This window comes from Dolichospermum sp. UHCC 0406 (genome assembly GCF_009712025.1).
Lineage (GTDB): Bacteria > Cyanobacteriota > Cyanobacteriia > Cyanobacteriales > Nostocaceae > Dolichospermum > Dolichospermum lemmermannii.
The window spans coordinates 1-56,475 of the sequence record NZ_VILA01000016.1; the positions used below are offsets into that span (position 1 = coordinate 1).

Consider the following 56,475-nt stretch of genomic DNA (forward strand, 5'->3'; position numbering starts at 1 on the left):
GGAACGCACCGCTGGTGTACCAGTTATTGTACCAACAGTAAACGCTGGGTAGCCAAGTGCGGAGAGGATAACCGCTGAAAGCATCTAAGTGGGAAGCCCACCTCAAGATGAGTACTCTCACTACGTTTTGTAGGTAAGGTCACGGGCAGAACACCCGTTAATAGGCTCTAAGTGGAAGTGCAGTAATGTATGAAGCTGAGGGGTACTAATAGACCGAGGGCTTGACCTCTATTCAATTTTGTGATTGTTGATTCTCGTTCTTTTTGCAGTCTTCAGGGTGATGAACACCCCCAGTTAGAATCTAAAATTATTCTTTAATTCTAAATTCTAAATTCTCAATTCTAAATTCTTTCCTGGTGTCTATGGCGCGGTGGAACCACACTGATCCCTTCCCGAACTCAGAGGTGAAACGCTGCTGCGGCGACGATAGTTGAGGGGTAGCCCTCCGTGAAAATAGCTCGATGCCAGGTTTATTATTTAACAACAATGCCCCTTCTATTCATTTAGAGGGGGTTTTGTTTTTGGGTTTAATTTTTTAGCGTTTATCTCCAGGTGTGTCAAAAAGTTAATTTAACAATTGCATTATGATTAGACAAATGTAATACTACTGTAAGTAAGCAGTATCAAAGGGGTTCTGTTATGGCTAATTGTCCTAATTGTGGTTCTGGTCACATCCAACTTAAACAGGAAACTGATGTAAATTGGGGAAATGCCATAGTCGGATATGCTTTATTTGGTGTTGTAGGTGCGGCAGTTGGGGCTGTTACAGGTGAAGATAGAAATGTCAATGCTTGTCTAGATTGTGGAACATCTTGGAAAGCTGAAGATTTATTTAGGCTTCTGCAAATTATTAAAGATTGCACAGGTGCAAAACTAAATTTAGCCCTATACCGTGACCGTGTATACCTGAATAAATTCATTTCTGAACTGAGTAGTTATTTAAAATCAATACCAGAGATAGAAGGAAAAGCTGATCAACTTATTGCTGATGCAACAGAACAAGGAAAAAAGAGAAAAGAAAATAATGATGCAAAATGGGGGTGCGGTTGTCTTGCTATTGGCTTAATATTAATAATTACTGTTTTTCAGGTTCCATTTTTTGCATTTCTGATTTTTTTGTTTGGACTTTTTTATGCAAAACTTCTGATGGACAATGAGAAACCTATTAAAGAAGAAAATGATAAACTAATTCAAAATGCTAAAAATGAAGCAGTGATCATGAAGCGTGAAGCTGAAAAAAGACTTAATGCAAAAATAAAAAGTTTTATGGATAATAATCCCTTCTAACTCAATATTCAGACAAAAAAAATTATGAACAACAAAATATCCAACTTCTGACAGTATGCTGGTTTTTGCGGGCATTGCCCACCCTACACTACTTTTTATTGATATATCTTCAATCAATTAGATAAGTCCTAGTTACCTGCTATGCAATATCGTCGTTTTGGTAAAACTAATTTACATCTTTCTGTTTTTTCCTTGGGAACAATGCGCTATTTAACTGATAGTGAAAATGTCCAACAGACCATTGAAAAAGCTTTATCTTTAGGAATTAATCATTTAGAAACAGCTAGAGGTTATGGTGATAGTGAAGCATATTTGGGTAAAGCTATAAAAGCTGGTTTATCAGTACCCCGTAATCAAATTTATATTACTACTAAAATTCCCCCAACACCAGATGCTGACACTATGCGTCGGTATATTGATGAATCTTTAAATCGCTTGAATTTAGATTATCTGGATTGTTTAGGAATTCATGGATTAAATACTTGGCAACATTTAGAATGGGTACAATCTAAAAACGGTTGTATGCAAGCAGTAGAGGAAGCTATTAATGATGGGAGAGTGCGACATATTGGGTTTTCTACTCACGGTTCATTAGATGTAATTTTAGCAGCTATAAATACAGATTTTTTTGAATTTGTTAATCTTCATTATTACTATTTTTTTCAACATAATGCCCCTGCGATTCAGTTAGCGACAGAGAAAGATATGGGCGTTTTTATTATTTCTCCTGCTGATAAAGGCGGAAAATTATATACTCCACCCCAAACATTAAAAGAACTCTGTTATCCATTCACACCATTAAATTTAAATTATCGTTTTTTGCTAAGTGATAACCGCATTAATACTTTGAGTATAGGACCAGCAAAACCAGAAGAGTTAGTAATATATCCAGAACTTTTTGATCCTCCAAATGAATTAACTAAAGCTGAAATTGATATTTTCAAAAAATTAGAAAATCAGCAAAATGATGTTTTACTAACTGATAAATGTAGTCAATGTTATGATTGTTTACCTTGCCCAGAAAATATTCATATTCCCGAAGTTTTAAGATTACGAAATTTAGCCCTAGCTTATGATATGAAAGATTATGGAGAATACCGTTATGGAATGTTTGAAAATGCCGGTCATTGGTTTCCAGGTATGAAAGCTAACCGTTGCACAGAATGTGGTGATTGTTTGCCCAAATGTCCAGAAAATTTAGATATTCCTACTTTGCTAAAAGATACCCATGAAAGATTGCAGGGGAAAGCAGGAAGAAGATTATGGGGATAAATCCAAAATCTAAAATCTAAAGTTATTTAACTTTTACTTCTTCAACTTCTGCTAATGTTTCCATAGTTAGCGGTGTAGACTGACTAGCACCAGAAAGAAGTTTTAAAAGATTAGGACGGGAATCATATAATAGATAGATAATGCGATCGCCTATTTCCCATTCTTGAGTAGCCGACATTACCTGTAAACGTTCTTGTCTTTCTAACAACAGTGGTACTAAAATCCCATCTCGAATTTTTTCTTGTATATGTTCTTGTTGAGAGTCAAATTCTGCCGCATTTAATGTAGTTGTTCCCAATTTCACCTGTCCATTCATCAAATATTCATTCCAAGTTTTTACTGGTAAATCAGAGACAAAAGCTTGATCAACTTTACTATTCTCCGAAGGAGATCCTTGAGGATGTCGGGGGAATATAGCTAAAACACGGGGAGGATTAAATTCCTCAGCAGCCCGTTGAGCTAAAACAAAATTCACTTCACCATTACTGGTAATGGCTAAAAAAGTCCCCATCGAACCAATACCAGCTTCTTCCAGTATTTCCCCATCTAAAGCACTACTAGCAATCACTCGGAGATTTTGGGCTTCAGCTTGGGCTAACCGTTCCGGGTCAGTATCAATCATCACTACAGTTTCTCCCCGTTCTTGAAAAAAGCGGGCAATTAACAGACCCAAGGGATTACAACCCACAATTACCGCCCCAGTTGCATCTTTAGAGGTAATTCGTAACCATTTAACCAACCAGCCAGCGGTTAAACCTTGGCAAAAAACCGTCATGATAATTGTCAAAAAGACTAAAGCTTTAATCGAATCACCACCATTAATGCCCCTCTGTGTCAGTAAAATCGCAAATAAAGACGCTACAGAGGCGGAAACTATGCCTCTGGGTGCAACCCAACTTAAAAATAGTTTCTGTCGCCAATTCAGATCACTATTCCAAGTACACAAAATAATGTTAATGGGGCGAACGACAAACATTAACACCAAAACGGTGAATAAACTCCCCCAACCTAAAGCCAAGACACTGGCAATGGATAAATCAGCCGCTAGGAGGATGAATAATACAGAAACGCTGAGAATTGTCAGTTGATTTTTAAAGCTTCGCAATAACCGCTCTTCGGGAACTGAAGAATTAGCAAACACCGCACCTGCTACCACTGTGGTCATAATTCCCGATTCAGAGCGAATCATTTGCGCTAGGGCAAACAACACCCATAAAACTGCCAGTACAACCAGATTTTTCAGTTCAAAGGAAATGAAATTGGCGCGTTTAAACATCCAACTCATTAAATATCCACCAACGCCACCAATGCCCGCACCCACAGCGAAACGTAAAATTAGACCAATAATGGCATTAATGGGGTCTGTATCACCGTTTAAAATCGTATCCAGGACAACGTAAGCCAGGATAGCTCCCACTGGATCTATTAAAACTCCTTCTCCTTCTAATAGCGTTGCTACTTGTCTATCTACGTTAATTTGTTGAATTAATGGACCAATTACGGTCGGTCCGGTGACAACAACAATGGACGCATAAAGAACTGCTATATTCCAGGGAAATTCGCCTAGCCAGTGGGCGGCAAGACTTCCCCCTAGTAGGGTGATCAGGGTTCCCAGGGTGACGAGTAACTGGAGACTGAGGGAAACTTTGCCCAACTCCTGCCGATCTAATTTGAGTCCACCTTCAAACAAAATGATTGCTGTTGCTAGGGAAACAATCACTTCCAATCCTGTGCCTAGTAAATGCGGTTGTAATATTCCCAGCCCGTCTTTACCTAAAAGGATGCCTAAGAGGAGTAGTAAGACGATGCTGGGTAGTTTGAAATATGCAGCCATTACCTGGGCGCTAATGCCTGCAAAAACAGTGATCACCATCTGGAGGGTGATTTCAAAAGGTGCTTCCATATTGTAGATTTTGAGCCATTGATTTCAAAATCCTCTCTAAAGAATCATAAATATTAACTTTACAGAAATATAGTGGCAAGTTTGAACGCCCTGTAGCAGAAACTAGAAATTTCTCAAGAATTTATTGTTTTTTACAAAAGGACAGGGTTAATAGTCCAGAAATATTCCCCCTGCTCCTTACTTTGTGGCTTCTTCACCTCCTCTAAAAAAATCTTTCCAAAACCTCTTGACATTCTCAAAAAAACCCGCTATATTATTAAAAGTGAAGAGAAACAAGCCCCCATCGTCTAGAGGCCTAGGACACCTCCCTTTCACGGAGGTAACAGGGATTCGAATTCCCTTGGGGGTATTATAAAAGGGATAGAGGAAGAATTTTTCTTTTTCTGTCCCTTTGATGTTTTTATGATTCCTATGTTGGAATATTTACAAGATTTAATTTTGTTATACTCAATACGGCTCAATAGGTAGTAGGGGTTTAGCACTGCTAAACCCTTACACATTCAAGTTTTTTGTAATCTTGCAAAAGTCCATTTCCCAACAGTGTTTAGTATGGACTATTGTGTCAATTGCTTGTATATACCACAGGCTAATTACTACACGATTAGTTTACAAATCTTCATTGAGACGGTGTTTAATAATTTATACTATGCAGTGTAATCATTCAGGAGCTAGGAAAGAAATAGCCAACAATTACCGCTATATTATAAACAATTAATCATGGAAACATCAAATTTTGTTTATATTTATGATGGCAAAGTCTAAAAAGTTTCGTTGGCAAAAAACTAAATATTCTACCTTAGCCCGAAAAATAGACATTTTCAGGGCTGCGGCTAAATTTATGTTATTTCTGTGGTGGGATAGTATTTTTCCTCAAGATTCTTTAGAACATAAGAAAAACCGCGCTACTTGGTTGGTGAATACTTTAATTGATTTAGGTGCTACTTTTATTAAAATTGGTCAAACTTTGTCCACTCGTGCCGATTTATTGCCCTTAGAATATATAGAAGCTTTGGGAACTTTACAGGATCAAGTTCCGGCTTTTAGTAGTCAAGAGGCAATTAATATGATTGAATTAGAATTAGGTAAACCTCTACAATTTATCTATAAAGAATTTGAATTTAATCCTTTGGCTGCTGCTAGTTTAGGTCAAGTTCATAAAGCGACATTATACTCTAACGAAGAGGTGGTTGTTAAAGTTCAACGTCCGGGTTTAGAGGCTTTATTTAATTTAGATTTTAAAATATTATTACAGTTAATTAAGTTTTGCAATAAATATTTTGCTGGGGTAAGAAAGTATAATTTACAATCAATTTACAATGAGTTCTTTGATTTGTTATTTCAAGAAATTGATTATATTCAAGAGGGTAAAAATTCTGATAAATTCAGAGAGAATTTTCATGGATATCCGCGAATTATTGTCCCTAAAGTCTATTGGCAATATACGACAACGAAGATATTAACTTTAGAATATAAACCGGGAATTAAAATTAATGATAAAGCGGCTTTGGAAGCCTGCGGAATTAATATTCATCAGGTAAATGAAACGGGGATTTGTTGTTATTTAAAGCAACTATTACAAGATGGTTTTTTCCAAGTTGATCCCCATCCAGGGAATATGGCAGTCAATCCAGATGGTAGTATTATCTTCTATGATTTTGGCATGATGGCAGAAATCGGAATTTTGGATAAAGATCAAATGATTAAAACCTTTTTTGCTATTTTAAAAAAGGATAGTAATGAGGTTGTAAATACTTTAATGAGTATGGGATTACTTGAACCTGTCCCAGATATGACTCCAGTAAAAAGATTAGTCACATTTTTATTAGATAAATTCACCGATAAACCTTTAGATATTAAAGCATTGAGTGAGGTAAAAATTGAACTTTATGAAATGTTTGAACAGCAACCATTTCGCTTACCTGCTCAAATGACATTTATTTTAAAAGCTATAACTACATTAGATGGTATTGCCAGGACTTTAGAGCCTCAATATAATCCTACAGTATTATCCCAGGCATTTATCAAAAGTCTGGCAGTCACAAAAAGTAAAGGAAGTACAATTGCTCAATTAAGCCATCAAGCTAGGGATTTTATTCAATATCAACTGACAAAACCGAATAAAACCGAAGTTTTAGTTAAGAAATTAGAGGAAAGAATTGAAAGGGGAGAGTTACAACTAAGAGTTAAAAATGTTGAAAGCGATCGCATATTAGGACGAATTTATCTAGCCATCAAAACATTAATTTATGCTTGTTTAACAGGGTTTAGTCTGTTGATAGGGTTAATTTTGATCATCGTCAAGTATCATAATTGGGCGATCGCAATTTTTTGTGTATGTGCTTTTTGTCTATATTTATTAGTTAAATCGTTAATGAAATTAGCAGTGATAGAGAAAATAGAAAAAATGGGCAAAAAGTAGCTAAGTAAGGATTCAGGTCTAACGTCTTCCGTAATTCCTCTATAATTAACCCGGAAATCTCAGGCTTTGCATCCGAATTAACACGGGAAACCTGAATTAATCCAGGAAATTGTCTTAAATAAATCTAAAAATTAGTATTTTACCCAGTTACTAAGGTAGCGTCTGGGTAAAATTAACTAAAATTACCGACTAATCAACCAAACTCTCAAGACTCAGAGGAACCATATCACCATTCCTCGTCAGTCCCAATAACATTGACTGTTGTGATGCAATTAATTTACCTGTGAGGACACAACGCTCATCTTGTTGGGCTACAGCAGCAATACTAGCACGAATATCAGATTTAGAAAAACGCGGTTTCCACTCACCTGATTTTTGCTGGATATAATTCCAGAGAATATCTCGAATTAGAGACTGATATCCCTGATTACCAGCGATATCTTTAAGTTTCTCCTTGAGTTTCCGTTCTAGACGAATACTGGTAACTTCCATATCAGTTGTTGGGGTGCGTGTAATGGTCTGCATGATTTTTTCTCCTTATAGGTATAGACAGGATAGTAATACAAGTGTAGTATGTTTAAAGGAATGTTCAATAGGTGAAATTTTCTGTGAAATCCATTTATCCCATCTCTACCTCTTCACAAGCAACCAAACGCCTCGGCAGTTGGGAATTTGCTGCTGCGGACGTGGAGAATTTATTTATGGGCAAGGATAGCCAACATCAAGGGCAAAGAACAAAAGGCAATTATGATTTTAAATATCCCAGCATGAATTTGCTGAATACAAAACCACAAATAGAGATCAAACGCGGGAGGTACAGGTAAAGAAATGCTGTACCAAAATAAGACGAAAACCATCAGGTCAATTGTTAACCCCCGCAGCGTCTAAGACAGAAGCGGGGGTTTTTTTATAAGGAGTTAGGCTGTGACAAGCGCAATCCAAGTATTAGAGCAATCTGTAGTCGTGTTTTCCCAGAATTACTTACCACTGTGTCGGATAAATATCAAGCGGGCGATAGTGTTGCTAGTCAGCAATAAAGCCGAACCATTAGAATTTTCGACAGAAGACGGTTGGTTAATTCACTCATCTCGATTTGTGCTGTCTGTACCCAAGCACATCCGCTTAACAATTGCTGCTACGGAACGAATGTGGAAAATTCCGCCAGTCAATCGTCGGGAGGTTTTACGACGAGATCATAGCAGTTGTCAATATTGCGGTACTAACAAACATCTCACCCTAGATCATGTTATCCCCCGATCTAAAGGTGGCCGACATACTTGGGATAACGTAGTCATAGCCTGCGAAAAATGTAACTCTCGCAAAGGCAATAAAACACCCGCTGAAGCTGGAATGCCTTTGCGGAAATTACCGAAAGCACCTATTCACCCAACGGTGATATTTGCTGAGAAGTTTTGGAATGATATGCAAGCAAACCTGGAATAACAGGAGAGCAAAAGGAATGCTGAAATTAACTTACACCAATAACAGTTTTTATTTAGAGTGTCTCACTCAATCTCTCGAAGAATGGGTAGCGCAAAGAGTGATTTTGGCACTGCGTGTCAGTCAAACTTTGCGGATTGAACCCACCACAGCTTCCGTTTTGCTACCTCTTAATTTGCCAGGAGTAGAAAGACTAAAAGCCGAAGTAAATCGCCATGATAGTGAAATTATGGGCTTATGTAACTGTGATCCTGAATACTTAGAAGTTACCCTCGATGGTTCTTGGTTATCTGATGGTAATGATGATGCTGTCGGTGTATTTGTCACCACCATGAGCTATAGCACGGAGTTTTTTTTGTATAAACTTTGGCAAGAGTCTCAAATTTGTGCTTCTGTGGTCACTGAGTAAGGATGATCATGGCTGCATTTCTAAAAGTTCAGGAACTGTAACAAATCGGTAGCCTTGCTGTTTGAGTCCGCTGACGATTGCTGGCAAGGCTTTGACTGTTCTTTCCCGATTTCCGCCACCATCGTGCATTAACACAATAGAACCGGGTTTAGCATCTCTGATCACATTTTTCACAAATACTTGATATTTTGCCCGCGGATCGGTGTCTGCTGAAGTCACTGACCACATAACAACGGAGTTTTTCTGACTTTTAGCATAAGCAGCTAATCCGTTGTTTAAATAGCCTCCAGGGGGACGGAAAAATGATGTTTTGACACCTGTTGTTTTATAAATAAGGTCATTTGTTTTTTCAATTTCACTTTTAGCTGTGGCTTCATCCATCTTTCGATACCAATGATGCCAAGTATGATTACCAATAGCATGGCCTTCAGCTACAACTCGTTTAGCAATTTCGGGATTTTCTTGTAAGGCACTTCCTACCCAAAAGAATGTAGCTTTTACATTATTTCGTTTGAGGATATCTAACATTTCTGCGGTGGTTTTTGGCCAGGGACCATCATCAATAGTTAAAGCAATTACTTTCTCTTTATTGCTGGGTTCAACTTTATAGATAGTTTTTGCTTGATATTTAGCTGGGACAGTAAAATCTAGGTTTTCAACTTTAGTTAGTAGTTGTGATTTGGGATTAATTTGATTAGTCGGAATGGCAACTTTTAAGGGTTCGCTATTGGTTTTTAATTGGCGTGGATTTGGGATGTTAGTACAAGCTGTAAAAGACAATGCTATTGCGGCAATAGCAATTACTTTTAGTCTTTTATTGTGGTTATTTGTGGGAAAGGAATTATAATTTTTGGGCATAAAGTTCTGTGATATATTCTCCAGGTTGGGAAATTGAAATCTTCCAGAATTAATAAAAAACTTAGTTGGGTAAGGATTTGACTAAATCGGCAGTTAGAAACTGCATTTACAAAAGTCATCAAACGCGGGGTTTCGCAACTTCTAGGATTTTTTTATTGGGATGAGATTTATCTATTGAATATTACAGCCAATTCTCTCTAAAGATTGATTAAGAAAATATTTAATTCAATTAGTATTTATAGGCACAGTCAATCATCACAGTAAAATGAGTGGACAAATGTCAGAAACATATCAAGCAGAGCGTACCATCTCATCTATATTTAAAGAACAGAAACAAATTGATGATGTAATTCATCGGTTACTAGATAGAGGCGTTTCCAGCGATTATATATCTGTTTTGGGGAGAAATTTTCAATCAGAAACCAGAATTGCTGGCTTTATTACTAAGCGGGATGTAATTTTGGGAGGATTAAGAACTGGGGCGATTTTTGGTTCTTTATTTGGTTCTTTCCTTAGTTTATTAACTGGGGTCGGTGTATTATTTATTCCCTTTGTTGGTCCAATTGTGGCAGCAGGTCCGATTGGAGCGATATTATTAGGGGCCGCAAGTGGAGCGCTCGCTGGTAGTGCTGGGGCAGGTTTGGTATCAGTTCTTACTGCCTTGGGGATGTCAGAAGACAAAGCTACGGTTTATCAAACCCGCTTAGAAGCTGGTGAATTTTTATTAATGATCGAAGTCCCGATCAATCGGAGTGGCGAATTTCAATTACTATTGGAAAGTTCAGGTGGTGAAGAAATTAATATCATTGGCAAAACACTACCTCATCCTTGTCCTGGAAAATGCAAAAATTCAGATGATTTATCTCCTGAAGTTCGCACCCATCTTTCACCAGAAGCTCAGAATATATTCATTGAACGCTATAATACTGCACTGAATGATAATATGGACAAGCTTACATCTGAACAAATGGCTTGGGATGAAGTTCATAAGCGATTTGATGAAGATGAAAATGGCGTTTGGTCAAAAGTTAAAGTTTTGCGATAGGATGTTCTTCTAAGAGAATTCCACAAAAAAGATGATCCAATTTTGTGGGATGGGCATCTTGCCCGTCCTTGTGTTGTTAGCGGGCAAGATGCCCGCACCACAAGAGATTTTGGGATATTTTTTTAATTGGAAGTCTCTAATTAGAAGTTCCTAAAATCTTTAAATACAAAAACGCACCAAATCAAAAGACTTGGTGCATTTTCGATTAATTTTTAGATGGGAGCGGGGGGGCTCGAACCCCCACGACCGTTTAAGGTCAACGGATTTTAAGTCCGTAGCGTCTACCATTCCGCCACGCTCCCGTAAGGTTATTTACTGTTTTTGAGGCAGTATTCACCCGCTTGTCTGTTATACCACTAATTGCTTTTTTTTGGCAAGTAGATTTTAAAATTTTATTTGCTAACGCTAATATTTGACATTTAGCACTGAAACAAAATTTTAAGTTAGCCATTTAGCTCACGCTTGATGACTGGAAAACACTATATCACAAGTTTCGATTTTTGGGCAATTTATTTTTGGGGGATGGAAAATAACAGAATTACCGATTTCCTCAAACCAGCCATTGGGCATATCATGGGAAGTGAATGCACCAAATATAGTTCAAATTGCGGTAAGGAATATGGTTGTAGCACTACTGTATCTGAGTTTGGCTGGCGCTTATTTGCTGGTAATCCCCATTGCTGTCTTTTTCTACTTGAGTTTAAGATGGTATACCTGTGGTTCTGTGGAACGGGTGTTTATGTACTTTTTAGTGTTCTTTTTCTTTCCGGGGTTGCTAGTTCTCTCCCCGTTTGTGAATTTGAACCCCCGTCCGCGAAAAATTGCTTAAATTAAGATTGGTAGGTCATAATTCTCATGCGACGTATTGACGCGATTGGTATTGGCTTCGGCGTTTTTGTCGCCGGTGGCTTGGCTTATGTGGGTTTGCAAGTAGTAGGTTTAGATAGTCAGAATGCTGGTATCTGGAGTCAAGTTTTCTTGATTGCTGGCTTAATTGGCTGGTTATGCACCTATCTTTTCCGCGCGATGGGGAATAAAATGACCTACCATCAACAACGGGAAGCTTATGAAACGGCTTTTTTGCAAAAGCGTCTGGATGAACTTTCTCCGGAAGAATTAGCTAAACTGCAAGCGAAGATTGAAGAGGAAAAAGAATCTCAGGTTTAGGGTTATTATTGTTCAGTGGTTTGTTGACAAATGACCACTGACCACTAACTACTGACTAGGTGAAATGACTGCTATTTCTCGTTGCTTTGAAAATTTGAGACGGAATCAAGAGTGCGCGTTGATTCCCTTTATTACGGCTGGTGATCCAGATTTAGAAACTACTGCTAAGGCTTTGCAGGTTCTCGATAATTCTGGGGCTGATATTATTGAGTTGGGTGTCCCCTATTCTGATCCTTTGGCTGATGGTCCGGTGATTCAGGCTGCGGCTACTCGCGCTTTGGCACGGGGGACCACTTTAGAGCAGGTGTTAGAGATGCTCAAGGGGATTAGTCCGAGTTTGCGATCGCCAATTATTTTATTTACCTATTACAATCCGATTTTATATCGAGGTGTTGATAAGTTCTTGGGGCAAATTAAAGATGCTGGGGTAGCAGGTTTAGTTGTGCCTGATTTGCCTTTGGAAGAGTCAGCAGGACTCATTAAACCAGCGGCGGAGATGGGAATAGATTTAACCTTATTGGTAGCTCCTACGAGTTCTCCTGAAAGAATAGAAGCGATCGCTCGCGCTTCCCAGGGATTTATTTATTTGGTCAGTGTTACTGGTGTCACGGGAATACGAACCCAAATGCAAACGCGAGTTGGTGATTTACTCCAACAAATTCGCAATGTTACAGATAAACCCATCGGTGTCGGGTTTGGGATTTCTGATCCTGAACAGGCGCGACAAGTGAAAGCATGGGGCGCAGATGCAGCAATTGTGGGTAGTGCCATTGTGAAACGACTGGCAGAAGGTACACCAGAGCAGGGATTAGATGCGATCGCTCAATTTTGCCAAAGTCTCAAGATAGCTATCAAAAATCCCTCTTAAACCCAAGGGAGAAATTGCCAAACAGTGTATTTTTTTGTTATTTTTTAGTGGACAATTTGACTATGATCGTCTTAAATAATAACAGCATATCTTAGGATAGACAAAAAAACTAACTAATACACTGGTTTATCTTGACCCTTAACTTAAATATACTATCAAAGTAGGCAAAAAATTATGCGTGTGAGAGTGTGTCAGTCACAACTGAGTTACTGTTCTGTAGTATTTGAGGGGTAACAGCAATGAGCGAAAGTATGGCATTTATTGGCGGAGTCGCGGTGGCTGGGTTAGCGGCTTTAGTCTTGCTGAAAGGAACAAATACCCCAATCCCATCGAATTTTGGTGTTAGCCCCCAAATGCCAGGGACAGTTATGGCTCCCCAGGTAATGCAGTATCCTCCCAATTACGGGCAACCTGCCTATTTTAATCAACCCACAACTACTCAACCCCCAACTGCTCCTAATTCTGATCAGCGTCTAGAAATGGAAAAGCTGAAAATGAATATGCAGCTAGAGAAGTTGAAAGCTGACAATGAACAACTCAAGTTACAAAACCAACAATTCCAGGTACAAGCTCAAAGCTTTACTCAACGGGAGTGGCAATTAGCACAACAAGCTAATCAACAAAAAATGGCGACATCATTACAACAACCTGAACAAAATAATTGGTGGTCTTCACCCATGCTTTGGGCTGTGGGTGGTGCGACATTGACCATTGGTGGGGGTGTTGTGGTGGCTGGTGTTCTTTCTTTGTTTGCACCAAAACAGCGGGGTACTCGGACCGTCCAGGTGATTCATCCCTACAATGGACAAGCACCATCTTTAAATCCTGTCCGTCGGGCTGAGTTTTTACCTTCCTCGCGGATGGAATCTAGAAGGGTAGAAACGGCAGAATACGACGAAATGCAATAAGTTGTTGGGCTGAATAGTTTAGACATTGAGACGGCAAAAAACCAAAAATCAGAATGCAATTAGTGGGGTTAAGTATTAAACTCCACTTTTTGGTATTTCTGAGGGTAAAACAAACTGCATTAAAATCTTCGACCTTGAGCTATATCTTGTTTACCTCTTTCAAAAGATGCGATAAAACCAGGAATATCAAGTAGTTCTTGGGTAGCTAATTCGCTTTCTTTATCTGCTAGATAAGCTAAAAATTCGGCAACTATTTTTAAATTATCTGGAGATAGCTTTTCTAAGTTGTAGTTTATTTCTTGACGCAGTTGTGAGGTGTTCATAATGTTAATTATGGTTTTTTACTATTTTATAACAGATTTATTCTTTAGGTACTAAAGCAATACGATAACCCAAAGCATCTAAAAATTCAATTAAGGTGTAAATTTCATTTCCGGCATTTTCTGATAATAATTGATCAAGTTTTTCATAACGTTCTTTGGCTATTTCTGAGAGATTATTAGCCAATATTCTCGCCTCAATAATATCTTTTAAACCAGCCCTAAGTAATTCTGGTTCACGTCCTTCTTCATCTAATTCTAAAAAAACTGCTAGATAAGCTGTAGCGTGTTCTTCATTTTGAAGAGAGGAAATGAGATAATCATGGTAACTGCTAGTTAGTGGTATTTTTACTTCTGTTGTCATAATCTCTCCAGTATTGTTTAGCTGTTAATATATCTTGTTCTTGGGTACTTTTATCTCCACCACAAAGAATTATTACTATTTTTGACCCAATTTGTCCAAAATAGATCCGGTAGCCTGGTCCATAGTCAATTTTTAGTTCACAGACTCCTTCTCCAACTGTGCGGTAGTTTCCTAAATTACCTAACCTAACTCGTTCGAGTCTTTTTTCTATTTTAACTATAGCTTGCATATCTTTGAGATCATCAAGCCATTCTGCAAATAGGTTTTTTCCATCTGGTGTGATATAGTTTTGTACTTCTCTTGGTTGTGCTTCCACTTTTGGTTTGTTAATACTGCATAAATTAGTTTACTGGAAATTGTTTTTTCTGTGTAGAGAGTGGAAGGTAAAGTAATTTGCTAATTAACTGCATCAATTCATACATTATCTTTTTCTGCATCATGCAAATTAGAAATATAAGCTGGAAGTTTACCAAAATTAATTCTTTCTACATATTTAATGGCGCGATGTTCCTCTAATGAGGTTTGAATTAAAGTATTTATTAACAACCGAAATTTATTAACATCTGCTTGAGATAATTTCATGAAGCTAGTGGTCTGTCAAGCTAAAAATTGTGAGATTGAGGGAAAATAGAGAGGCTATTAACTGTAAACCTCATCCATAAATAGAAATTTGATAGACCACTAGTTATAGTTATAGATACCCATTACTGTCAATTTAACGTAAAACCGATATTCCAACTGGGAATGAATTCCCAGTCTCATAGCAAAAGTCATCTAAAGATGACTAAATAACCAAAAAATTTTTAACTTTTTGAGTTTACTTTAGTAAACTTTAGCTATTAGCCTGTAACTTCAGTTACAGGCGGGTTAAGAAGCAAATCAGATAAGCTATCTGTTATAAATATAATAGTTGCTAATCCAATGATCTGGTTAGCAGAAGCTACCAATGATATAGCTAATGGTACAGAAATTCAATTGCTTTTCTATGTTTAATTGTGGTAGTTTCTGTATTATCTAATGGTTGGACAACTACCAATACTTCTACAGATTTATCTTTAAAATCTGTATGGGTTTGAATTTGCAATATACCATCTGTACCGATATGCGCCAGCAATTTCATTGTTTCCATTTTTTACCACCATTCTTAGGGACAGGTTGCCAATTTCCGTATTTATTCATATCTATATTACTACTTAAATTAAAACTTCAACTTCCTGAGCGATACTTGTAGGTTGAGGAATTGGTAAACCTAACTCTATTAAACCTTCTATATGAAATTCTATGGATTCTACAATCATTTGTTGAACTTCTGCTAATGTTTCAGCCACGGCTATACAACCGGGTAAGTCGGGAACATAAGCACCATAACTGGTATTTCCTTTTTCAATTACTACTGTATAACGCATTATTCGTCCTCCAATTGAGCTTGTCTCCAAATACTTTTTAGTGTACCAATGGGTACGTCAATATTAGGTTTACCGGAAACTGTAACAGTACCAAGTTTATGAGGATGTTGAAACTGACGATGACTTCCTCTAGTTCTTGCTAAATACCAACCATCAGCTTCTAGTCGCTGAATCACTATTCTTACTTTCATATTAACATCTATTTGTACAGGTGAAATTTCTGTTATGGATTTTCTCATCTTTCATCATCTCTATTTTAATCTTCATCATCATGCAAACTAGAAATATAAGGTGGAAGTTTACCAAAACTAATTCTTTCTACATATTTAATGGCACGATGTTCCTCTAATGAGGTTTGAATTAAGGTGTTTATTAACAAGCGAAATTTATTAATATCTGCTTGAGACGGTGATTTTAATTGTGTAGCTAGTAAACTGGAAATTTGCAATATCAATTGAAGATTAGGTAAGTTAGTTTCGGTTTGTTCAATGATTTCATACTTTTTATTAAGACAATATTCATTACCTATATGAGAATAATCAGCCAGTGTTTTTAATAGTTCTGGTTTCCAATTAATAATTACTTGTTTGATTCCTGGGATTTTATTTAATAAAACAGTGATGATTTTCGGTAAATCAGGAATGAAATCACCGATATTTCTAAATCTATAGATGGGAGTATCCAAAATTAATTCTATTGTACTAACTGGTGGTGCGCCAAATATATAAGTTTCTAATGTATAAGGTGCAATAGGTTTTAATTCAGTTTCACTAATTCGTTTAGTAATTAATGTAGCCGCAGCACCGCCTAAACTATGTCCGGTTACGAAAATATTTTTATTGGCGTTTTCTTGTCTTTGGATAAAGTCTTGTAATTGTTGCCAAAAACTTTTAACATAAAGATTAAAACCGGAGTGAATTGCTTCTGAATTGGGGAATGCTAGTAAGTTAAAGAAGTAATCATCTAATCTTTCTGTACCTCTAATAGCAATGACAATATCATTTTCTGTGGATAGGAGTAAACCACAACAAACTAATTCATCCGTATCACTTAAAGGACGTGGTGCTGAGATAAATTCTATGGTTTGATATGGTGGGAAAAATGATGGAGAACCTGTTTTCAGGATATCGCTAACTATATCATTTCCTTGTTTATAGGCGACGTAAGCGAGTTGAGAAATACAAGCCATTTCTAGGGTGCGTTGTCTGTCGGTGGATGTTTTCATGTTGGTTAAAGAAGTAAATGTTTGATTTTATTTGTGCAAAATAGATATGGTAGCTCAATCTATTGTATAATCAACTATGTAGCTCGCTGATAAAATATGCAAGATACCCTAACCATTGCCATTACTCCAGAACTTAAAGCAGCACTTTTAGAAATTACCCAAACTGAAGGTATATCTGCTGATAGTTTAGTCGGTAAAGCTATTGAGGACTACATCTTTACCCACAAATTCCGCGCATTGCGTTCTGACTTGATGCAAAAGAATGAAACAGTTTACACAGATGAGGAAATTTTTGAGCTAATTTCATGAAGCTAGTTATAGATACTAATAATTAATGATAATTTTTGTAAAACAATGTTCTAAAAATATGAATAAACAATATAGAATATATTTAGATGTTTGTTGTCTTAATCGTCCTTTTGACGACCAAACTCAATGGCGAATTAGGCTAGAAACTGAAGCAATTTTAGAAATTATCAATCATTGTCTATCTGGAAAATGGCAATTAGTCAGTAGCACAGCTTTAGAATTAGAAATCGCCAGAACTCCAGATATAAGCAGAAGAGAACAAGTACAAAAAGTCTTAACAATAGCTCATGATAAGATTTTAGTCACAGAAGAAATTACTCGACGAGCGATAGAATTAACAACCTTTAATATTAAAAATTTTGATGCTTTTCATCTGGCTTGTGCTGAAAATAACGCTGATATTTTCTTGACCACTGATAGTCGTCTATTGTCAAAATCATTAAGCTATAAGGATAATATAAATATAATAGTTGCTAATCCAATGATCTGGTTGGCAGAAGCTACTAATAATATTGTACAAGGAGGAGAAAATGACCCCAATTGAACTATATAGAAAAGGATTTAAAGCTCTCGTAGATGCTTTAGGATATGTTGACGCTATCAGGTTTATTCGTCAATTTGACAATGGTAGTGGAGACTATACAGAAGAACGTCATCAATGGTTAGATCAGGTAACAATGGATGAAATACTAGCCAATATTAAGAAACATCAAGAAACTATCTAGGGAAAAGAGATCAATAGGTTTTAATTTTTGATTCTTTAACCCAGGAGATGTTTTATGGAAAGAATAAATTACTCGCAAATTATTCAAGATATTTTAAGCAATCATTCTACCAATGATATTGCAAATGGTACAGAAATTCAATTGCTTTTTGATACGCAACGTCATCATTATCAAGTATTAAATATTGGTTGGAAACAACAAATTAGAACCTATGGAGTACGGAAATTGGTATTGATCCTAAAAAGAACGATATTGTAGGGGTTTAGCAATGCTAAACCCCTACGAGAAATATGGGTTTTAGGACTATACATATTTAAAGTTTCCTGTCAATGCGTAACTCCTATAATTGATAATTAAGCAGTTGGTTTTCGCCGAACTTGCGATAATTTAACCCAGAGAAATGGGAAGAAGATAATGCAAATTAATCCTCCTGTTGCTAAAGGATTTTTTGCCAGCCATGCTAATATTTTATCTAGTAAGCGTGATTCTCTGGTTTTTTTCAGATTATTAAGAGAGCGATTTATAGAGGCTATTTGAGAATCTAATTTTAATTTTTTATCCTGAGTACCTTTTAAAGCTGGGAGAGCTTTTTCTAAATCTGATATGACTTGATCTAAATCTGCAATAGGCATGGTGGCAGATTTGTTTTCATAGTTTTCACCTATTACCTTCAGAGCAGCAGCAGCCTCTTTACGAGCGTATTCAGTGTATTTATCCTGATCCTTGAATGGTTCTATCAAAGGAGGAATAAGCCCTTTTATTTCCCCTCCCATATTCACCAGGGCAGCGGCAGCATTGAAGCGAACCTTGCTATCATTATCTTTCAAAGCTCCTATTAATGCAGGAACAGCCGTTTTCGCTTCTGCTCCTATCTTTCCCAAGGCTTCAGCAGCGTCGGAGCGAACCCAGGCATGGTTATCTTTCAAAGCTCCTATTAATGCAGGAACGGCCGCTTTTGCTTCCTCTCCTATACTTCCCAAAGCACCAGCAGCGTCGGAGCGAATATTTTCATATTTGTCCTTTAATGCTTCTATTAAGATAGGAACAGCCGCTTTTGCTTTCTCTCCTATTGCCGATAGGGCAATAGCAGCCCATTTGCGAACTTCTGCATCGTTGTCCTGCAATGCTTCTATCAAGCTAGGAACAGCCGCTTTCGCTTTCCCTCTCATTTGCCCTAATGCAGCAGCAGCAGTTGAGCGAACGTCTTTATCATTATCTTTCAACGCTTCTATCAAGGCGGGAACAATGACTTTGGATTCTCCTTCAATTCCAATAATCGTCAGGACATGAACAGCATTACGACGAACCTCTTTATTCTTGTTATTCAAAGCTTCAATTAAGGCAGGAACAGCATTAACTTCCTTTTTGATACTCACTAGGGCATAAATAGTGTTGGAGCTAACAGATGGATCATTATCTTTCAACGCTTCTATTAAGGCGGGGAAGGCAGCTTTGCCTTCTCCTCTCATTTTCCCTAATGCCGCAGCAGCAGTTGAGCGAACGTCTTTATCATTATCTTTCAATGCTTCAATTAAGGCAGGAACAACAACTTTGGCTTCCTTTTTTATTGTACCCAGAACATCAGCAGCAACACGACGAACGTCTTTATCATTATCCTTCAAAGCTTTAATTAAGACAGGAACAATAGGTTTAACGTCCCCTTTGATATCACCCAGAGCAGCAAGAGCGTAGATACGAACGTATTTATCATTGTTCTTCAAAGCTTCTATCAAAGCAGGAACAACATTAACTTGAATTTCCCCTTTTATGTTCCTTAGAGCATCAAGAACTTTGATGCGAAATCCTGCATTGTTGTCTTTCAAAGCTTCTATTAATGTAGGAACAGCCGTTTTCGCTTCTGCTCCTATCTTCCCCAAGGCATCAGCAGCTTGAAAGCGAATCCAGACATCGTTATCTTTCAAAGCTTCTATTAATGTAGGAACAACAACTTTGGCTTCCCCTCCTATCGCCAGCAAGGCAGCAGCAGCAGTTGAGCGAACGTCTTTATCATTATCTTTCAAAGCTCCTATTAATGCAGGAACAGCCGTTTTCGCTTCTACTCCCATCCTTCCCAAAGCTTCAGCAGCGCCGGAGCGAACCGTGCTATAATTATCCTTCAAAGCTCCTATCAAAGTAGGAACAGCAGTTTTTGCTTCTGGTCCTATGCTTCCCAATGCTTTAGCAGCACCTCTGCGAACCCAGGCATCATTGTCTCTCAAAGCTGTGATTAAAGCAGGGATAGCAGTTTTCGCTTCCACTCCTATATTCCCTAAAGCTTTAGCAGCACCGGAGCGAACCGTGCTATCATTATCCTTTAAAGCTTCAATTAAAGCAGGAACAGCCGTTTTTGCTTCTGCTCCTATATTCCCTAAAGCATAAGCAGCACCAATACGAAGGGTTGAATTGTTGTCTTTTAAAGCTACAATCAGTGCAGGTATAGCTTCTGCTCCTATTTTTTTAAGTTCACCAGCAGCATAGTAACGAATATTTCCATCATTGAACCTTAACTGTTGGATATAGGTAGATATTTCTGCTTCTCTGCTGGTTTGCGCCAATGCTTTATTCGTCGGTACTACAGACAACCATAAGCAAGAGAAAGAAACTGCACTTACAGCTAATAATCTTTTCAACTTTCTCTTGCTCATTAGTTTGCCTCACTGTAGTAATTTTTCAGTTAGATGCTTTTTTGTAGCCTACCCGCTTTACATGGGAATTTATACAGTGTAACATAGAATTTGAGTAAAATTGCTGGCAAATTTGAGATTAATCAATGTGAATCTCACGACGAACTAGATTTTCTCTTTCCTGAACTTACCCGCATTCATAATCATGATTTAGTAATCATCGAATCATGGCAAAATCATGTAGATTGGGTAAAATCTCTACCTCCAGCAGAATTAAAACTTTTAAATAGTGCTGATTTTCATAATTCAGAAACTCCCCAAACTATAACTAATCCAGAAATACCACCAGAACAAATCAGCTATGAAAATATAGCCGAAAAATCTCACTTTTATTCATTACGTGATCAATTATTATTTATGTTTGCGCCTGAATTACGCCGGGAATATGAAAATTATGTGAGTCAACAAGCAGCAAATTCTGGATATAGAACATTAGTTACATCTAATTTACAACTAGCATCAGATTTAACTGTTGCAAATCTTTTTCACTACTTTAATATTAGAGATGAATCACAAGAAGAAGAGTCAAAAGTTAGTTAGAATAAACCCAACATCACAAGACAATCTAAAATTATGACCTATACCCCAGTAAAACCACTCACCTTTGAGCAATTTTTAATTGAATATGGGGACAATACCCGCTATGAACTAATTGACGGAGAACTCAGAGATATGGAACCAACAGGACCCCATGAAGAAGTTGCTGGAAATATTGCCGGGAGAATTTATACAGAGATTATTCATAATAAATTAAACTGGTTGATTCCCAAAAATTGCTTAATTAAACCCTTCGCTGGGTCAGCTACAGCACTCCGTCCAGATGTAATTGTCTTAGATAAAGCAAAACTTAATCAAGAACCACTTTGGCAAAAAGAACCAATAATTTGTAATGGTAATACCATTAAATTAGTTGCTGAAGTTGTCAGTACAAATTGGCAAGATGATTATGCCAGAAAAATAGAAGAATATGCTTTTTTAGAAATACCAGAATATTGGATTGTAGACTTTCGGGCATTAGGTGGAATCCAATTTATTGGTAATCCTAAACAACCGACATTAACAATTTGTCAATTAATTAATGGAGTCTATCAACAAGAAAAATATCGTTTAGGAGATAGGATAATTTCTCCTCTATTTCCAGATTTAAAACTTAAATTAGATGACATCATGCCATAAAATTGTAGCTTGTATTTGTAGGTTGGGTAGAAGAAAGTGTTCGCGGAGCGTGGCGAAGCCATAACCCAACAAACCCCAATACAAAAATGAAAATAAAATGTTGGGTTTCGTTCCTCAACCCAACCTACATAATAATAAAGACCACTATGGAAAACGGCATATTTAAACCCCACTTTTTGGTGTTGCTGTGGGAGTTGGTTTTTCCTGGGGTAATACTTGTTTAGCGGCATTTTCAGCAGCTTGTTTAAACATTGGTTCTAACTTATCACGCCAATATTTAATATTCGGTAGCTTTTCAGGATGATCTCGATAAGCTAAAACTTCATCCCATTTACCATTATCAATAGCCTTATTAATATCCTTCGCTAAAGCCTCAGCTTTTGCCCAATCATTCTGCCATTGATTAACAGTATCAACTGTGTCTTTAATTCCAGAAATAGCATTTCCTGAAGTTGATTTTAGCAAAGAAATTGCTCCTTGTAAATCTCCTGATTCAAATTTTTCTCTAGCTTTTGCCACCGTTTTAGATTTATCTTCAGTAGCGGTCGGAGTTGGTTTGGGTGCAGAAGTTTCCACAGCAGGTTTTTGTGAAACTTGAGGAACAGGAAGGGATGCAATTAAAGAACTATCATCTACAATTTGAATAGCTAAACCTTTGTCACGTCGGCAAGAAATCCATGTTTCATTATTAGAAATAATATCAGAATGCGCCCAAGCCAAGCGTCCAGATGAAAGTTTAATTTCTACCCAGCCGCGATTTGTGCGCTTACCAGTCACCTCAAATTTACTAGCTGCACCCAAGGTCTTCAAAATATTATCAGAATTAATCGCACTAGGTTCAGAACGAATATTAGAATTAGCCGCAACTACAGCCAGACAATTATTTATTAATTTGGTCTTTTCTCCTGTCCAATTACCAGTTAAATTCTGTAAATTGGGATATATATTTGTAAATAAAGCCGCTACACCACCTACTAATAATATGCCAATTAATAAAGGTAAAGGATCAGGTTTATTAGATTCTTGAGGAATATATTGTTGTTGAGGGGCAGGTTGAGAAGGAACACGATTAGCGGGAGAAACCGCCATTGTTTTCTGTATAAATCTGGAAGCTAGGGGTGGTGGAGATTGATAAATAATTTGAGGAGATAGGGACGGTTGGGATAATTCTGGGGTGATATTCACCAAGTCTCGACAAGCTTGTAAGGCTTCCGTTGCTGTTTGATAGCGTTCTTTGAAATGATAACGCACCATCTTCGTTAAAATTGCGACTAACTCAGGATTAACAGGAATTAAATGCTGCCAGTTAATTTCCCCTGTATCTGGATCTTCTTGTAATTGACTAACTGGGACTCCCGTTAATGCTTGAATAGCAATAATCCCCAAAGCGTAAATATCGCTATTAGGTCTAGGCTTACCTTGTCCCTGTTCTGTAGGCATATAGCCAGGCGTGCCAATAGCTACCGTAGCCGTTTGTTGTCCGCCCACCACAACCAAAGGGGAGCGTAGTTGTTTAACTGCGCCAAAGTCTACTAAAACTAATTTATAATCAGCCTCACGGCGAATAATATTATCTGGCTTAATATCGCGGTGAATCACACCTTCTTGGTGAACAAACTCTAAAATACTCAAAATTTCCAACAGCATTTGCATAACTTGGACTTCACTCCAAGGCTGTCCGGGAATGAGTTCTTCACTCAGAGTGTGGCCGTCAATAAATTCTTGGACTAAAAAGAATTCTTGATTTTCGTCAAAATAAGCTAAAAGCCTGGGTATTTGGTCATTGTTGCTCAGTTTCTCTAAAGTTTCTGCTTCGCTATTAAACAGGCGTTTAGCAGTAACAAAGATGTTAGGGTCAGAATTAGCTGGTTTCAGGTGTTTAACCACGCAGATGGGGTTGCCTGGCCGTCTGGTATCTTGGGCAATATAGGTTTGACCAAATCCCCCTGTCGCCAAGACGCGAATGACTTGGTAGCGATGATCTAGTAATTTGCCTATCATAATTTCCCTCCCCAGCTTTACAGCTTAAATTTTCCCGCTAGTAGTAAATATCTCCAAATTTCTCTTTCTGAAATCAGGTATCTTGAGAAAAGATTTAAATTAAAAGTATAGTTTTTTCATCGAACCAAATTGTTAATTTTACTATCAGTATCCATATTTACTAGCTATGCCACCTAAGATAACTAATTCTACCTCATGGCAACAAGCTGAAATCTTGATGCAACCTGCTTTTATTCGCGTGATTGATAATCTTCGCAAGCAGTTGGATATATCTGACTGGAAAGGGACTTACCAGGATGTGTTGACTTGGCCTGCTAACACTACTGATGAAACTAAAGCCTTGGTAACTCAGTTGGTGCAAGAAATGGAAACCGCAACACCAATACAAGTAGAAGAAATTAGAAAAACTCTGGCTAGTTTGCCTATGCCCCATCCGGGATATAACTTGCTTTTACAACGTCACGGGGAACAAGTCAATATAGATTTATGGGATTTGTGTTATCAAGTATGTTTTCTGAATTATAGTCCAGAGAATACAGCGGTTGATATTGATACTAGCTTAATTGATGAATATGGCGATGTGGATTGGCAATATTTAGAAAATAAAACTCAGATATTGGTGGAACAGGTTTTCGCTAGTTTACCAATATTAGGCGATTAAAAATCGCAGCTACACAAACAAAGTCCGCCTACGCGGACTAACAGGACTCACGCAAAATATCTCTCAAACCCTCATTTCTCCGTGACCTCTGTGCCTCTGTGGTTCGTTATTCTTGTACCGTAAATAAGTCCTAACTAATTTAACCTTAAATCCTGGACATCTTGATAGCGTAGCGTGGCGTATGACTCCTACGTCGTCACGCAAGCTATAGCCATTTCTGACAAAATACTGATTAATATTTCCTATGAGATTGATTTCTGAACCACCAATTGCGGTCAAAATTCAAAAGATGAAACAACGGGTGCGGTGGCAGCATTCGAGTATTCTACAGCAGGGCATTGACCAAACCTGTATAGTGATAGATGATGGCAACTCAGACAGTCCAGAGTTTTCGTTTATGGTGATGGGTGATACTGGGACTAAATCCCATTCTGGACACCATCCCCAACGAGAAGTTGCCAAAATGATGTTAAATCATGGTGATGATTGCCGGTTTGTGCTGCACACTGGTGATGTGATTTATATGGTGGGTTCTCGTGAATATTACCCAGCCAATTTTATTGAACCTTATCGGGAATTTTTGGTGGGCGGTAATCAACCCCAAGATATCACTTATGATCAAATGGTATTTCAGTTGCCAATTTTACCAGTATTGGGTAATCATGATTACTATGATGTGCCTTTATTGTATCGGTTGCTGACTGGTCCAACTTTGCCTTTGCGGCGAATGTTTCGTTATAAAAATATTGAAATTGGTTGGCATGGATCAAATCAAGGTGATGCTTATGCTAGAGCATTTTTAGATTATTTGGCGGAAGTTTCTCCAGCGGAGTTAGAACAGCATTTAAAACAGCATTACACCGCTAAAACTGGTATGGGTCGGTGTTTGCGTTATCAACCGGGAAGTTTTACGCGTTTACCTAATCGCTATTATAATTTTTGTTACGGTGGGATTGACTTTTTTGCCTTAGATTCTAATACTTTCAATACTCCAGATCCTTTACCTCATAACCAAGCTGGGGATAATTTTCGTCGGGAACTAGAAACCCGTCGTCAGGAAATTGATCAAGAAGAATTACGGATGTTGACGGAGTTTGACAAGCTGAATCCCGAAAAACCTGATCAAGCGGAATTATTGGCGGAACTTGGTGCTAAATTAGACCAAATAAATGAAGTGAAAATTGATATTGAAAAGCAATTGGCATCTCACACCAATACTAATGTTGATTTTGAACAATTGGCGTGGTTAAGAGATAGATTAATTGCATCTTGGCATAATTCCGCAGTCAGGGGACGGGTAATATTTTTACACCATCCACCTTATGTTACAGAAGGAAGTAAATGGAATCAAGGACAGACTTTAGCTGTCCGTCATCGTTTACGGGAGGTTTTCGATGAGGTGGCGAAAAATTTAGGTAATCTCACGCAGGAACACCCGGTAGTAGATATAGTATTTAGCGGACACGCCCATTGTTTAGAACATTTACGGACAGTTAATACAGGACACGCAGACTCTCATACTAATTATATTATTTCTGGTGGTAGTGGTCGCGGTCCTCGTCGTCAACGCCAAGAAGGAGGAGAATTAATGGAAACCTTTACCAGCAATAATGATCTTTCCATTCGCAAGGTTGCAGATTCGCTGTTGTATGTGGGACGGAGTGGTAGCGGTTTTGAGAGTAAAAAACCTTATTCTTGTGTGCGGGTGGATGTGAAGGGGGGTTTTCCGGCTAAGTTTATGATCACACCTTTAGTTACAGAGTTAGTTGAGGGTAAATGGTGCGAACGTCAATTAAAACCTTTGATAATTTAATCTTTGTATTTGTAGTGATATCCTATGTAAAAAACCGCAGATTAATTCATTCCTGCGGTTATTAACGAAAACTCTAGGCTTGAGGAATCAAATTGGTGGTTTTATTCACATTATCCCAAACTATCCAATTGATATCATTGGCTAAATTATCAGCTTGATTGGTAACTTTAAAATAGAACTTGTCGCCATTTTTAAACTGCACAGCAAAATCAGCATTTTGGGCAAAAACAACTATAAAACCCCTATCCCGTAAGCAATACATTGCCCAATTTTTTAAAGATTGTTTCTGGGGTTCGTGGGGAATTGGTGGATTAGCAATTACGTCTGCAATGACTTTTAAAATTTTTTCCATTTTTGGATTTAATCAGGATCACAACGAATTTCTATCATAAACCCATCGGGGTCATAAAAGTACACTCCTCTACCAGTAGGACGGGTAACGGGTCCATAAGCAATAACTAAATTATTTTCTGTAATTACTGCTAATGCTTGATCAAATAATTCTGGATCAATATCAAAGGCTAAATGATATGCTCTGGTAAAGGACTTACTGGGATCTGGATTTGGTGGTAATAATTCTGGTTCTCCAAATAAGTCGATAATTGTGCCGTCGGGAGTGATGAAATTAGCGACTTTACCAGCATTGACAAGTTCTATTAATGTGGCGGGTATTTCTTCTCCTGTGAGTTCGTGTAAGCCTAAAATCTGACCGTAAAAATGGCGAGAGGCTGCCATATTTTGGACGTTAAAGGCGATATGATGAACTTTGCGAAGGTAGCCAGTGGGAATACTTTTTTGAGAAATCATCATCCCGAAATTTAGAATCTATGGATTTAAAATTATCTGCAAATTGAGAATAAAGCCCGGTAAAATATCTTCACCAGAAAGTATTGGTGGGTTGTCAAAATCAAAGTTTAAAACTTCTACATCTTTTCCGTAACAATAAATTTCTACTGAGGGTGTTTGCGGATCAATTAACCAACCTAAAAGCGCCCCATTATTTTGATATTCTCGCATTTTAGTGCGTAATTTTTCTAAACTATCAGTTTCCGAGCGCAATTCAATCACAAAATCAGGACAAAGGGGGGGAAACCGTCTTTTTTCTTCTTTACTTAAAGCCTCCCAACGTGCTAGTTTTACCCAAGCTGCATCAGGACAGCGATAAGCACCACTAGGTAATTTAAACTCTGTAGAAGAATCAAATACTTTACCTAATTTAGTTTGACGATTCCAAATACTTAAATCTGTAGTTATATCTGAGTTCCTAATTCCGCTTTCTCCACCTGTGGGGGGCATAATAATTAATTCTCCGGTTTGGGTAAGTTCTAATTGCCAAGGTTCGTTAGCAATGCAAAGTTGATAAAACTGCTCATCTGTTAAATTTACTGCGGGAGGTATGTTTAAGGTGAGGGTTTCCATAGATTTTGCTTAAAGAGGCTAGTTTTATTATCAGATAAAATTCATGAAAATTCAGAAAAATTTAGGTTAGGCGATCGCTAAAATTGACCCCAATGATATAGTACAATACCGATCCAATACTGCTCGGTTAGGCCTCGAAACGAAACCCAACGAAATCCTTGGTAATGTTGGGTTTCGCTGTCGCTCAACCCAACCTACATTTCCTTAACTATTTCTTCCTTTGCGTCTTTGCTTCTTTGCGTCTTTGCGCGAAACTTCAATAAAAATCATTGTAAAAATGGTGGGTTAAGCTGTAATTAACCCACCCTAAAACTACCTCCTATATTCATCCCCACAATCACCAATTAACTGATACAAATCCCGTGACTGTTGAGAAACTGCATCTATTTTCCCTATATCCTCAGCATCTAAATTAAAACCAAATACCTTAGCATTATCTGACAAATGTTCCACAATTCCTAATCTAGCACCGACAATTACACCCCCGACTGCTGGCTGATTTAAAATGTAATTTACAGCCACATTAGCAATACTAACTTGATGTTTATCAGCGATTTGTTTCAGAGTATATAGTAACTCTTGAAATAATCTCCAACCACCCCAATTAGCAATCATTTGTTTGTATTTTCTCAAGCTAGTGGTGTTGATTTCTGAGCTTTTTGGTTCTGGGTTACTCAAATATTTTTCTGATAATAAACCACCGCAAACACTACCATAGGCAAATATTTTGATATTATGATCTTGACAGAATTTAACCATATTTACTTGTGGTCTTCTGTCAACTAAGGAAAACTGGACTTGATTAGAAACAATCCTGATTCCTGCTTCGGTGATAATTTGCAAATGTTCCGTATCAAAATTAGTTAAAGCTAAATGTTTGATCTTACCCTCATCTTGCAATTCTGCCATATATTTGAGAGCATCTAAATAATTAGAGTCTCCATATTCCCACCAATGGAACTGCATTAAATCTAATGATTTAACATCCATTCTTCTCAAAGAAATATCAATATTGTCCTCGACCAGTTTTTTTGTCATCTTCCCCGCACGAGGAACCCATTTTGTAAAAGCTTGAATATTATTTACAGCTTCTTCTCCACGAGTCGCAATTAATTGACGACGAAATTCACCAATAAAATCTTCTGCTGGTCCATAATGATCTGCTAAATCCCAGGTTGTAAAACCAGCATCTACATATTGAAACATGGACTCAATAGCAGTTATGGGGTTAATGCGTCCATGTCCTCCCGAAACTTGCCACATTCCATTTAAAATTCGGCAAATTTTCAAGTCGGGGGTAAATTGTAAATAGCTTTCTTGAGGTAACATCATATTTTTTATCTTGTTATTTCCAGTCTTTTTCTGCTTGTTCCAAAACATAAGCTGCAACTTGTTGAATTTCCTCAGTCGTCAATCTTTTTTTATAAGCTGACATATTATTCTTACCATTAGTGACAATGGCTGTAATCGCTTCTAAAGAATCCATACCATATTTTTTAAGTGCATTCTTTTTTAAGTTTTTACCGCGTCTAATGATATTTTCTCCATGAATATGACAACCAGCACAGTGGAAACTAAAAATTTCCGCACCATTTCCTGTATCTAAAGCATTAGCAGGTAAGGTAAAATTGATAGTCCACAAACAAAATGTGCATAATATCAATATTATTACTTTTTTCATAAAGCTTCAAAATCAGAGATGAAGCCGACAAATTTTGTACATTCTTCTTGAAAAGATTCTGCTTCGCTAACATCTTCAATTTTATAAGACATGATGCGTTTTCCATCTGGCATTTTTTTAGAACCAATCAATTCAGCTTGGTAATTTACTACCATTTTCTTAAATTCAACACCGTACACTTTCCAAGCTTCACCATCACAAGTGATATTTACCCGCCACATAATTAGAATCTAGTTATTGATCAATATTGATTATTTCATAAATTGGCAACATTTAACTAAAAAAATCAAAAATTCAGGGATATTGTGATTAATGTACTTTAAACTACCTGGAGATAGATATGATTTTATATCTTTAGAGGGTGTTAATAGTAAAAATATTTCACCATACTGAATGTAAGTGTTGTATGAGATTTGCATTTAATATGACCATGAATAAAAACGTTAAAGAACAAATTCAATTAGATTTACGCCAAGCTCAAGAAACAGGACAATTAAAATCTGAACGGATTCGGGAAATTGTGAAATCTGCTGTTTCTCAAGTAGGTTCTGAATTTCAAGAAGGTTCTCATGAATTGCGTAATTTAGTTAATGATGCTGTTTCTACCGTCGTTGATAATTTGCAAGAAAAAGGTAGTGAATTTAGAGAAGGAGTTGTAGCTTCAATTGAAGGCGCTATGGAAGCTATAAGTCTGAAAAAACACTCAGATATTGTCAAAACCCAAACCGAAATTAAGCAGCTACAAGCTCAATTAGATCGGGAAGAAGAAGAACTACAAGCAGAAATTGAAGGAATTTTAACCAAGATAGTCGAAACAAGTCAAGATAAATCAGCAGACACAAAAATTGCGATTGATTCAGCCATTGATTCTATAAAAGATAGTGAAGAAATTGGATTATTAAAGAAACGCTATGCACAATTACAAGCACAATCAGCAATTGTCAGAGCAAATTTATCTGCACGTTATAGTGGAAGTGATCAAGAGGTACAGGATTATTTAAATGAAGCAAAACAATGGTGTGATAAATCCCATCCCAAAGCCGAATCTATCACAGCACAAGTAAAAGAAAGTTACTCAGCTCTAGAAAAAAAATTGACAGACGCAGGTGCAGTTATAGCAAAGAAAGAACGTCAATTAAAACAAACTTTACGCGAGTTACTTTTAGCAACGGCTGATTTATTCAAAGATAAAGATATTCGTGCTTAAAGACTAACTATCCTTTAGATCCCCGACTTCTTAGAGAAGTCGGGGATCTTGTTATTGTTACATACTTAATAAGTACCTTCCTCTCTATTCATATTTTCTTCATGCTTGACAATTACCCAAACTGCATGAATGCTACCAGGAAGCCAACCAAGCAAAGTCAGCAAAATGTTAATTAACAAAGTTGGACCGAATCCAACTGTGAGAAAAACTCCCAAGGGGGGTAAAAATAACCCGATAAGTATCCGTAATAAGTTCATGGATATTTCCTAGTTTTTAAATTGGGTTTACCTATTGATTATCTTGTAATTCAAAACCTTTTTCTGCGAAGTATTTACTGAGAAAGGTATTAGCTAAAGAAAGAACTACAGGACCGAGAATAAAAGCGATTAATCCTTGAACTTGAAAACCTGGAACTAAAACTGATGCTAACCAAAAGCAAATTCCGTTAACAATGAGGGAAAAACCCCCCAATGTCAGATATGTCAAAGGTAAAGACAAGATATTAATAGTTGGTTTAATTCCACTATTAATTAAACCAATCACAACCGCAGCAATTAAAGCTGCGGGGAAATTAGCAATATCTACACCAGGAACAACTAAATCAACAATCAGCAAACTTAAAGCTGTAGCGAGTGCGATGAAAAAATATGACAACATTTTTTACCTCAGTAACAGCAATATCAGTGCTAATTACTATTTTCAAAGATAGACTAATATTTCACATCTTTTCTTAGATATAATCTTGATCTATCTTAGGTTAGATTAAATAATAAATTTTCAGTAAGATACCCGACTTCTCTAAGAAATTATTGTATAACAAAAAATCTAATATTAAGTAGTGCAAGCATCTTGCTCGCATCCCTTATCCAAATTTAAAACACAACAGCTTAATGTTTTTCTACTAAAAATACTCTTGTAGAACTGGGTAAAGACAAGGCTTCTTGAATTAATTCTTTAACTGATAGTATAATTATTGATATTCTCTGTAAATCGCATTAAGAATAGGCACAAACAAAGACTTTATTCACAAACTATTTTATCATTGTTTCTGTGGAAATGTCAGATTGACGATGACTGTGTTTCTACATTATCCCATTGTAACTAAATTGCATCGTGTATTTCTCTAGTGCAACTGTTTTATTTCAAACACCTTCCATCAATCAGGAAAAATTTTGCCAAAAAGTTGACTTAGACTTAATGAGTGTGTAACATGGATTGATATGTATATTTAATAGGTGAGTATATGTCTGGTGCATTGCAAGAAGCAATAAATACTCTTGATAGTTTAACGAAGGAAGAAGGTTCTCTTTATGAACGATTAATGGTTGCGTCTAAGAGTATAGAGCGTTTAGGCGATGATTTAAATAATCCAAGAATCAGAGAATCTACTCCAGAAGATATAAGAGAATAATTTGAAAAAGTTGCACAACTTTTAAACAAGTTAGATCCAGCGACCGATCAGGATACACTTGAAGAAATAGTTGATGAGATAATACTTTTATATAATCTTTCCAAGAAACAACAAAATTAATTAACTGAAAAATCTAATTTTAAATGTCACAGGTAATATTCAACGCTATTTTTTAGCAATAGAGCTTATTTTGATTTAGGGTCGCTTATGGATAGCAGTTCACAGATTGATACTGTTCAAAAGTTTGCAGAGGTTATTGGTGATCATGATGACCTCTGGAATCTTCTGGTTGGAAGAGAAGTTAGTCGCTTTGACAACAAACTTGAATATGAACATTCCAGAAAAGATATACAAGGTGTAACATTTTACCAACAAGGAAAAGTTATTGAAATAAAATATTTGAGAACGTCTAAATTCTTACTAAGAGTAGATTATGGTTCTGGCTTTATTTTTAAATATAGCAAAAAACAATTTATTCGAAAATTCAATCAGATTGTACCTTCTATAATATGGGATGAAGTTCTAAAACTTACACCTGGAGTAAGGTGGGAAGAAACCAAGATAGGTAAAAAATTATCTCTACTACAAAACATAAAAGACGAATTTGAAAATAACTTTCTTAATGCCGACAACTTTTATCAACTTCATTGTACTGAATACGTATCATCGGAAGAGTACCGATCCGAAAAATCGAAGTACATACAAAATTGGATAAAAACAAAACCAGATTTAAAATTCTCTCCTGATCCTCAACAAGCAGAAGCAATTGGTACTCTTGCAAATCATGTACAAGTAATAGCTAGAGCAGGAAGTGGTAAAACATCAACATTAGTCAACCGAGCAATATTTTTACAGAAACATTGTGGTATTGCACCAGGAGAAATGTTACTTTTAGCCTTCAATCGCGACGCAGCAAACCAAATGGGAAAGAAAATGCGAGAAGGTCTAAGTTTACCTTTACAATCACAAAATTCTGTTCCCCATGCAATGACTTTCCAAGCAACAAGTATTACAAATCATCGAGACAATTTTAATTTACAAGTTTCCAAGAATGAATAGGGAGGAAATAGAAGCTATGTTTGGATTAAGTGAGTTAAAACAAACCCGATTTTATCAAGAAGCAAAAGAAGAGGGAAAGGAAGAAGGAATAGAAGTAGGTGAACGCAAAGCCAAATTAGACGCAGTTCCTGGATTGATAGGATTGGGTTTAACTGGAGAACAAATCGCACAAGTTTTAAACTTAAGTTTGGCAGAAATTAGCGAGATTATTCAACAACAGAATACAAAGGACAGGTAAACATTTGGTGATTTGTGATCAAATCTCTGATTTTCATCCTTTAATCCTGCATATCCTGTATCCCTTAGAGGATGTTTTAAAAGTGGTATTCCGTAATTTTCATCATATTGCTACCCCCTTTACAAGGGGAAAGGGGGGAAACAATAAAAATCCAGTTCCCTGCCCTTTACAAGGGGAGGGTTAGGGAGGGGTAAAAAATATTTGATACATCAACCATAACTTTTCAAACACCCTCTTACGGGAGGTGTTAGCCACTTCTGACAATTTACCTAACTATACTGCAAACGGTTCATAGTTTAACCAAATATGAAACCCCTCTGGTAAACCTCTCCAGTATTAAATGTTATTCCTTTTCCCTCTCCTATAGGGAGAGGTGCGGGGAGAGGCTTTAAACCTTGTTCTTTGTATGATAAAAAAGTCCAGCTTCTAGCCGTTTTGAGTATAACAAGTCAGGGAGAGGTAATTATTGTTTGATTCCTTTCATTGATAAGCTTATGCGTTTGAGTTTTTCGTTGATTTCTAAAACTTGTACTTTAACGACTTGTCCAAATTTGACAACTTTTTTGGGATCATCTACAAATTTATCAGCAAGTTGGGAAATATGCACTAAACCATCTTGATGGACTCCAATATCAACGAAAGCACCGAAGTTAGCAACGTTGGTAATGATTCCTTCTAGTTCCATTCCTACTGTTAAATCTCTAATTTCTTTGATTCCTTCTTTAAAGGTAGCATATTTAAATTCCGCACGAGGATCTCTGCCTGGTTTTTCTAATTCGCTGAGAATGTCGCGCAGGGTTGGTTCTCCAATGGTTTCGGTAACGTATTTTTTGATGTTGGCTTTTTTGAGGTTTTCTGCAACTTGTGTCACTTGATTTAAGGATACTCCTAAATCAGCCGCGATAGATTGTACCAAAGAGTAACTTTCTGGATGAACTGCGGTATTATCTAAGGGGTTTTCACCACCACGAATTCTTAAAAACCCTGCTGCTTGTTCAAAGGCTTTAGGTCCTAATTTCGCTACTTTCAAAAGTTGACGACGATTTTTAAATGCGCCATTTTGGTTACGATAGGCAATAATATTATTAGCTATGGTGGGGGTAATTCCCGAAACAAATGTCAGCAGTTCTTTGGAAGCAGTATTTAAGTCTACACCCACATAGTTAACGCAACTTTCGACGGTTTCATCTAATTTCTTTTTCAGTAATTTTTGATCAACGTCATGTTGATATTGTCCGACACCAATTGATTTAGGATCTATTTTGACTAATTCGGCTAAAGGATCTTGTAATCTTCTCCCAATACTAATTGCACCCCGCACGGTAATATCTAAATCGGGAAATTCTTCTCTAGCTACGTCGCTGGCAGAATATATAGATGCACCAGATTCATTTACCATAACTTTAACTGGTTTATGGGCTATATTTGGTAATATTTCGGCCACAAATTCTTCTGTTTCTCGTGACGCTGTACCGTTACCAATAGCGATTAATTGAACTTGGTATTTTTCAAGTAATTTTTTAATAGTTTGGGCGGCTTTTTGGCGTTGTTCTGCTGCTTGGTGGGGAAAGACAGCTTGATATTCTAAAAATTGCCCAGTTTCATCTAATATAGCGACTTTACACCCGGTTCTAAAACCTGGATCTATAGCCATTGTCGGTTTCATTCCTGCTGGTGCGGATAATAGCAATTCTCGTAAATTGGTTTCAAAAGTTTTGATTGATTCTATGTCAGCAAAGGTTTTTTTCTCGTTTGTTACTTCGCTAATTAAGGAAGTTTTCATCAAGCGGTTAAAACTATCTTTTAACATGACTTGATAAAAATCTCGAATATTGCGAACTTGAGTTTTTATTTCTTGAGATTCTAAATAACTCAGCACAAAATCTTCATCAAACGCAACTTCAAAACTGAGAATTTTTTCATCTTCTCCTCGACATAAGGCCAACAGATTATGAGGGGCAATATTTTTGACTCTAATCTGATAATTTCGGTACATTTCAAATTTAGTTGTCCCTTGAGGATGTTCGTCTTTAATCCGAGAAATAAACACCCCATTTTCTAACAGATAATCGCGGACATAAGCGCGTAATTCTGCTTTTTCTGCTACTTCTTCAGCTAAAATATCAGACGCACCTTTTAAAGCTTCATCTGCGCTTTTTACTCCCAAGGTTTCCGAAATATACTTTGCTGATTCTGCCTCTAAAGATGCGGAAATACCATTTTTAACATTTAGGGATTTAATAAATGTAGCCAGTGCTTCTAGCCCTTTTTCTCTGGCAATGGTAGCGCGTGTCCGACGTTTAGGACGATAGGGTAAATATAAATCTTCCAGTTCGGTTTTTTGGAGACAGGATGCTATTTTTGCTTGTAGTTCTGGAGTAAGTTTATCTTGTTGAGCGATCGCATTCACAATTACTTTCTTTCTTTCTTCTAACTCCGTTAAGTAATTATGCCTATCTTGTAAATCCCGTAATTGCACTTCATCCATTTCATCAGTGCGTTCTTTACGGTAACGCGCAATAAAGGGAATTGTCGCCCCTTCTGCTAAGAGTTCTAGCGCATTTTGTACTTGGTGGGGTTTAAGTTTTAGTTCAGTTGCGAGGAGTTGGGAAATGTTCAACATTGGATATTTAAATTGAAAGTGTTAAATTGATTTCAGCACGAATAAATAGTGTTAACTTAATTTAGCAAATAATGGCATCATTTGAGAATAGCCAATTTCATCACTTGAGAATAAATTTGTTGCCATTTTGTCTTACTTAAGTATAATGTTAATAACGTTCTTGAAGAAGGTTAAAATCTACTGGTATTAAACAGTAGCTCGTAGTTTGGAGATTAGTGAAAATGCCTTTATTTTTCTTAATAACATTAGTTACAGGTGTAATGACTGGCTATCTCTTCCAAAGAAATGATGATGAAATCACCAATATTGCAGGTGTGTTCACAGCCGTCATTTTTATTGTAAGTTTAGTATTAGCACCTTGGCCAATTCAGTTTGGTTTGTTAATGTTTGTGGTCATTGTCAGTAACAAACTGCTGAATAAAAATTGGTTTTAAATATTATTGCGGGTATTACAGGTAAAAGCGGGGATATTTGCCCTTTGCCCAATTATGGTGTAATATGAGTAAAAAACATAAGCCCGTAATCATAAATAGGGTTTGCTGAAAAAGTCTTTTCGTGAGAGGTAGGAGTATGGCTAACGCCACGCTTCGCTATCAGGAGGAATTGGAGGTAGATAAGAATAGCCTCGAAGATAGGGAAAGTGATTGGTTTGTAATGGGAACGTTTTTTGACTTCAATCACATTTTCAACTAGCAGCAAACTCGGTAAATTTCCGTTTGTATGGAGCTTTAAAACCCAAAACTATATCTTGTTTAGGAACTCCAGCTTCTACTAATTCATTAGCTACTCCGATTTCTGTGCCATCGCGTTCAATCCAAATTTTGCCATCTTTAATTTCTACGTAAATAATACAACCAAATATTCGCGTTAGTTCTTGCCAACCAATATTAATAACTTGATAATGATCGCGCTCCGGATCAAATATCAATTTTACTTCTGTTTGATTATTTGGGCGATTTCTTGCGTGACCTTCCAGAATTGTTTGGACTATTTCTTTGTAATTTAGTCTCTCCATATCACAATCTCCTCTTGATCTGGGTTAAAAATTAGTAATTTTAGGTCATATTCGCCAATTATTCTTTGAATAAACTTCCGACTAAAAAACTCATCATAAACATCTACCGGAACGGCTAAATACAAAATCCGATCAGGTTGGGTTAACCTCAGCGCTGAACGGTAGTTAAGACATTGACCAAGTGCTAAGTGAAATTCAGTTACGTCTGAGGCTCCTAAAAAAGATTTTATCTCTACTGCTATTTTTTTACCAGTTTTTTCAGCAGCTAAAATTCTCTCTGCTGTTAAGTCTATGTAAAAATCAATATCCTCAACTTGAATAAATAGATGCTCGTCAGTAATTGTCCATCCATCTTTTGTCAGGGCTGTTTTAACTGTATTATGAAATAAATCTTTAGCTGGCATACATAAATTAAACTTATTTAACCACTGTTAATAGCATAATATCTCAGATGAAAGGTTCAAAAGGCAATTAAAGATTTAGAAACATAAATTATAGTAACAAAACCCAGTTTATACCAAATTAAGTTGATTGATTGGTGAGGAAACAAGGGAAAGGCTATCAACCACGACAAAAACGTAGGGTGCGTTAGCGACAGCGTAACGCACCGAATTTAATCATAAGAGTCGTGCGTTAATGAAATGTAACGAACCCTACAGGATCAGGCGATCGCACTATATGATACTATTAAAATTGAAGTAAGTAGGTAAACAGGAAAATTTAAAGGTATGTAACGGTATGTAAAGTTGTCTCAATGCAATATTCTGATTGAGTTTCAGCCATTTTACAAAACGCAATACCCCTCATTTTTATTTTGTTTACCTACTTAATCCACAACCAAGCTTTTCAAAGGGGTGCTAATTAATAAAATAAGTAGAAAAGCACAAAAAAACAAAATATGTAACAAAAAGTAAAAATTATCAAAACCTATTCCCTATTCCCTTGTCATAAAGACAATTTTTAACGCCAACTTACTTAACATGGATTTAAAATTATATCAGGCAACTGAAATTGCTAACCAAGCTGTTTTGACAAAATTTTATAGATCATTAACTGATGTAGAAATAATTGTCATTAAGGGGGCTTGGGAACGACAAGAATATAGTCAAATAGCGAGCAAACACAATTACACAACCAGTTATCTTAGTCAAGATATTGCACCCAAACTTTGGAAATTATTGACAGAAGCTATAGGAGAGAAAGTTAAAAAAAGTAATTTTAAAGAAGCCCTAAAACGATATTGGGAAAAGCAATTTTGGCACAAGCAATTTACAGATGAATATTACTTACTCAGCCAAGCTAAACACAGCTTACTAAATACAAAATTATATATAGATCGCTATTTTCTCGAATTTATTTGCTATGAAAATCTCTTGCAACCTGGTTCTTTAATTTGGTTAAAAGCACCTAGATTAATGGGCAAAACTTCCTTAATGGAGCGGGTATTACTGAAGTTATCCAAGGAAGACTATCGCATAGTTAGTTTAAGTTTAGATATGGCAGATAAGAAAACTCACTTTGGAAACTTGAATAAATTTCTACGCTGGTTTTGTCTGAATCTCAGTCGAGAACTCAACCTACCCAATCGCTTAGATGACTATTGGGATGAAGAAGGGATGGGTGCTAAAATAAGTTGTACAACTTATTTAGAAACATATTTATTAGCAGCAAATGATAGTCCTTTAGTTTTATATATAGATGATGTAGATGTGCTTTTTTCCTATCCTGAACTTTATGAAGAATTTTTTGGATTGTTGCGTTCTTGGTATGAGAAAGCTAGAAACCGTTCCCACTGGAAAAAACTCCGGTTAGCGATCGCCTATTCTACGGACATTTATATGCACGCAAATACTAATCAATTGCCTTTAAGTATAGGATTAATCATAGAATTACCAGAATTAACTAAAGAGGAGGTTCAGATATTTGCCCAACAATATGGATTAGTACAAGATTCATTTTTAGTAGACCCCTTAATACAATTAGTAGGTGGTCATCCTCATTTGTTAAAATTGGCATTTTCTCACCTCAAAAATTATCCAGATATCACCCTACACAAGTTGTTATCAGAAGCCTCTACGAATGCAGGTATTTATCGTCATTATTTAGGCGAACACTGGTTGAAGTTGCAACAGCAACCAAAACTGATCACAGCATTTCAAACAGTGATTAATTCTCCTCAACCAGTGCGATTGGAAATAATATCAGCTTATCATTTGAAAAATATGGGTTTGGTAAAGCTTACGGGTAATGAAGTCGAGCCGCGTTGTCAACTATATCGGAATTATTTTGGGGATGTAATGAGGAGTTAGGCAAATAAACTCTTATTTGCTATTTTTGAGTATTACCTTGCTTATTTTCTAAACGTTGGAATAATTGACTTACAGGAGATTCAAACTCTATATTTCGTTTTTTCATAGACCCAATAGTGGGAATTGGAAAATTGATCACAAAATTGCCCAATTGCATACCCAATGGTCTTAAATGTCCACCTTTTAAATCTTCTCTAAAACCTTCAGGTGGTTTTTTAAACTTATCTTCAAACCATTCACAAGTTGTTGCAGCAAGTTTATCCTTTTTGAACGCAGTTAACCCCATGAGATTAAATAAATCACCTTCTTTAATTAAGGCATAGGTTTCATCTGGGGTTGGTTTGACATTCACACCTAAGCTAATAACTATACCTGCTAAAGGTTGGGGGATAGCACTCTCAAGACCTGTATTTACAGGAGCTAATAGTAAAGAGGGTTGATTCTTAATAAAGATGCTAGTGATTTTAATGTTATCTTGCAATTGGTCGAAATTGGCTTCTCGCTTAATGTAATATTTAATTAATCGTTCAGCCTCTTTACGCTTTATTTCTAAATCATTAATCAGAATTAAGAGGTCTGTAAATATACTTTCGACCTTACCATTAATATTTTCTTGAGAACCTTTTGTATTCGCTGATCTAACTGTTGAATCAATAAATTTCCTCAATTTTTCAATATTATGAGGATATTGAGGATCACTAGGTTCACCAACAACAGGTAAGGCACTAAATGCTTCCAAAAGCGCAATATATTTACAACCAATACTATGACCTAGCCAGGAAAAGTTTTGGTCACTCAAATAGGGTTCATATTCATAGCCAGCAAATATTGCTCTTCTGACAAGTTCTGGCATGATTTCATATTGTTCTCTGATTAAAAAGCCAGCCTCAGCATAATGGTCAAAGGTAAAATTGAATGGTAAAATTACAATTGTATAACCATCATTAAATAAACGCTGAAGTAGAGAACGGTAGAAGAACATTGGAAAAAATGTACCAAATAAAGCTCCACCGATAAATTGAATTACTCCTTGAGGTTTTGGGTGTAGAGCTACCCAGCTATGGGAAACAGGTTGGAATTTCATAGTTAAACTTGTACCGTTTATTTTTTGTAAGAAATTAAATCCGTCTTAACTTAAAATGTGCTATTTTGCAGCCATAGCAGTCACAAAGATGGTTATAAGAAGGGGACTGAACCCCTCCTTAATTAAAATTTGCTAGATAATAAATTGTTTTACTTCACACTAACCAGGAGTGAGAGTCTTTCTTGCATTGACAAGATAGATGAAATTGCCAGTTCTAGGAAAGTATTGAAATGGTGCTTCACGTGCTGGCTGTTGTAATTGACGTGGAAGTAAAGGGAAGATTTGTTGGAAATCAGTTGTAACTTTTTCAGTAGCGCCTGAAACTAAGAAACAAGCTGAGTTGGTTTTTTTCTTGCCAGTATCTTGGTCATAGAAAAGTTGTGAAAATGCCTTGATGGTCAAATTATCTGAAGGAGAAACATAGACCAAGTATCCGTTTGCATCTAATTCATTAGCCTTTGATTCTGCCGCTTTTACATTATCAAAGAAAGCAATTGCAGTTTCTTGAATGTTCAGAGGGCATTGACTGGAAGGCCTTCCAGCTACCACAGTGTATATTCTGTCATCACGACTAGCATCAATAGTGAAAAGTGTGTTAGTTCCAGGAGTTACAGCACTTGCAGCTTGGAAATCAAACCAACCTTCAGTAAATGAGCCATTAGTTCCGTTGTTCTTTCGACCCTGTTCGAGCATTGGTTGATAAGCCGCTGGAAAATCTTTTACATTGTCAGGAAGATCAGCACTTAGGTCTGGATTGGGAATAGCTAGATCATATTTCAAGATATTCCCATACACGTTCACCCCTTCGACCTGTTGTTCTGGAGTGACGTAAAGGGTGGTTATCCCACGAGATGCGGGCTGAGGAGCTTGTTGAGCTAAAGCAGGATTTACCCCACCTAGACACACAACAAAGCTAAGGATAGCAGCCAAAAAGGAAGTTAACTTTCTCATAAAGTATCCTGAATCTTCTCTAGTTCTTGAAGTTTTTTCAGTGAAGTGGTTTGTCCCACACCCTCAGATGATACCTACTGTGGTAATTCAAGAATTCAGGTAAATTCAGGACTTTTATCGCTGATAATTCAGGTAAATTCAGGTAAATTCAAACACCCTCTAAATTATTGTTATAATTTGTTCATTGTCATCCTACAATAAACCTTATAAAACACCTTGGCAGGGGAAATTTTGGATTTATGAACAAGTGATCAAACCTGCTTTTTATGGCATTTACGAAGTTAGTAAAGCCAGCGTGGAAGTATATCATCTCATGGAAGGACAATATCATTTATTGCCACCAAATCAACGAGGTCATTATCCGATTACACCTATGGGAGTAGAATTAGGTATTTGGCAAGGGACATATCAAAATATGGAGTTACCTTGGCTACGTTGGTGGGATTTAGATGGTAATTTGTTACTTGATGGTCATGAAACAGCCGAAAATGAACGCCAACGGGCTGAAAGTGAAAAAGAAAAAAGCGATCGCCTAATTGCCCAATTACGCGCTTTAGGAGTAGAACCAGAAGTGTAGAAAAAACCATATCTCCAATTACCAATCACTAGATTTACGAGTAATCAACCCACCCACAAATGCCCCTAAAATTGTCCCTGTCCACAGTCCCGCAGTGCTACCTTGCCAACTTGCACCCGGAGTCACTAAAGCACTACACATTTGTTTAAATCCCCAAGCCTGGTTTTGACACTTTTGGCTATGTTGCATGACGGTGATTTGTCCAGCTATTAAAGCAGTAAAAAAACCGGAAGAAAGTGCCAAAAAGGTACAAATAAGAATGCGTTTTTTAATCATATTTTTGTTTCGCGCAAAGGCGCAAAGGAGCAAAGGCGCAAAGGAAGAAATTACGCCTTTTGCCTTTTGCTTTTTATCAACCCGTATTTCTCATGCCGGCAGCAATTCCGTTGATGGTTAATAATGCTCCTCGGAGTAATTCTCCTTTGCTGTAACGAGAGTGAATTACTCCGGTTGTGGGGGCATTTTTTGATTGACGAAGGCGTTTTAATAGGGAAACTTGGATAAATCCTAAAGGCACAATTGTTCCATTTCTTAATTGTACAGAACGTTGCAATACTGGATCACCATCTAATAGTTTTTGGTGTCCGGTGATTTTTAAAACTAAATCTCTGGTCAGAAAGAATTCGCTAGAAATTTGGGCAAAAACTGTCTCAAATCGAGGTTTGTCTTCAGGGTTAGACAATTCATCAACATAGTGACGTGCCATTTCCATGTCTACTTTTGCTAAGGTCATTTCGGCTTTAGAAATCACCATTTTAAAGAATGGCCATTTAAGGTAGAAATAGCGAAGTAATTTCAAATGTTGTTCTGGTTCTGCGTCTAAAAATTCTTGTAAGGCTGTGCCAATTCCATACCAAGAAGGTAATAAAAACCGGGTTTGTGTCCAACTAAATACCCAAGGAATCGCTCGCAGACTACTTAAATCTTTTTTACCAGATGGACGACGGGCTGGACGAGAACTAATTTGCAATTGGCTGATTTCTTCAATGGGGGTGACTTGGTGGAAGAAGTCAATGAAATCAGGTTGTTCATAAATTAGGTTACGATAGTGTTGACGCGACGCATGAGATAACTCTTCCATGATCTCATTCCAAGGTTCGATGTCATCAAACCCTGTTCCTAGTAAACTGGCTTGAATTACGGCTGTGGTGATAGTTTCTAGGTGATACAAAGCCAAATCTAACAAGGAATATTTAGAAGCTAAGACTTCCCCTTGTTCGGTAATTTTAATCCGGCCACTAATACTATGACCTGGTTGGGCTAAAATCGCTTCATGAGCAGGACCGCCACCACGTCCCACAGAACCGCCTCGTCCGTGGAAAATCCGCAGATTTACACCGTAACTTTCGGCGATTTTCTGAAGTGATTTTTGAGCTTTATGAATTTCCCAGTTACTGCTTAAAAAACCAGAATCTTTATTACTATCGGAATAGCCCAACATTACTTCTTGTAAGTTAGGATTTAGAGCAGAAATAGATGGAGGTGCTTGTTTTTCACTGAGCGAAGTCGAAGCTTTTGCACTGAGCGAAGTCGAAGTGTTAATTGCGGCGTAGCCACCAGCCAGCATTGCCCGATATAAAGGCAATTCAAACAGTTCCCGCATTACGCCTCTAGAACGTTGTAAATCTTCTACTGTTTCAAACAGAGGAACGATGCGAATTGTCCCCACTGCAACTACAGGATCAAATAAACTGGATTCTTTGGCTAAGAGTAAAACTTCTAGTACGTCGCTAACTTCGCGGCACATACTAATAATATAAGTTTGACAGATTTTAATGCCAAATTCTTGTTGTAGCGATCGCAAAATTCGGAAAGTTTCAATTACATCATTGGTTTTTTCTGAAAATGGTAATTCAGCGGGAATCAAGGGCCGCCGAGTTTGCAATTCTGAAGTTAACCAAGCGATTCTTTGTGCTTCTGATAATTCGTTGTAGGACTGGGGTAAAAGTTGCAAATATTCGAGAATCTCATTGATAGCATCAGCATGACGAGATGATTCTTGACGAATATCTAATTGGGTCAGATTAAAGTCAAATATTTCCACTTGACAAATCAGATTTTCCAATTCTCGACAACTTAAACCTGTTTCCGTTAAATTGCGTTGAATTAACAACAATTCTGTTAAAAATTCCGCACCAGAACGGTACATAGGTGCATCTTCATTGTTTGGCGTTTCCCGATTATATAAAGCCAAATTGCGATCGCGGGTATTTTCTAACCGCTTGAGAATGTAAGATAACTTCAGACGATAAGGTTCTTGGCGGAAACGCAATGCTAAATCATCATACACCCCACTTAACTGTGATTGATCCAACTCCAAAGACTCTAGCAAATCTGGTAGTACATCACTCCAGTGCATAGATACACTCAATAAAGACACTAACTCTTTAACTGACTTAATATACCGCTCTAAGACCATTTTTCGTTGATAACAAGCGGTTTTCCACGTTACCTCCGGTGTCACCGAAGGATTACCATCTCGGTCTGAACCTACCCAAGAACCAAAAGAGCAAAAATTTGTCGTCGGTGGTTGTAACCAGGGAAAAGTTTCCCCCAAAGAATATTTGAAGCGTTTGTATAGTTGCGTAATACCATCAAACAACACTTCCTGAAAGTAGTGAAGAGCATAATCTACTTCATCCAAAACCGTTGGTTTAAACTGATGTAATTCGTCAGTGCGCCACCAGAGGCGAATTTCTTCCAGTAATCTTTCCTTCACCTCCAAGGTTTCCCAAGGATAGCTACTAGCACGATTTTGGGCTTCATCTAGTTTTTGCAAAAGATGAACCACCTGACGCTGTTTATCCCGGATAGTATGACGGACAATTTCCGTCGGGTGTGCAGTGAAAACTAAGCGGATATCCAGTTGGGAAATCAGGCGTTGAATTTGTTGGGGTGGGACATTCAACTTAAATAACAGGGGAAATAAAGCCGCAAAAGTTCCTTTTTGGGGAGTTTCTGCTGTCATTAAGTCGCTACCTATTTCTTTCGTAACAGGTAATTCTTCATCTCGTTGATTAGTGGAATAAATTATACTGGGGAAAACGTCCTCGTCAGTTTCCCCAGTATAGCGATTTAATTGCTGCTTTTGCTCGTATTCCTGCTCAATAATATTAATCAACTGAAAGTACAACGCAAAGGCACGCGCCGCACGAATTGCTTCATTGATATTCAATTGTTCAATCAATTCTACAGCAGAGGCAGCTAGGTCATTTGTGGCTTGTCCTTCTGGGGAACATAAATCCCGCAGTTGACGCAAAAGATCCACCATTTCTTGACCGCATTCTTGACGCAGCACCGACTCCCACAATTCCTCTACTACCTGTAGACGATGACGTAAGAATAATTCCGAGTGTAGCACTGGAAAATCAATATGTTCAGCTTTCATAGTTTTCATCATACTCTCTAAGATACTCAAAACATCTAACCTACCTTTTTGAGCATCCAATATCAAGCTGTTAGCTTTTGTTTAGGAGCTACTCACAGGTGACTTATCTTACTTTTAACTGCTTTTGATTCGTTTTTAGGAGGAAGAGGCAATTAAAATCAACCACTTCACCAAATGCCTACTGGCCATTTTAGGATAAAGTTCGCCTTCACTCAAGAACAAACAGGAGAAAAGCGAGCGCAGGGAATGGGAACGGAGTTAAAAGTCTTTTGGTGTATGGGTTTTTAGGTATTTTTTTGGTCAGAATCAGGATATCCAGGATTTGAGGATGTACAGGATTGTGATTTGTGAATTGTTTGTGAATGTTTAGGGGATGTTTTTTTCTATTATTGAAAAATGGCTATTTCCCATCAACAATAACATCCTGTAAATCCTTTAATCCTGGATATCCTGATTCTGACAAATTAACGCTCAGATACCCACCAGCAAGGCTAATGGCAACCCATAAGTAAATTTAATCATATAGTCAATAATAAAGCTTGTCTAAATACATACTGACAGGTAAAGTAATAAATAACCATAATCAGTAGATATTACATTTTCAACTGGGAATTATATGATGATATCAACCTTTACTAATAAAAACTTAATAGGTGAAATTCTTAAAGGTCAAAATGGGGACTATAAAATCCTCGACAAATTAAACGAAGGTGGCTTTGGTGAGATATATTTAGCCGAAGATATTTCTAATCAAAACCAGAAATGTGTTGTCAAACTCCTCAAGCCTAAGCAAAACTCAAATAGAGAGGATTTTGAAGAAAGAAAAAGATTATTTAGACGCGAAGCAGAACATCTCAATAAACTAGATCATTCCCAAATTCCCGAATTAAAAGATTATTTTGTCATTAATTACAGATTATTATTAATAGTCAAACAAGATTTTTATTTAGTCGAAGAATATATAGAGGGTGAACAACTGACTAAAGAACTCCCACCGACCAAGAAACTCGACAGTAGTAAAGTTTGGCAAATACTCTATGACATTTTAGAAATTTTGGAATTTCTCCAGGAGGAGAAAAATTTAGTTCACCGTGATGTCACACCAGCAAATTTAATCAGAAGAAATAGTGATCAAAAACTCGTTTTAATTGATTTTGGTACAGTTAAAGAGATGACTGATATCGAAAATCATCCCCTAAGTCGAGTTATTGGTACTTATGAATATATGCCACACGAACGTATAGATGGTATCTCTACTTATAACACTGATGTCTTTTATGTAGGTATGATTGGTATTCAAGCTTTAACAGGTGTTCGTCCAGATCCAAGGCGATATGATGATAATAGCATTAAGTTTGAAGATAATGGTCAAATTACATGGCGACATTTACTATCAGAATCTCAATTAAACGAACAATTTACCCAGAAACTAATTGGTATCATTGATAAAATGGTACATAATGATTATCAAAAAACTCGCTATAACACAGCCGCAGATGCGTTAAAAGCATTAAAATCTATAGAACTGATAAACTCTACTGAGAAAATTCCTAATAGTTCCAGTGGTAGTATTTCTAATCTAGTAATTAGCAATCCAGAAACCAATATTCAACTCTTTAGAAAACTTTTCTTGGAATTGATTCCTCAAGAAGGTGAAAAAAGATTAAATAACTTCAAAAATACAATATTAACAATTCCATCGGTGTATACAATAGATATTACTCCTAAACCAGATGAAAATAATAAAGTTATAGAGCGAAGTCTGCTATCAGGTAAAGTTGTCATTATTGCTAGTATAGCTACTGCATTGGCTTTTGCATTTCTGGGTTTTCAAGGTGTATCTTCATTAAAAACTGCTCAGAAAAAACCTGACTCTCAAGAAACTAAAATATCTGAAATACAACCTGACATATCAAAAGAAGAATTAACTAAAACTTACAATCCTCAAGAACCAGATAAGAATTTTACTATCAAATATTCAGATCAATGGATAGCTAGAGAAGAAACGCCAGGAGGCAGTGAAAAAATTAAATTCATTCGCAAGGATAAATTACAAACAGATAATTGTCCTGTAGAAATTCTGGTTAGTGTTGATGATTTAGGTAAAGCTTTACTTCTAGAAGAACGTAAAAAAGAAATTTTAACCAATATCCAGAAAGATGATTTGAATAGTTTAGAAAGAGCAGATGAAAAAGTTATTTTAGATAAAACTGATGCTTATCAAATTAGATGGACTCGTCAAGAAAATGGATGTACATTTAAAATATTAGAACGGGGAACTATGGCTTTTAAAAAGGCTTATTATATTACTTATCAAGCACCTGTGGGTGAAAATGATAAATTCTGGCCTGTAGTGGAAAAAATGATTGATTCTTTTCATATTCAAGAGAGTAATTAATTTGTCTGAATCAGGATGTCCAGGATTTAAGGATTTACAGGATGTTAATAGTAAGTTGATTATGGGTGAAAATGACATTATCCCAAAATTGCTTTTATTTCATTATCCTGTACATCCTTAAATCCTGGACATCCTGATATGGCTTGCGCCACGCTACGTTATCAGACAAATTAACGCCCAGATACCCGCCAGATTTTGATAGTTTTGTCCCCACCACCACTAGCTAAAGTCCTCCCGTCTGGACTTATGGCTACAGACAAAACCGCGTGAGAATGACCAGATAAAGTGCGAATTAGTTTACCTGTGGCTAGATTCCAGATTTTGATATTTTTGTCGTAACTACCACTAGCTAAAGTCCTTCCGTCTGCACTTATGGCTACAGAATAAACATAGGAAGAATGACCTTTGAAAGTATTAGCTAAATAAAAATCAGTCGGTGAATTATTCTTATTAGAAGTAGGTTGAGGTGTTGCTGTTGGGCTGGTTCTTGGTTGAGATTTAGGGGGCTGTGGCTTAAATGTAGGAGTTGGTTGAGATACTATAACTAAATTCTGATATGGCTTATATTTATTAATAGGAATACCTTTAAACTCTACAGCACCACTGAGAACGTTTTTAACAGAAAGTCCATTAATTCCAACTAATGTTCCCTGTGAATTAAGTATAGGACCGCCACTCATTCCTGGCAAAGTATTATTGCTTATAATTAACGCATAACCCTCATCAGGATTAGGAGCTATACCGTTAATTATACCATTATAAAAACGATCACACCCCTTGAAACAAATAGTATCATTAACAGCCCAACCAAAATTATAAATCTCTGTAGACTGTTTTAATTCATTGGAATCACCTAATGTAGCAACAGTGTAATTATCATTGCTTGTAAATTGAACAACTGCTAAATCCAAATTAGGTAATTGTCTAATATTACTAGAATTAAAATTATAAGTTTTTCCATTAGGTGTAATTAAAATATATTTACCCTGTTCTCGCACAACATGATGATTTGTTAATACTGTATATGTATTACCTTCTTTTTTAACAATTACTCCAGTTCCTTTATTTTTACCCTCAATTTTAACGGTTATTTGTTTAGCAATATTATTAATTTCTCCACCGTCTAAAGCTGCTGTATTTTGTGGTTGTACTAGTATTACAGTTACACCTATTAACGTCGCAGCTAGTACATTAATCAACCTCATTTTTTAATTCCTGTTATTAGTAAATTTAGTGCGTTGGGTTTGGTTTCTCTATACAACTGTCAACTTAACGTAAAATCCATAGCCCAACTGGGAATTTATTCCCAGTCTCATAGCAAAAGTCATCTGAAAATGACTAAAATAACTAGAAAATTTTTTAAATTATTTAGTTTACTTTAGTAAACTTTAGCTATTAGCCTGGAACTTGAGTTCCAGGCGGGTCTGTCAGCCAACCTACAATTAAGAAAGTTCATTTTTTCATTTTCTGCTGATATTTTTTTGGTAAAATACATTTTTTCACACTTTCTGCTTTTTCTCGCATTTGCAATATTGTACTATTATTTAGTTCCCCTGCTGCTAATGGTTTCTTTCCAGAATTAGAAGCTGGAATTTTCACTAATTGAGGTGCTATCTTCTCAACTGTTGTAATAGGTATAGCCCAACTATTGCGAGGTATAATATCCTGTATAGGTTGACAAGGTTCTGAACCATCAGCATATAATTCTGTCACTTCCCAAAGGGGATTTTTATGTACACCATTAATCCCCACTAATTCCCCTTGCATATTTAATAATGGTCCCCCACTCATACCTTTATAAATATCATTAGTATAACCGATTTGATAGCCTCCTTCTAAGGGTTTATCTAAGATTAAAGTAAGATACCCTTGAGTAAATATTCTCTTTTCTGGCATTTTTTCTGGAGATGTTTCATTTATTGTATCTTCATTACTAAAACCATTAGCAAATAATTGTTCTCCCACCGTTAATGTTAATGGGTTTCCTATTTTCGTAACTTGATAATTTTGATTTGATGTGAATTGTAATATCCCTAAATCATTCTTACCAAATTTCACAGCTTGAGGAATTTTAGCAGGATAAATTTTACCATCTGGTGTTTGAATTTGATAACCTGGTTTATCAACAGCCATTAATACATGATTATTGGTGATAATAGTATAAATTTGATTTTGTTTATTAACTTGTTTATTGATAATAATTCCTGTTCCTAAAAACTCTTGAGAAAGAATTTTTACAGTAATTGATTTTGCTATTTTTTGATTATTTTTAATTGCTAGATCATTCACAGATGATGTTGAAAAAACAGGAGACTCTGCTGGGAGGGAAATAGCTATTCCTCCCAAACAGGTTAATAATAAGAGTGCAGAATGAACTCCAGTTAGTAGACATTTACAAATCATTGAGAATTTTCAAATAATTATTCATGAACTACTATTTTATTCTTCTGTTAAGATTCCATTCAGGTCAATATACAAATCACCATCTTCATAGAATAAAGATTTACTTTCACTCAAATATACAGGTCTTGATTTAGATGCACCATTTCTGTAAAAGTATTTGGGAAATTGGTTTAAGTTTCATAAGTCCCCTGTCGGCAAAAAATATACTTTGGAATAAATATCGTTAATTATACATGATTTGATAAATTTGTCAATAAATATGCTGGTGTTAAATTGGGAATCCAAATTAAGAATCTATGGGTAAGAAAAATTTTGCAATCACCAAAACGTAAGGGTTTAGCATTGCTAAACCCCTACAAATTACAAATTATTCAACTGTTACAGATTCCGCTAGTAATCTCTGGCTTTTACTTCTGGGAAATTTCTAAATTTTGCAACCAAACAACCAAATTATCTAAACTTGCAAAATCTAAAAACACCTCAGTTAAAGCTTCCAATTGTTCCAAAGATAACTTCTCAATCTGCATTTTTAGCTGACTAGGAACTTCCCCAAATCTTTTAGATAACAACCGCAGGATCAGATTTACTTCTCCCTCCTGTTTACCTTGTTGTTTACCTTGCTGCATACCTTGCTGCATACCTAATTCGGTAGCTTCTTCTCTGAGTTCTTCATACAAGCGAGTTTGCTGAAAACTTATGCCTAACATTGCTTCTATCTCCACACGACTTAAACGAGTAAACCGATAAGAAATAATCGTGGTAATTATTTCCATTATGCCACGTCTAGCTGCTGGTTCTTGTAACTCCTGCTGACAACGATTGATTAAATATCGCGCTGCTGCTGGGGCTTTGTTTTGTTTTAGAGTTGTCAATACCAACAAACTGACATCAAGGGGTAATTCCTCAAATTCTCCCAATTCATTCAAATATACTCGATGGACTTGTTCCGAACTTAAAAGTGCGCGATAGGGGTGAATATCCTCTTGTTCCGTACTCCGAGTTGGATAAATTAACACCGCTTGCCAATCTTGAAAACGCTCCCTATTTCTGTAAAAATAGAGAAATAATTCCCCAAATAACCGCTCATACAGTCGTTCATCTTTTTGAAATTGCACCTCACAAAAATAAACAACACCAGGAGTTTCGGTTTCTGGTGGTAGAAACACCCCGTCAATTTCAAACTTTGGTTCTTTTACCGCTACCGAATCGAAGCGATAATTAGCCGCATTTGCTGGAGGATTTGGCAATAACTCAAACAGTATGGTTGGATATGTTTGAAATAAATAATAGAAAATAGAGTCACGTCGCATACTATAATTGTAATCTATCCTACCTACTCAAAAAAATTCTCCTCTCGATAATTGTTACATACACCAAAAGAGAGAATTATACAACTTTTTTATTTATCAACCTCACAACGACAAAGTTAAATTTTCTCATCACCATAATGAACACATCCACAACACCACCAATTCGCTTAGATTTTTACTATCAGCAAATCAAGACAATAATTTTAGCCCGTCAAAACCCGATTACTGGTTTATTACCAGCGAGTACCGCTATTACTGCTCATGGCGATTATACAGATGCCTGGGTGCGAGATAATGTGTATAGTATTTTAGCAGTTTGGGGTTTAGCCCTAGCCTATCGCAAATTAGATCATGATCATGGTCGCACTTATGAACTTGAACATAGTGTTGTTAAACTAATGCGTGGTCTATTGTTTGCCATGATGCGACAATCTCATAAAGTTGAAAAATTTAAACATACACAATCTTTATTAGATGGACTTCACGCCAAATACAATACAGCCACGGGTGATATTGTTGTCGGTGATGATGAATGGGGACATTTACAACTTGACGCGACATCTATCTTTTTATTAATGTTGGCACAAATGACCGCCAGCGGATTATCAATTATTTTTACATTGGATGAAGTTAACTTTGTCCAAAACCTAGTTTATTATATTGGTCGAGCTTACCGCACACCAGATTTTGGCATTTGGGAACGGGGAAATAAAATTAATCATGGTAGTGCAGAATTAAATGCTAGTTCCTTGGGAATGGCTAAAGCAGCTTTAGAATCTATAAATGGATTAAACTTATTTGGTGTTCATGGTAGTCAAGCATCAGTAATTCATGTTTTACCAGATGAAATCGCTAGAGCCAGAATTACTTTAGAATCATTATTACCCAGAGAATCAGGTTCTAAAGAAGTTGATGCGGCGTTATTAAGTATTATTAGTTATCCCGCTTTTGCTGTCAAAGATGAAGCATTGCGAGAACGCACCTTTAAAGAAATTATTAGTAAACTCGCAGGAAAATATGGTTGTAAGCGCTTTTTAAGAGATGGACATCAAACAGTTTTAGAAGACACCGAACGCCTCCACTATGAACCTGGTGAACTTAAACAATTTGAACATATTGAATGTGAATGGCCATTGTTTTTTACTTATTTAGTTCTTGATGGTTTATTTCGCGGTGAACAAGCACAAGTTGAGAAATATCAGCAACTTCTACAATTATTGTTGGTAGAACAAAATGGGTTACAGCTATTACCAGAAATTTATTATGTTCCTGAAGAAAATATAGAAGCTGAGAAATTAGATCCTCAGTCTCAGTTAAGATTACCCAATGAAAATATTCCTTTAGTTTGGGCGCAAAGCTTATATTATCTGGGAGAAATGTTAAGTGAAGGTTTAATATCACTAGGAGATATTGATCCTTTAGGTAGACATTTGAATGTCGGTAAAAACCGCAATTCCTTAGTTCAAATTGCTTTAATAGCAGAAGATGAAGCCCTACAAACACAATTAGAAGTATATGGAATTGAAACCCAAACACCTAGCCAAATTGCACCAATTCAAATTAGGAAATCTGAAGAACTTTCCCGAATTTATACACAAATTGGCAGAAATGATCAACTGGGTTTAACAGGCCGTCCCTTGCGACGACTGAGAAGTTTGACGATATCAAGATTCTTTCGGATTAGAGATCAAACAGTTGTCTTTTTACCATCATTCCTAGATTCACAGCAATTTTATTTAACTCTTGATTATCACTTTTTAGTAGATGAAATTAGAGGTGAATTGGCTTATATCCAAAAATACTGGAGTGATTTAGGTCGTCCGACTTTAACCTTAATGATTACTCGGACAATGCTAGAAACTGGGTCAGAAGCATTATTAGAATTAATGCAGGAACTCAAGGATGGTATTTGTCATGGAGTCCAGGTAAAATTAGGAAAATTGAATCAATTAATGCTGACAGCCGCAATTCAAAGAATTGATTTTTTATCAGATACAGAATTATCGCAATCCTCAGTTGCAAATCGGGGAATCCGTTGTTATTACCTGACTTCTCATTTAGAAAAAAGTTGGTCTTTGGGACATACCCAAGAATTCCAAATGGAATGTGAAACTAACTTAGATTTATTATTAGAATATTTACGCTCATCAGAAAACATTTATGAGCAAATTGAATTACTGCAAACTTTAACGCGGTTACAGGGTTTAGAATTTGATACAGGATATGCTGGGCCAACTAATGCTGTCACTGTAGCGGATTTACTCGATGAAGTCTATACCAAAGCCGGAGATTTAGGGCTGTGGGCGGTGGTGCGACGGGCTGCGGGTTTACGCCAAATGCTCGATATTGGCTTATCAGATGCGATAACGAGTATTTTGGTTCAAGGTAAGCAAATTGCAGTGGGGAGGGCTTATAGTCAGGCTTCTTTGATAGTTGTTCCTATCTCTGGAAGTGAGATTACTGAGAAAATTAATAACTTCTGTCGTGAGGATATTCGAGATCGGGTTTTAACGCAAGAAATATTAATTTATCTCGGTGTCTTAATCAAATCAGAACCAGAATTATTTCGCGGATTTTTAACACTAAGAGTTGGTTATTTAATTCTTTTAATTACTAGCGATATAGCCAGAGAATTCATCCTCACCCAAGATGAAGCTTATGAACAATTAATGCAGCTTTCACCTTTTGAAGTGAAAATGCGGTTACGTCAAGTGTTAACTGGATATAGTGGCGTAAGTAATTTATTACGTCAACAGGAATCATTGCACGTCAAACAAAAAGAAAGTGATATTGCTTGGGTTGTGCTACCTGTAATTAGTGAAGAAACAGAAGTTCCTCTTGATGGTTGGCGCAGATTTCGTCAAAGAGAAGGTGCATTAAATCGTGTACCCAAAGACTTTTTTAAACAAGTTTGGCTATTAATGCAGCATTGCAAAGGTTTAGTCATTGGTGATAAATTAGAACGACGGAATCGCTTAGAAAGTGAAGTCATGCTTTCAGAAATGACCGCAGGAGAAAGAAATTTTGCTTTATTAGTTGAACATTTGCTGAATAAAATTGAAGCCCCAGAATATCGCCAAGTCAATGTAGAAGCTTTGATGGAATTGGCTACAATCGTGGCTAATAACCCTAAGTTGCAAATTGAAGAATATATGGTTTTAGATGTGTTAATCGGTCATGCAGTGCGGTTAGCGTGGTTAGAAAATCATCCCCATCGCCGCGATTATTATGATGAAGATAAAGCTACTGCATGGCCATCATTTTATAATAGTTCTCCTCAAGATTGTGCTAATTATATTCTAAAGGCGTTTAGGTTCTTAACGGAGTTTGTTCAAGATGTTTAGCTGTAAATCAAGTCACCCTTTTCTTTAGCAGCGTAAGTCCTATTTAGGGTTTGCTGAATCAACCTACAACCCAGACGCATCAAGATTTTTATCTGTATAAAAGGTAAATGAGGTGCAAGAAAAATATGATCATAGCATCAAAAATTGTTCAGTTTTCCAGACTTGATATTACTTCTAACTTCTTCTAACTTCTTCTAAATCCTCCTGAACTTCTAGCCCTCACAGATAACTTTTTCAGCAAACCCTATTTAGAAGAAACCCATCTAAATCAAAGACCCCCGACTTCTTCAAGAAGTGGGGGATCTAAGTGCAATTATAAAAATAGCATTGCCATTGCCACCATTGAGAATATGATTACCATCTTCTCCGAAGAAGATATCTAGACTAATACAACATCTAAGGAAACCGCAAAGCCTGATGGCTTGTTCTCAATTGTGGCAAATGTAGTCCCCAGGAAGGACAAATTACCATTGAGGTTGTTATAGTTGAACTGACTCAAGGAGGTAGCACCAAATCCAATTTTGCTAACCTGGATTTTATCATTCTGTGTCCACTGGAAGTCTTTGATGATGTCAATGCCTTCAAATTTGCTGTTGAATACAAATACCTCTAAGATACAAGGTTGGGTTGAGGTACGTTCACGAAGTGTGGTGTATCCCTGCGCTCGCCGGAGGCATCAGCCATAACCCAACATGAGCCTCGGGTTGCGCTGTCGCTTAACCCGACCTACAAAAAATGGACAAGGTATTGATTACTTATTAATAAATCTGGCGACTAGAAGTCGCGGCTACACAGACGAAACCCACCTACGTGGGTTCTAAACCCTCTATTTTTATTAGTCCATGCAGGTGGTCACTGAGCCTGCGATGCCCTGAGCTTGTCGAAGGGTCGAAGTGTGGACTTTGTTTGTGTAGTAGCGATTTATAATCGCCGGAAACTTTTCAAACACCCTCTAAGGCAATTCTACGGAATTGGGTTTAGCAATATGTGGTAAACCCCAACCGAGTTTTTCCCGCAGAACACGGAAAAATTCCGGTGACTGGAGACGAATAAACCGGGCTCTGTAGGGCGATCGCTCTAAATATACCCGATCTTCCGGTAAAACATAACATCCACCATTACCATCCACCACCATTACCAACCGGGGAATATTAACAGGATAGATATTAACTGGTTCACTATCAGGAAACACCAAAGCCCTAGAAGCCAGAGAATGGGGACAAATTGGGACTAACTGCAATACAGGGACACCAGGAGTAATTACTGGACCACCTGCGCTTAAAGAATAAGCTGTAGAACCCGTTGGGGTAGAAACAATAATTCCATCAGCCGCAATATCCACAGGTGAATGTCGCCCCACTGCGATTTCAAAATGGCACATACAAGTTAAAGGTTCTCGATGTAGCACCATTTCATTTAAACAGAGGGCTTCCCATTTTACCGTATCTCCCCGCATAACTTTAACGGTGAGCATAGCTCTATCTTCAACCTGATATGCACCCGCCATACACTGTTCTAAGGCTTGGGGCAATTGGTTAAGATAAGCTTCAGTCAAAAATCCCATGTGACCAGTATTTACCGTCAGCATGGGGATACCACAGGGGGCGACTAGGCGCGATGCTGCTAACACAGTTCCATCCCCCCCTAACACCACTGCAAATTTCATGTCTGAGTCAAAGCCAGGGGGCGTAAGACCTTCAATGGGGGTGTGCAAGACTGGACTATCTGGTTGAGAATAGCCCAATATCCCACCGATACTCGCTGTGATGTATACATCCCAACCAGCAGCGGTGAGCTT

Annotated in this window: 59 protein-coding genes, 2 tRNA genes, 2 rRNA genes and 2 pseudogenes (1 of these 65 only partly in view); 32 read left to right on the forward strand and 33 right to left on the reverse strand. The window is 36.9% G+C overall.

All coding sequences use genetic code 11. The annotated features are described in order from the left end of the window. The 4 genes from FJR09_RS14385 to FJR09_RS14400 form a co-directional block, all read left to right on the forward strand. Positions 1-229: ribosomal RNA gene (locus tag FJR09_RS14385) — 23S ribosomal RNA — on the forward strand; the annotation flags it as partial. Between the two features lie 123 nt (positions 230-352). Further along, positions 353-470 (forward strand): 5S ribosomal RNA (rrf, locus tag FJR09_RS14390). Positions 471-639: 169 nt separating this feature from the next. Further along, complete coding sequence (locus FJR09_RS14395; RefSeq protein ID WP_015078846.1) at positions 640-1,287, forward strand: hypothetical protein; 648 nt, start codon at positions 640-642, stop codon at positions 1,285-1,287. Positions 1,288-1,428: 141 nt separating this feature from the next. Then, positions 1,429-2,559 (forward strand): aldo/keto reductase, encoded by a 1,131-nt coding sequence (locus tag FJR09_RS14400; RefSeq protein WP_168652694.1) that lies wholly within the window; start codon positions 1,429-1,431, stop codon positions 2,557-2,559. A gap of 22 nt (positions 2,560-2,581) precedes the next feature. On the opposite strand, the gene FJR09_RS14405 is transcribed toward FJR09_RS14400, so the two are convergent. Beyond that, entirely contained in the window at positions 2,582-4,462 is a 1,881-nt protein-coding gene (locus FJR09_RS14405; RefSeq protein ID WP_168652693.1) for a sodium:proton antiporter, read from the reverse strand. A 276-nt stretch (positions 4,463-4,738) separates the two neighbouring features. Here FJR09_RS14405 and FJR09_RS14410 point away from each other — a divergent pair. Next, positions 4,739-4,811, forward strand: a tRNA-Glu gene (locus FJR09_RS14410). Between the two features lie 396 nt (positions 4,812-5,207). After that, a complete protein-coding gene (locus tag FJR09_RS14415) occupies positions 5,208-6,881 on the forward strand; it encodes an AarF/ABC1/UbiB kinase family protein (RefSeq protein WP_168652692.1) in 1,674 nt (557 codons plus the stop codon). 189 nt (positions 6,882-7,070) lie between these two features. Here FJR09_RS14415 and FJR09_RS14420 read toward each other — a convergent pair whose 3' ends face one another. Beyond that, positions 7,071-7,406, reverse strand: coding sequence for a ribbon-helix-helix domain-containing protein (locus FJR09_RS14420; RefSeq protein WP_015078842.1), 336 nt, complete (start codon positions 7,404-7,406; stop codon positions 7,071-7,073). Between the two features lie 71 nt (positions 7,407-7,477). Here FJR09_RS14420 and FJR09_RS14425 point away from each other — a divergent pair, with 71 nt between their 5' ends. The 3 genes from FJR09_RS14425 (at position 7,478) to FJR09_RS14435 (ending at position 8,730) form a co-directional block, all read left to right on the forward strand. Beyond that, positions 7,478-7,705, forward strand: coding sequence for a hypothetical protein (locus FJR09_RS14425; protein ID WP_041457674.1), 228 nt, complete (start codon positions 7,478-7,480; stop codon positions 7,703-7,705). A 100-nt stretch (positions 7,706-7,805) separates the two neighbouring features. Beyond that, a complete protein-coding gene (locus tag FJR09_RS14430) occupies positions 7,806-8,324 on the forward strand; it encodes an HNH endonuclease (RefSeq protein ID WP_148761764.1) in 519 nt (172 codons plus the stop codon). Positions 8,325-8,340: 16 nt separating this feature from the next. After that, positions 8,341-8,730: an alr0857 family protein gene (locus FJR09_RS14435; protein ID WP_168652691.1), complete on the forward strand. Its 390-nt coding sequence runs from the start codon at positions 8,341-8,343 to the stop codon at positions 8,728-8,730. Between the two features lie 6 nt (positions 8,731-8,736). Here FJR09_RS14435 and FJR09_RS14440 read toward each other — a convergent pair whose 3' ends face one another. Then, entirely contained in the window at positions 8,737-9,588 is an 852-nt protein-coding gene (locus tag FJR09_RS14440; protein ID WP_168652690.1) for a polysaccharide deacetylase family protein, read from the reverse strand. A 277-nt stretch (positions 9,589-9,865) separates the two neighbouring features. Here FJR09_RS14440 and FJR09_RS14445 point away from each other — a divergent pair, with 277 nt between their 5' ends. Continuing rightward, entirely contained in the window at positions 9,866-10,633 is a 768-nt protein-coding gene (locus FJR09_RS14445) for a ChaB family protein (protein WP_015078837.1), read from the forward strand. Positions 10,634-10,850: 217 nt separating this feature from the next. Here FJR09_RS14445 and FJR09_RS14450 read toward each other — a convergent pair. Further along, positions 10,851-10,935: transfer RNA gene (locus FJR09_RS14450), tRNA-Leu, on the reverse strand. A 317-nt stretch (positions 10,936-11,252) separates the two neighbouring features. Between FJR09_RS14450 and ndhL the strand changes: the two genes are divergently transcribed. From ndhL to FJR09_RS14470, 4 genes are all read left to right on the forward strand, one after another. Further along, positions 11,253-11,462, forward strand: a complete 210-nt coding sequence (ndhL, locus tag FJR09_RS14455; RefSeq protein ID WP_080683924.1) for an NAD(P)H-quinone oxidoreductase subunit L — start codon at positions 11,253-11,255, stop codon at positions 11,460-11,462. Positions 11,463-11,488: 26 nt separating this feature from the next. Beyond that, positions 11,489-11,800 carry a DUF3007 family protein gene (locus FJR09_RS14460; protein ID WP_015078835.1) on the forward strand — a complete coding sequence of 104 codons (312 nt, stop codon included), beginning with the start codon at positions 11,489-11,491 and terminating at the stop codon, positions 11,798-11,800. A 64-nt stretch (positions 11,801-11,864) separates the two neighbouring features. Beyond that, the gene (trpA, locus tag FJR09_RS14465; RefSeq protein WP_015078834.1) at positions 11,865-12,668 is read left to right on the forward strand and encodes a tryptophan synthase subunit alpha; all 804 of its coding nucleotides are present in this window, start codon (positions 11,865-11,867) and stop codon (positions 12,666-12,668) included. A 239-nt stretch (positions 12,669-12,907) separates the two neighbouring features. Continuing rightward, the gene (locus tag FJR09_RS14470; protein ID WP_015078833.1) at positions 12,908-13,576 is read left to right on the forward strand and encodes a hypothetical protein; all 669 of its coding nucleotides are present in this window, start codon (positions 12,908-12,910) and stop codon (positions 13,574-13,576) included. Positions 13,577-13,695: 119 nt separating this feature from the next. Here the strand turns inward: FJR09_RS14470 and FJR09_RS14475 are convergent, their stop codons facing one another. The 8 genes from FJR09_RS14475 to FJR09_RS14510 all read right to left on the reverse strand — a co-directional run bounded on the left by FJR09_RS14475 (position 13,696) and on the right by FJR09_RS14510 (position 16,891). Beyond that, entirely contained in the window at positions 13,696-13,899 is a 204-nt protein-coding gene (locus FJR09_RS14475; RefSeq protein ID WP_015078832.1) for a hypothetical protein, read from the reverse strand. Between the two features lie 37 nt (positions 13,900-13,936). Then, positions 13,937-14,260, reverse strand: a complete 324-nt coding sequence (locus FJR09_RS14480) for a DNA-binding protein (protein ID WP_015078831.1) — start codon at positions 14,258-14,260, stop codon at positions 13,937-13,939. Beyond that, entirely contained in the window at positions 14,229-14,576 is a 348-nt protein-coding gene (locus FJR09_RS14485; protein WP_015078830.1) for a type II toxin-antitoxin system RelE/ParE family toxin, read from the reverse strand. Before FJR09_RS14485 ends, FJR09_RS14480 begins: the two co-directional genes overlap by 32 nt. A 98-nt stretch (positions 14,577-14,674) precedes the next feature. Then, positions 14,675-14,842, reverse strand: coding sequence for a hypothetical protein (locus FJR09_RS14490; protein ID WP_015078829.1), 168 nt, complete (start codon positions 14,840-14,842; stop codon positions 14,675-14,677). A gap of 373 nt (positions 14,843-15,215) precedes the next feature. Further along, positions 15,216-15,380: a hypothetical protein gene (locus FJR09_RS14495; RefSeq protein WP_162471189.1), complete on the reverse strand. Its 165-nt coding sequence runs from the start codon at positions 15,378-15,380 to the stop codon at positions 15,216-15,218. A gap of 73 nt (positions 15,381-15,453) precedes the next feature. Further along, positions 15,454-15,666, reverse strand: coding sequence for a type II toxin-antitoxin system HicB family antitoxin (locus tag FJR09_RS14500; RefSeq protein WP_015078826.1), 213 nt, complete (start codon positions 15,664-15,666; stop codon positions 15,454-15,456). Then, the gene (locus FJR09_RS14505) at positions 15,666-15,857 is read right to left on the reverse strand and encodes a type II toxin-antitoxin system HicA family toxin (protein ID WP_041458241.1); all 192 of its coding nucleotides are present in this window, start codon (positions 15,855-15,857) and stop codon (positions 15,666-15,668) included. Before FJR09_RS14505 ends, FJR09_RS14500 begins: the two co-directional genes overlap by 1 nt. 65 nt (positions 15,858-15,922) lie before the next feature. Next, positions 15,923-16,891: a lipase family protein gene (locus tag FJR09_RS14510; protein WP_168652689.1), complete on the reverse strand. Its 969-nt coding sequence runs from the start codon at positions 16,889-16,891 to the stop codon at positions 15,923-15,925. A gap of 96 nt (positions 16,892-16,987) precedes the next feature. Between FJR09_RS14510 and FJR09_RS14515 the strand changes: the two genes are divergently transcribed. Genes FJR09_RS14515 through FJR09_RS14530 form a run of 4 tightly spaced genes read left to right on the forward strand, consistent with a single transcriptional unit; the run spans position 16,988 to position 18,183 of the window. After that, entirely contained in the window at positions 16,988-17,200 is a 213-nt protein-coding gene (locus FJR09_RS14515) for a hypothetical protein (RefSeq protein WP_015078823.1), read from the forward strand. Positions 17,201-17,258: 58 nt separating this feature from the next. Next, positions 17,259-17,744: a hypothetical protein gene (locus FJR09_RS14520; protein ID WP_041458240.1), complete on the forward strand. Its 486-nt coding sequence runs from the start codon at positions 17,259-17,261 to the stop codon at positions 17,742-17,744. Next, positions 17,731-17,925, forward strand: coding sequence for a hypothetical protein (locus FJR09_RS14525; protein WP_168652688.1), 195 nt, complete (start codon positions 17,731-17,733; stop codon positions 17,923-17,925). The genes FJR09_RS14520 and FJR09_RS14525 overlap by 14 nt, the downstream gene beginning before the upstream one ends. Positions 17,926-17,979: 54 nt before the next feature. Continuing rightward, positions 17,980-18,183: an element excision factor XisI family protein gene (locus FJR09_RS14530; RefSeq protein WP_015078820.1), complete on the forward strand. Its 204-nt coding sequence runs from the start codon at positions 17,980-17,982 to the stop codon at positions 18,181-18,183. Between the two features lie 95 nt (positions 18,184-18,278). Here FJR09_RS14530 and FJR09_RS14535 read toward each other — a convergent pair whose 3' ends face one another. After that, positions 18,279-20,570, reverse strand: a complete 2,292-nt coding sequence (locus FJR09_RS14535; RefSeq protein ID WP_015078819.1) for a HEAT repeat domain-containing protein — start codon at positions 20,568-20,570, stop codon at positions 18,279-18,281. Between the two features lie 90 nt (positions 20,571-20,660). Between FJR09_RS14535 and FJR09_RS14540 the strand changes: the two genes are divergently transcribed. Further along, the gene (locus tag FJR09_RS14540) at positions 20,661-21,149 is read left to right on the forward strand and encodes a hypothetical protein (protein WP_015078818.1); all 489 of its coding nucleotides are present in this window, start codon (positions 20,661-20,663) and stop codon (positions 21,147-21,149) included. Positions 21,150-21,182: 33 nt separating this feature from the next. Continuing rightward, positions 21,183-21,785 carry a Uma2 family endonuclease gene (locus FJR09_RS14545; protein WP_015078817.1) on the forward strand — a complete coding sequence of 201 codons (603 nt, stop codon included), beginning with the start codon at positions 21,183-21,185 and terminating at the stop codon, positions 21,783-21,785. Between the two features lie 162 nt (positions 21,786-21,947). Here the strand turns inward: FJR09_RS14545 and FJR09_RS14550 are convergent, their stop codons facing one another. Next, positions 21,948-23,786 carry a protein kinase gene (locus tag FJR09_RS14550; protein ID WP_015078816.1) on the reverse strand — a complete coding sequence of 613 codons (1,839 nt, stop codon included), beginning with the start codon at positions 23,784-23,786 and terminating at the stop codon, positions 21,948-21,950. A 166-nt stretch (positions 23,787-23,952) separates the two neighbouring features. Here FJR09_RS14550 and FJR09_RS14555 point away from each other — a divergent pair, with 166 nt between their 5' ends. Then, the gene (locus FJR09_RS14555; protein ID WP_015078815.1) at positions 23,953-24,447 is read left to right on the forward strand and encodes a hypothetical protein; all 495 of its coding nucleotides are present in this window, start codon (positions 23,953-23,955) and stop codon (positions 24,445-24,447) included. A 244-nt stretch (positions 24,448-24,691) separates the two neighbouring features. Continuing rightward, complete coding sequence (locus FJR09_RS14560; RefSeq protein WP_168652687.1) at positions 24,692-26,260, forward strand: metallophosphoesterase; 1,569 nt, start codon at positions 24,692-24,694, stop codon at positions 26,258-26,260. 73 nt (positions 26,261-26,333) lie between these two features. Here FJR09_RS14560 and FJR09_RS14565 read toward each other — a convergent pair whose 3' ends face one another. The 6 genes from FJR09_RS14565 to FJR09_RS14590 form a co-directional block, all read right to left on the reverse strand. Then, positions 26,334-26,612, reverse strand: a complete 279-nt coding sequence (locus tag FJR09_RS14565; RefSeq protein WP_015078813.1) for a hypothetical protein — start codon at positions 26,610-26,612, stop codon at positions 26,334-26,336. Positions 26,613-26,620: 8 nt separating this feature from the next. After that, the gene (locus FJR09_RS14570) at positions 26,621-27,067 is read right to left on the reverse strand and encodes a VOC family protein (RefSeq protein ID WP_371416372.1); all 447 of its coding nucleotides are present in this window, start codon (positions 27,065-27,067) and stop codon (positions 26,621-26,623) included. A gap of 18 nt (positions 27,068-27,085) precedes the next feature. Next, positions 27,086-27,679 carry a Uma2 family endonuclease gene (locus FJR09_RS14575; RefSeq protein ID WP_168652685.1) on the reverse strand — a complete coding sequence of 198 codons (594 nt, stop codon included), beginning with the start codon at positions 27,677-27,679 and terminating at the stop codon, positions 27,086-27,088. A 312-nt stretch (positions 27,680-27,991) separates the two neighbouring features. Beyond that, entirely contained in the window at positions 27,992-29,011 is a 1,020-nt protein-coding gene (locus FJR09_RS14580) for an aldo/keto reductase (RefSeq protein ID WP_015078810.1), read from the reverse strand. A gap of 13 nt (positions 29,012-29,024) precedes the next feature. Next, a complete protein-coding gene (gene petJ / locus FJR09_RS14585) occupies positions 29,025-29,360 on the reverse strand; it encodes a cytochrome c6 PetJ (RefSeq protein WP_015078809.1) in 336 nt (111 codons plus the stop codon). Then, positions 29,357-29,581 (reverse strand): hypothetical protein, encoded by a 225-nt coding sequence (locus FJR09_RS14590; protein ID WP_015078808.1) that lies wholly within the window; start codon positions 29,579-29,581, stop codon positions 29,357-29,359. Before FJR09_RS14590 ends, petJ begins: the two co-directional genes overlap by 4 nt. Positions 29,582-29,790: 209 nt before the next feature. Here FJR09_RS14590 and FJR09_RS14595 point away from each other — a divergent pair, with 209 nt between their 5' ends. Then, positions 29,791-30,567: a hypothetical protein gene (locus FJR09_RS14595; RefSeq protein WP_041458236.1), complete on the forward strand. Its 777-nt coding sequence runs from the start codon at positions 29,791-29,793 to the stop codon at positions 30,565-30,567. Between the two features lie 65 nt (positions 30,568-30,632). Here FJR09_RS14595 and FJR09_RS14600 read toward each other — a convergent pair whose 3' ends face one another. Beyond that, positions 30,633-30,824: a YqaE/Pmp3 family membrane protein gene (locus FJR09_RS14600; RefSeq protein WP_015078806.1), complete on the reverse strand. Its 192-nt coding sequence runs from the start codon at positions 30,822-30,824 to the stop codon at positions 30,633-30,635. A 31-nt stretch (positions 30,825-30,855) separates the two neighbouring features. After that, the gene (locus tag FJR09_RS14605; RefSeq protein WP_015078805.1) at positions 30,856-31,224 is read right to left on the reverse strand and encodes a phage holin family protein; all 369 of its coding nucleotides are present in this window, start codon (positions 31,222-31,224) and stop codon (positions 30,856-30,858) included. A gap of 586 nt (positions 31,225-31,810) precedes the next feature. Here FJR09_RS14605 and FJR09_RS14610 point away from each other — a divergent pair. From FJR09_RS14610 to FJR09_RS14620, 3 genes and pseudogenes are all read left to right on the forward strand, one after another. Beyond that, positions 31,811-31,978 carry a hypothetical protein gene (locus FJR09_RS14610; RefSeq protein ID WP_015078804.1) on the forward strand — a complete coding sequence of 56 codons (168 nt, stop codon included), beginning with the start codon at positions 31,811-31,813 and terminating at the stop codon, positions 31,976-31,978. A 207-nt stretch (positions 31,979-32,185) separates the two neighbouring features. Beyond that, positions 32,186-33,037: a UvrD-helicase domain-containing protein gene (locus tag FJR09_RS14615; RefSeq protein WP_015078803.1), complete on the forward strand. Its 852-nt coding sequence runs from the start codon at positions 32,186-32,188 to the stop codon at positions 33,035-33,037. Next, positions 32,976-33,275 (forward strand): annotated as a pseudogene (locus FJR09_RS14620) (Rpn family recombination-promoting nuclease/putative transposase); the annotation flags it as partial. The gene FJR09_RS14615 and the pseudogene FJR09_RS14620, both read left to right, overlap by 62 nt. Positions 33,276-33,738: 463 nt before the next feature. Here FJR09_RS14620 and FJR09_RS14625 read toward each other — a convergent pair. Next, positions 33,739-35,898, reverse strand: coding sequence for a Tex family protein (locus FJR09_RS14625; RefSeq protein WP_168652684.1), 2,160 nt, complete (start codon positions 35,896-35,898; stop codon positions 33,739-33,741). Positions 35,899-36,119: 221 nt separating this feature from the next. Between FJR09_RS14625 and FJR09_RS14630 the strand changes: the two genes are divergently transcribed. Further along, a complete protein-coding gene (locus FJR09_RS14630; protein WP_015078799.1) occupies positions 36,120-36,332 on the forward strand; it encodes a hypothetical protein in 213 nt (70 codons plus the stop codon). Between the two features lie 136 nt (positions 36,333-36,468). After that, positions 36,469-36,591: a hypothetical protein gene (locus FJR09_RS25910; protein WP_256370261.1), complete on the forward strand. Its 123-nt coding sequence runs from the start codon at positions 36,469-36,471 to the stop codon at positions 36,589-36,591. On the opposite strand, the gene FJR09_RS14635 is transcribed toward FJR09_RS25910, so the two are convergent. Both FJR09_RS14635 and FJR09_RS14640 read right to left on the reverse strand, forming a co-directional pair. After that, positions 36,584-36,913 carry a XisI protein gene (locus FJR09_RS14635; RefSeq protein WP_015078798.1) on the reverse strand — a complete coding sequence of 110 codons (330 nt, stop codon included), beginning with the start codon at positions 36,911-36,913 and terminating at the stop codon, positions 36,584-36,586. The two genes, FJR09_RS25910 and FJR09_RS14635, sit on opposite strands and share 8 nt — an antisense overlap. After that, positions 36,901-37,317: a XisH family protein gene (locus FJR09_RS14640; RefSeq protein WP_015078797.1), complete on the reverse strand. Its 417-nt coding sequence runs from the start codon at positions 37,315-37,317 to the stop codon at positions 36,901-36,903. The genes FJR09_RS14635 and FJR09_RS14640 overlap by 13 nt, the downstream gene beginning before the upstream one ends. Positions 37,318-37,893: 576 nt before the next feature. Between FJR09_RS14640 and FJR09_RS14645 the strand changes: the two genes are divergently transcribed. Continuing rightward, a complete protein-coding gene (locus FJR09_RS14645; RefSeq protein ID WP_168652683.1) occupies positions 37,894-39,222 on the forward strand; it encodes an AAA-like domain-containing protein in 1,329 nt (442 codons plus the stop codon). Between the two features lie 19 nt (positions 39,223-39,241). On the opposite strand, the gene FJR09_RS14650 is transcribed toward FJR09_RS14645, so the two are convergent. Both FJR09_RS14650 and FJR09_RS14655 read right to left on the reverse strand, forming a co-directional pair. After that, entirely contained in the window at positions 39,242-40,306 is a 1,065-nt protein-coding gene (locus FJR09_RS14650) for a DUF1350 family protein (protein WP_168652682.1), read from the reverse strand. A 159-nt stretch (positions 40,307-40,465) separates the two neighbouring features. Continuing rightward, positions 40,466-41,257 (reverse strand): hypothetical protein, encoded by a 792-nt coding sequence (locus tag FJR09_RS14655; RefSeq protein ID WP_168652681.1) that lies wholly within the window; start codon positions 41,255-41,257, stop codon positions 40,466-40,468. A 208-nt stretch (positions 41,258-41,465) separates the two neighbouring features. On the opposite strand from FJR09_RS14655, the pseudogene FJR09_RS14660 reads away from it, so the two are divergent. Then, positions 41,466-41,834: pseudogene (locus FJR09_RS14660) on the forward strand (Uma2 family endonuclease); the annotation flags it as partial. Between the two features lie 18 nt (positions 41,835-41,852). Here FJR09_RS14660 and FJR09_RS14665 read toward each other — a convergent pair. Continuing rightward, a complete protein-coding gene (locus tag FJR09_RS14665) occupies positions 41,853-42,110 on the reverse strand; it encodes a hypothetical protein (protein WP_015078792.1) in 258 nt (85 codons plus the stop codon). 76 nt (positions 42,111-42,186) lie between these two features. Continuing rightward, a complete protein-coding gene (gene ppc, locus FJR09_RS14670; protein WP_168634513.1) occupies positions 42,187-45,231 on the reverse strand; it encodes a phosphoenolpyruvate carboxylase in 3,045 nt (1,014 codons plus the stop codon). A 607-nt stretch (positions 45,232-45,838) separates the two neighbouring features. On the opposite strand from ppc, the gene FJR09_RS14675 reads away from it, so the two are divergent. Next, positions 45,839-47,620, forward strand: coding sequence for a serine/threonine-protein kinase (locus tag FJR09_RS14675; RefSeq protein WP_015078790.1), 1,782 nt, complete (start codon positions 45,839-45,841; stop codon positions 47,618-47,620). A gap of 170 nt (positions 47,621-47,790) precedes the next feature. Here FJR09_RS14675 and FJR09_RS25285 read toward each other — a convergent pair whose 3' ends face one another. The 3 genes from FJR09_RS25285 to FJR09_RS14690 form a co-directional block, all read right to left on the reverse strand. Continuing rightward, complete coding sequence (locus FJR09_RS25285) at positions 47,791-48,825, reverse strand: trypsin-like peptidase domain-containing protein (protein ID WP_015078789.1); 1,035 nt, start codon at positions 48,823-48,825, stop codon at positions 47,791-47,793. A gap of 247 nt (positions 48,826-49,072) precedes the next feature. Further along, entirely contained in the window at positions 49,073-50,023 is a 951-nt protein-coding gene (locus FJR09_RS14685; protein ID WP_015078788.1) for a serine protease, read from the reverse strand. Between the two features lie 407 nt (positions 50,024-50,430). Next, complete coding sequence (locus tag FJR09_RS14690) at positions 50,431-51,333, reverse strand: Rpn family recombination-promoting nuclease/putative transposase (protein WP_168652680.1); 903 nt, start codon at positions 51,331-51,333, stop codon at positions 50,431-50,433. Between the two features lie 137 nt (positions 51,334-51,470). Between FJR09_RS14690 and FJR09_RS14695 the strand changes: the two genes are divergently transcribed. Beyond that, positions 51,471-54,677 carry a glycoside hydrolase family 15 protein gene (locus FJR09_RS14695; protein WP_168652679.1) on the forward strand — a complete coding sequence of 1,069 codons (3,207 nt, stop codon included), beginning with the start codon at positions 51,471-51,473 and terminating at the stop codon, positions 54,675-54,677. 952 nt (positions 54,678-55,629) lie between these two features. On the opposite strand, the gene FJR09_RS14700 is transcribed toward FJR09_RS14695, so the two are convergent. Continuing rightward, positions 55,630-56,475: the 3' portion of an NAD(+) kinase gene (locus FJR09_RS14700; protein ID WP_015078784.1), read on the reverse strand. 72 nt of this gene lie beyond the right edge of the window; only the last 846 of its 918 coding nucleotides appear in the window; its start codon lies off the right edge, out of view; its stop codon occupies positions 55,630-55,632.

Bases quoted from the DNA above. Each gene is read 5' to 3' on its own strand.
- FJR09_RS14395 (WP_015078846.1), top strand. From the start codon at position 640: ATGGCTAATTGTCCTAATTGTGGTTCTGGTCACATCCAACTTAAACAG.
- FJR09_RS14400 (WP_168652694.1), top strand. From the start codon at position 1,429: ATGCAATATCGTCGTTTTGGTAAAACTAATTTACATCTTTCTGTTTTT.
- FJR09_RS14405 (WP_168652693.1), bottom strand. From the start codon at position 4,462: ATGGAAGCACCTTTTGAAATCACCCTCCAGATGGTGATCACTGTTTTT.
- FJR09_RS14415 (WP_168652692.1), top strand. From the start codon at position 5,208: ATGATGGCAAAGTCTAAAAAGTTTCGTTGGCAAAAAACTAAATATTCT.
- FJR09_RS14420 (WP_015078842.1), bottom strand. From the start codon at position 7,406: ATGCAGACCATTACACGCACCCCAACAACTGATATGGAAGTTACCAGT.
- FJR09_RS14435 (WP_168652691.1), top strand. From the start codon at position 8,341: ATGCTGAAATTAACTTACACCAATAACAGTTTTTATTTAGAGTGTCTC.
- FJR09_RS14440 (WP_168652690.1), bottom strand. From the start codon at position 9,588: ATGCCCAAAAATTATAATTCCTTTCCCACAAATAACCACAATAAAAGA.
- FJR09_RS14445 (WP_015078837.1), top strand. From the start codon at position 9,866: ATGTCAGAAACATATCAAGCAGAGCGTACCATCTCATCTATATTTAAA.
- ndhL (WP_080683924.1), top strand. From the start codon at position 11,253: ATGGTTGTAGCACTACTGTATCTGAGTTTGGCTGGCGCTTATTTGCTG.
- FJR09_RS14460 (WP_015078835.1), top strand. From the start codon at position 11,489: ATGCGACGTATTGACGCGATTGGTATTGGCTTCGGCGTTTTTGTCGCC.
- trpA (WP_015078834.1), top strand. From the start codon at position 11,865: ATGACTGCTATTTCTCGTTGCTTTGAAAATTTGAGACGGAATCAAGAG.
- FJR09_RS14470 (WP_015078833.1), top strand. From the start codon at position 12,908: ATGAGCGAAAGTATGGCATTTATTGGCGGAGTCGCGGTGGCTGGGTTA.
- FJR09_RS14475 (WP_015078832.1), bottom strand. From the start codon at position 13,899: ATGAACACCTCACAACTGCGTCAAGAAATAAACTACAACTTAGAAAAG.
- FJR09_RS14480 (WP_015078831.1), bottom strand. From the start codon at position 14,260: ATGACAACAGAAGTAAAAATACCACTAACTAGCAGTTACCATGATTAT.
- FJR09_RS14490 (WP_015078829.1), bottom strand. From the start codon at position 14,842: ATGAAATTATCTCAAGCAGATGTTAATAAATTTCGGTTGTTAATAAAT.
- FJR09_RS14495 (WP_162471189.1), bottom strand. From the start codon at position 15,380: ATGAAATTGCTGGCGCATATCGGTACAGATGGTATATTGCAAATTCAA.
- FJR09_RS14500 (WP_015078826.1), bottom strand. From the start codon at position 15,666: ATGCGTTATACAGTAGTAATTGAAAAAGGAAATACCAGTTATGGTGCT.
- FJR09_RS14505 (WP_041458241.1), bottom strand. From the start codon at position 15,857: ATGAAAGTAAGAATAGTGATTCAGCGACTAGAAGCTGATGGTTGGTAT.
- FJR09_RS14510 (WP_168652689.1), bottom strand. From the start codon at position 16,891: ATGAAAACATCCACCGACAGACAACGCACCCTAGAAATGGCTTGTATT.
- FJR09_RS14515 (WP_015078823.1), top strand. From the start codon at position 16,988: ATGCAAGATACCCTAACCATTGCCATTACTCCAGAACTTAAAGCAGCA.
- FJR09_RS14520 (WP_041458240.1), top strand. From the start codon at position 17,259: ATGAATAAACAATATAGAATATATTTAGATGTTTGTTGTCTTAATCGT.
- FJR09_RS14525 (WP_168652688.1), top strand. From the start codon at position 17,731: ATGACCCCAATTGAACTATATAGAAAAGGATTTAAAGCTCTCGTAGAT.
- FJR09_RS14530 (WP_015078820.1), top strand. From the start codon at position 17,980: ATGGAAAGAATAAATTACTCGCAAATTATTCAAGATATTTTAAGCAAT.
- FJR09_RS14535 (WP_015078819.1), bottom strand. From the start codon at position 20,570: ATGAGCAAGAGAAAGTTGAAAAGATTATTAGCTGTAAGTGCAGTTTCT.
- FJR09_RS14545 (WP_015078817.1), top strand. From the start codon at position 21,183: ATGACCTATACCCCAGTAAAACCACTCACCTTTGAGCAATTTTTAATT.
- FJR09_RS14550 (WP_015078816.1), bottom strand. From the start codon at position 23,786: ATGATAGGCAAATTACTAGATCATCGCTACCAAGTCATTCGCGTCTTG.
- FJR09_RS14555 (WP_015078815.1), top strand. From the start codon at position 23,953: ATGCCACCTAAGATAACTAATTCTACCTCATGGCAACAAGCTGAAATC.
- FJR09_RS14560 (WP_168652687.1), top strand. From the start codon at position 24,692: ATGAGATTGATTTCTGAACCACCAATTGCGGTCAAAATTCAAAAGATG.
- FJR09_RS14565 (WP_015078813.1), bottom strand. From the start codon at position 26,612: ATGGAAAAAATTTTAAAAGTCATTGCAGACGTAATTGCTAATCCACCA.
- FJR09_RS14570 (WP_371416372.1), bottom strand. From the start codon at position 27,067: ATGATTTCTCAAAAAAGTATTCCCACTGGCTACCTTCGCAAAGTTCAT.
- FJR09_RS14575 (WP_168652685.1), bottom strand. From the start codon at position 27,679: ATGGAAACCCTCACCTTAAACATACCTCCCGCAGTAAATTTAACAGAT.
- FJR09_RS14580 (WP_015078810.1), bottom strand. From the start codon at position 29,011: ATGATGTTACCTCAAGAAAGCTATTTACAATTTACCCCCGACTTGAAA.
- petJ (WP_015078809.1), bottom strand. From the start codon at position 29,360: ATGAAAAAAGTAATAATATTGATATTATGCACATTTTGTTTGTGGACT.
- FJR09_RS14590 (WP_015078808.1), bottom strand. From the start codon at position 29,581: ATGTGGCGGGTAAATATCACTTGTGATGGTGAAGCTTGGAAAGTGTAC.
- FJR09_RS14595 (WP_041458236.1), top strand. From the start codon at position 29,791: ATGAATAAAAACGTTAAAGAACAAATTCAATTAGATTTACGCCAAGCT.
- FJR09_RS14600 (WP_015078806.1), bottom strand. From the start codon at position 30,824: ATGAACTTATTACGGATACTTATCGGGTTATTTTTACCCCCCTTGGGA.
- FJR09_RS14605 (WP_015078805.1), bottom strand. From the start codon at position 31,224: ATGTTGTCATATTTTTTCATCGCACTCGCTACAGCTTTAAGTTTGCTG.
- FJR09_RS14610 (WP_015078804.1), top strand. From the start codon at position 31,811: ATGTCTGGTGCATTGCAAGAAGCAATAAATACTCTTGATAGTTTAACG.
- FJR09_RS14615 (WP_015078803.1), top strand. From the start codon at position 32,186: ATGGATAGCAGTTCACAGATTGATACTGTTCAAAAGTTTGCAGAGGTT.
- FJR09_RS14625 (WP_168652684.1), bottom strand. From the start codon at position 35,898: ATGTTGAACATTTCCCAACTCCTCGCAACTGAACTAAAACTTAAACCC.
- FJR09_RS14630 (WP_015078799.1), top strand. From the start codon at position 36,120: ATGCCTTTATTTTTCTTAATAACATTAGTTACAGGTGTAATGACTGGC.
- FJR09_RS25910 (WP_256370261.1), top strand. From the start codon at position 36,469: ATGGCTAACGCCACGCTTCGCTATCAGGAGGAATTGGAGGTAGATAAG.
- FJR09_RS14635 (WP_015078798.1), bottom strand. From the start codon at position 36,913: ATGGAGAGACTAAATTACAAAGAAATAGTCCAAACAATTCTGGAAGGT.
- FJR09_RS14640 (WP_015078797.1), bottom strand. From the start codon at position 37,317: ATGCCAGCTAAAGATTTATTTCATAATACAGTTAAAACAGCCCTGACA.
- FJR09_RS14645 (WP_168652683.1), top strand. From the start codon at position 37,894: ATGGATTTAAAATTATATCAGGCAACTGAAATTGCTAACCAAGCTGTT.
- FJR09_RS14650 (WP_168652682.1), bottom strand. From the start codon at position 40,306: ATGAAATTCCAACCTGTTTCCCATAGCTGGGTAGCTCTACACCCAAAA.
- FJR09_RS14655 (WP_168652681.1), bottom strand. From the start codon at position 41,257: ATGAGAAAGTTAACTTCCTTTTTGGCTGCTATCCTTAGCTTTGTTGTG.
- FJR09_RS14665 (WP_015078792.1), bottom strand. From the start codon at position 42,110: ATGATTAAAAAACGCATTCTTATTTGTACCTTTTTGGCACTTTCTTCC.
- ppc (WP_168634513.1), bottom strand. From the start codon at position 45,231: ATGAAAACTATGAAAGCTGAACATATTGATTTTCCAGTGCTACACTCG.
- FJR09_RS14675 (WP_015078790.1), top strand. From the start codon at position 45,839: ATGATGATATCAACCTTTACTAATAAAAACTTAATAGGTGAAATTCTT.
- FJR09_RS25285 (WP_015078789.1), bottom strand. From the start codon at position 48,825: ATGAGGTTGATTAATGTACTAGCTGCGACGTTAATAGGTGTAACTGTA.
- FJR09_RS14685 (WP_015078788.1), bottom strand. From the start codon at position 50,023: ATGATTTGTAAATGTCTACTAACTGGAGTTCATTCTGCACTCTTATTA.
- FJR09_RS14690 (WP_168652680.1), bottom strand. From the start codon at position 51,333: ATGCGACGTGACTCTATTTTCTATTATTTATTTCAAACATATCCAACC.
- FJR09_RS14695 (WP_168652679.1), top strand. From the start codon at position 51,471: ATGAACACATCCACAACACCACCAATTCGCTTAGATTTTTACTATCAG.